Origin of the sequence: Acetobacter papayae JCM 25143, assembly GCF_000613285.1 — a bacterium.
Taxonomy (GTDB): domain Bacteria; phylum Pseudomonadota; class Alphaproteobacteria; order Acetobacterales; family Acetobacteraceae; genus Acetobacter; species Acetobacter papayae.
Genome location: NZ_BAIN01000017.1, coordinates 1 through 47,909, shown reverse-complemented (window position 1 = coordinate 47,909; position 47,909 = coordinate 1). Strand labels below are relative to the sequence as shown.

The 47,909-nt window shown below is 59.8% G+C and carries 32 protein-coding genes, 1 tRNA gene and 12 pseudogenes; 25 read left to right on the top strand and 20 right to left on the bottom strand.

Annotation, left to right across the window (positions count from 1 at the left end; genetic code table 11):
- Nucleotides 1-340 (top strand): ABC transporter ATP-binding protein (locus tag JCM25143_RS17500; RefSeq protein ID WP_025860413.1); only part of this gene is annotated, 340 nt, incomplete at its 5' end.
- Entirely contained in the window at nucleotides 337-1,005 is a 669-nt protein-coding gene (ccmB, locus tag JCM25143_RS06380) for a heme exporter protein CcmB (protein ID WP_025860412.1), read from the top strand. The genes JCM25143_RS17500 and ccmB, both read left to right, overlap by 4 nt.
- Before the next feature lie 140 nt (nucleotides 1,006-1,145).
- On the opposite strand, the pseudogene JCM25143_RS17495 reads toward ccmB, so the two are convergent.
- Nucleotides 1,146-2,275: pseudogene (locus JCM25143_RS17495) on the bottom strand (type III PLP-dependent enzyme).
- A gap of 377 nt (nucleotides 2,276-2,652) precedes the next feature.
- Here JCM25143_RS17495 and JCM25143_RS17490 point away from each other — a divergent pair.
- Entirely contained in the window at nucleotides 2,653-3,792 is a 1,140-nt protein-coding gene (locus tag JCM25143_RS17490) for a YihY/virulence factor BrkB family protein (RefSeq protein WP_025860411.1), read from the top strand.
- Between the two features lie 16 nt (nucleotides 3,793-3,808).
- Here JCM25143_RS17490 and JCM25143_RS17485 read toward each other — a convergent pair whose 3' ends face one another.
- Nucleotides 3,809-4,510 (bottom strand): septal ring lytic transglycosylase RlpA family protein, encoded by a 702-nt coding sequence (locus tag JCM25143_RS17485; protein WP_081773493.1) that lies wholly within the window; start codon nucleotides 4,508-4,510, stop codon nucleotides 3,809-3,811.
- A 275-nt stretch (nucleotides 4,511-4,785) separates the two neighbouring features.
- Between JCM25143_RS17485 and aroQ the strand changes: the two genes are divergently transcribed.
- The 3 genes and pseudogenes from aroQ (at nucleotide 4,786) to accC (ending at nucleotide 7,041) form a co-directional block, all read left to right on the top strand.
- Entirely contained in the window at nucleotides 4,786-5,241 is a 456-nt protein-coding gene (aroQ, locus tag JCM25143_RS06360) for a type II 3-dehydroquinate dehydratase (RefSeq protein ID WP_035370571.1), read from the top strand.
- The gene (gene accB / locus JCM25143_RS06355; protein WP_025860408.1) at nucleotides 5,238-5,699 is read left to right on the top strand and encodes an acetyl-CoA carboxylase biotin carboxyl carrier protein; all 462 of its coding nucleotides are present in this window, start codon (nucleotides 5,238-5,240) and stop codon (nucleotides 5,697-5,699) included. The genes aroQ and accB overlap by 4 nt, the downstream gene beginning before the upstream one ends.
- A pseudogene (accC, locus tag JCM25143_RS17480) lies at nucleotides 5,699-7,041 on the top strand (acetyl-CoA carboxylase biotin carboxylase subunit). Before accB ends, accC begins: the two are co-directional and overlap by 1 nt.
- A gap of 97 nt (nucleotides 7,042-7,138) precedes the next feature.
- On the opposite strand, the pseudogene JCM25143_RS17475 reads toward accC, so the two are convergent.
- Nucleotides 7,139-8,639, bottom strand: a pseudogene (locus tag JCM25143_RS17475) (sugar porter family MFS transporter).
- 404 nt (nucleotides 8,640-9,043) lie between these two features.
- On the opposite strand from JCM25143_RS17475, the gene thiC reads away from it, so the two are divergent.
- The gene (thiC, locus tag JCM25143_RS06335; RefSeq protein WP_148300027.1) at nucleotides 9,044-10,939 is read left to right on the top strand and encodes a phosphomethylpyrimidine synthase ThiC; all 1,896 of its coding nucleotides are present in this window, start codon (nucleotides 9,044-9,046) and stop codon (nucleotides 10,937-10,939) included.
- A 238-nt stretch (nucleotides 10,940-11,177) separates the two neighbouring features.
- Here the strand turns inward: thiC and urtE are convergent.
- The 5 genes and pseudogenes from urtE to urtA form a co-directional block, all read right to left on the bottom strand.
- Nucleotides 11,178-11,872: pseudogene (gene urtE / locus JCM25143_RS17470) on the bottom strand (urea ABC transporter ATP-binding subunit UrtE).
- Between the two features lie 55 nt (nucleotides 11,873-11,927).
- Nucleotides 11,928-12,668: an urea ABC transporter ATP-binding protein UrtD gene (gene urtD, locus JCM25143_RS06325; protein ID WP_025860406.1), complete on the bottom strand. Its 741-nt coding sequence runs from the start codon at nucleotides 12,666-12,668 to the stop codon at nucleotides 11,928-11,930.
- Entirely contained in the window at nucleotides 12,637-13,809 is a 1,173-nt protein-coding gene (gene urtC, locus JCM25143_RS17465) for an urea ABC transporter permease subunit UrtC (protein ID WP_234395037.1), read from the bottom strand. Before urtC ends, urtD begins: the two co-directional genes overlap by 32 nt.
- On the bottom strand, nucleotides 13,806-15,410 hold the full coding sequence (gene urtB / locus JCM25143_RS06315) for an urea ABC transporter permease subunit UrtB (RefSeq protein ID WP_025860405.1): 1,605 nt from the start codon (nucleotides 15,408-15,410) through the stop codon (nucleotides 13,806-13,808). The genes urtC and urtB overlap by 4 nt, the downstream gene beginning before the upstream one ends.
- Nucleotides 15,403-16,741: pseudogene (gene urtA / locus JCM25143_RS17460) on the bottom strand (urea ABC transporter substrate-binding protein). The gene urtB and the pseudogene urtA overlap by 8 nt, the downstream one beginning before the upstream one ends.
- A gap of 145 nt (nucleotides 16,742-16,886) precedes the next feature.
- On the opposite strand from urtA, the gene JCM25143_RS23670 reads away from it, so the two are divergent.
- The 5 genes from JCM25143_RS23670 (at nucleotide 16,887) to JCM25143_RS17450 (ending at nucleotide 21,208) form a co-directional block, all read left to right on the top strand.
- Nucleotides 16,887-18,038, top strand: a complete 1,152-nt coding sequence (locus JCM25143_RS23670; protein ID WP_234395036.1) for a purine-cytosine permease family protein — start codon at nucleotides 16,887-16,889, stop codon at nucleotides 18,036-18,038.
- Entirely contained in the window at nucleotides 18,035-18,304 is a 270-nt protein-coding gene (locus JCM25143_RS23665) for a hypothetical protein (RefSeq protein ID WP_234395035.1), read from the top strand. Before JCM25143_RS23670 ends, JCM25143_RS23665 begins: the two co-directional genes overlap by 4 nt.
- Nucleotides 18,305-18,429: 125 nt before the next feature.
- A complete protein-coding gene (locus JCM25143_RS23660) occupies nucleotides 18,430-20,301 on the top strand; it encodes an ATP-binding response regulator (protein ID WP_234395034.1) in 1,872 nt (623 codons plus the stop codon).
- Nucleotides 20,298-20,462, top strand: coding sequence for a hypothetical protein (locus JCM25143_RS23655; protein WP_234395033.1), 165 nt, complete (start codon nucleotides 20,298-20,300; stop codon nucleotides 20,460-20,462). Before JCM25143_RS23660 ends, JCM25143_RS23655 begins: the two co-directional genes overlap by 4 nt.
- On the top strand, nucleotides 20,420-21,208 hold the full coding sequence (locus JCM25143_RS17450; RefSeq protein WP_234395032.1) for a response regulator: 789 nt from the start codon (nucleotides 20,420-20,422) through the stop codon (nucleotides 21,206-21,208). Before JCM25143_RS23655 ends, JCM25143_RS17450 begins: the two co-directional genes overlap by 43 nt.
- A gap of 65 nt (nucleotides 21,209-21,273) precedes the next feature.
- Here JCM25143_RS17450 and JCM25143_RS17445 read toward each other — a convergent pair whose 3' ends face one another.
- From JCM25143_RS17445 to JCM25143_RS06280, 3 genes are all read right to left on the bottom strand, one after another.
- Nucleotides 21,274-21,642: a hypothetical protein gene (locus JCM25143_RS17445; protein WP_148300026.1), complete on the bottom strand. Its 369-nt coding sequence runs from the start codon at nucleotides 21,640-21,642 to the stop codon at nucleotides 21,274-21,276.
- A 108-nt stretch (nucleotides 21,643-21,750) separates the two neighbouring features.
- Nucleotides 21,751-22,902, bottom strand: a complete 1,152-nt coding sequence (locus tag JCM25143_RS06290; RefSeq protein ID WP_051543006.1) for a hypothetical protein — start codon at nucleotides 22,900-22,902, stop codon at nucleotides 21,751-21,753.
- 161 nt (nucleotides 22,903-23,063) lie between these two features.
- Nucleotides 23,064-24,011 (bottom strand): LysR family transcriptional regulator, encoded by a 948-nt coding sequence (locus tag JCM25143_RS06280; protein ID WP_025860402.1) that lies wholly within the window; start codon nucleotides 24,009-24,011, stop codon nucleotides 23,064-23,066.
- Nucleotides 24,012-24,178: 167 nt separating this feature from the next.
- Here JCM25143_RS06280 and JCM25143_RS06275 point away from each other — a divergent pair, with 167 nt between their 5' ends.
- The 5 genes from JCM25143_RS06275 (at nucleotide 24,179) to gabT (ending at nucleotide 30,384) form a co-directional block, all read left to right on the top strand.
- Nucleotides 24,179-24,904, top strand: coding sequence for a cysteine hydrolase family protein (locus tag JCM25143_RS06275; protein ID WP_025860401.1), 726 nt, complete (start codon nucleotides 24,179-24,181; stop codon nucleotides 24,902-24,904).
- A 27-nt stretch (nucleotides 24,905-24,931) separates the two neighbouring features.
- The gene (locus JCM25143_RS17440; protein ID WP_051543002.1) at nucleotides 24,932-25,903 is read left to right on the top strand and encodes an ABC transporter substrate-binding protein; all 972 of its coding nucleotides are present in this window, start codon (nucleotides 24,932-24,934) and stop codon (nucleotides 25,901-25,903) included.
- 398 nt (nucleotides 25,904-26,301) lie between these two features.
- Nucleotides 26,302-27,885, top strand: a complete 1,584-nt coding sequence (locus JCM25143_RS06260) for a carbohydrate porin (protein ID WP_025860400.1) — start codon at nucleotides 26,302-26,304, stop codon at nucleotides 27,883-27,885.
- 110 nt (nucleotides 27,886-27,995) lie between these two features.
- Complete coding sequence (locus tag JCM25143_RS06255) at nucleotides 27,996-28,943, top strand: LysR substrate-binding domain-containing protein (protein WP_025860399.1); 948 nt, start codon at nucleotides 27,996-27,998, stop codon at nucleotides 28,941-28,943.
- A gap of 136 nt (nucleotides 28,944-29,079) precedes the next feature.
- Nucleotides 29,080-30,384 (top strand): 4-aminobutyrate--2-oxoglutarate transaminase, encoded by a 1,305-nt coding sequence (gabT, locus tag JCM25143_RS06250; RefSeq protein WP_035370580.1) that lies wholly within the window; start codon nucleotides 29,080-29,082, stop codon nucleotides 30,382-30,384.
- Between the two features lie 148 nt (nucleotides 30,385-30,532).
- Here gabT and JCM25143_RS20700 read toward each other — a convergent pair whose 3' ends face one another.
- Together JCM25143_RS20700 and ruvX are read right to left on the bottom strand one after the other, a co-directional pair.
- Nucleotides 30,533-30,982: a hypothetical protein gene (locus tag JCM25143_RS20700; protein ID WP_025860397.1), complete on the bottom strand. Its 450-nt coding sequence runs from the start codon at nucleotides 30,980-30,982 to the stop codon at nucleotides 30,533-30,535.
- Nucleotides 30,983-31,079: 97 nt separating this feature from the next.
- Nucleotides 31,080-31,544: a Holliday junction resolvase RuvX gene (gene ruvX / locus JCM25143_RS06240; RefSeq protein ID WP_025860396.1), complete on the bottom strand. Its 465-nt coding sequence runs from the start codon at nucleotides 31,542-31,544 to the stop codon at nucleotides 31,080-31,082.
- Nucleotides 31,545-31,625: 81 nt separating this feature from the next.
- On the opposite strand from ruvX, the pseudogene gatC reads away from it, so the two are divergent.
- The 5 genes and pseudogenes from gatC (at nucleotide 31,626) to JCM25143_RS06215 (ending at nucleotide 35,995) form a co-directional block, all read left to right on the top strand.
- Nucleotides 31,626-31,912 (top strand): annotated as a pseudogene (gatC, locus tag JCM25143_RS17430) (Asp-tRNA(Asn)/Glu-tRNA(Gln) amidotransferase subunit GatC).
- Nucleotides 31,912-33,398: pseudogene (gatA, locus tag JCM25143_RS17425) on the top strand (Asp-tRNA(Asn)/Glu-tRNA(Gln) amidotransferase subunit GatA). Before gatC ends, gatA begins: the two co-directional pseudogenes overlap by 1 nt.
- Nucleotides 33,395-34,848, top strand: a pseudogene (gene gatB / locus JCM25143_RS17420) (Asp-tRNA(Asn)/Glu-tRNA(Gln) amidotransferase subunit GatB). Before gatA ends, gatB begins: the two co-directional pseudogenes overlap by 4 nt.
- Before the next feature lie 169 nt (nucleotides 34,849-35,017).
- Nucleotides 35,018-35,110, top strand: a tRNA-Ser gene (locus JCM25143_RS06220).
- A gap of 60 nt (nucleotides 35,111-35,170) precedes the next feature.
- Complete coding sequence (locus tag JCM25143_RS06215) at nucleotides 35,171-35,995, top strand: DUF3828 domain-containing protein (protein WP_081773492.1); 825 nt, start codon at nucleotides 35,171-35,173, stop codon at nucleotides 35,993-35,995.
- Nucleotides 35,996-36,061: 66 nt separating this feature from the next.
- Here JCM25143_RS06215 and JCM25143_RS06210 read toward each other — a convergent pair whose 3' ends face one another.
- The 5 genes and pseudogenes from JCM25143_RS06210 to JCM25143_RS06195 all read right to left on the bottom strand — a co-directional run bounded on the left by JCM25143_RS06210 (nucleotide 36,062) and on the right by JCM25143_RS06195 (nucleotide 40,254).
- On the bottom strand, nucleotides 36,062-36,454 hold the full coding sequence (locus tag JCM25143_RS06210; protein ID WP_025860394.1) for a tautomerase family protein: 393 nt from the start codon (nucleotides 36,452-36,454) through the stop codon (nucleotides 36,062-36,064).
- A 46-nt stretch (nucleotides 36,455-36,500) separates the two neighbouring features.
- A pseudogene (locus tag JCM25143_RS17415) lies at nucleotides 36,501-37,849 on the bottom strand (aminotransferase class III-fold pyridoxal phosphate-dependent enzyme).
- A 157-nt stretch (nucleotides 37,850-38,006) separates the two neighbouring features.
- Nucleotides 38,007-39,026, bottom strand: a complete 1,020-nt coding sequence (locus JCM25143_RS17410) for an APC family permease (RefSeq protein ID WP_234395030.1) — start codon at nucleotides 39,024-39,026, stop codon at nucleotides 38,007-38,009.
- Nucleotides 38,915-39,454, bottom strand: coding sequence for an APC family permease (locus JCM25143_RS23650; RefSeq protein ID WP_234395029.1), 540 nt, complete (start codon nucleotides 39,452-39,454; stop codon nucleotides 38,915-38,917). Before JCM25143_RS23650 ends, JCM25143_RS17410 begins: the two co-directional genes overlap by 112 nt.
- Nucleotides 39,451-40,254 (bottom strand): carbon-nitrogen hydrolase family protein, encoded by an 804-nt coding sequence (locus tag JCM25143_RS06195; RefSeq protein WP_025860393.1) that lies wholly within the window; start codon nucleotides 40,252-40,254, stop codon nucleotides 39,451-39,453. The genes JCM25143_RS23650 and JCM25143_RS06195 overlap by 4 nt, the downstream gene beginning before the upstream one ends.
- A 187-nt stretch (nucleotides 40,255-40,441) precedes the next feature.
- Here JCM25143_RS06195 and JCM25143_RS06190 point away from each other — a divergent pair, with 187 nt between their 5' ends.
- The 3 genes and pseudogenes from JCM25143_RS06190 to JCM25143_RS25165 all read left to right on the top strand — a co-directional run bounded on the left by JCM25143_RS06190 (nucleotide 40,442) and on the right by JCM25143_RS25165 (nucleotide 44,613).
- Nucleotides 40,442-41,872, top strand: coding sequence for an aminotransferase-like domain-containing protein (locus JCM25143_RS06190; protein ID WP_025860392.1), 1,431 nt, complete (start codon nucleotides 40,442-40,444; stop codon nucleotides 41,870-41,872).
- Nucleotides 41,873-41,913: 41 nt separating this feature from the next.
- Nucleotides 41,914-42,716: pseudogene (locus JCM25143_RS17405) on the top strand (pirin family protein); the annotation flags it as partial.
- A gap of 253 nt (nucleotides 42,717-42,969) precedes the next feature.
- Nucleotides 42,970-44,613, top strand: a pseudogene (locus JCM25143_RS25165) (FMN-binding glutamate synthase family protein).
- A gap of 11 nt (nucleotides 44,614-44,624) precedes the next feature.
- Here JCM25143_RS25165 and ppk2 read toward each other — a convergent pair.
- A complete protein-coding gene (gene ppk2 / locus JCM25143_RS06175; RefSeq protein ID WP_025860391.1) occupies nucleotides 44,625-45,545 on the bottom strand; it encodes a polyphosphate kinase 2 in 921 nt (306 codons plus the stop codon).
- A gap of 136 nt (nucleotides 45,546-45,681) precedes the next feature.
- A pseudogene (locus JCM25143_RS17395) lies at nucleotides 45,682-47,291 on the bottom strand (inorganic phosphate transporter).
- Nucleotides 47,292-47,909 lie beyond the last annotated feature (618 nt).

Sequence of the window (47,909 nt, the reverse complement as noted above, 5' to 3'; positions counted from 1 at the left end):
CATGGACCTCGTGCATCTGGCCGACCTGCCCGCGCGCCTGCTCTCCGCCGGGCAGAAGCGCCGCACGGCACTGGCCCGCGTACTGCTCGCCCAAGCCCCGCTCTGGCTGCTGGATGAGCCCAGTCTGGGGCTGGATACCGCAGCCATTGCCCTGCTGGGTGAGGCCATGGCTGCCCATCGCGCACGGGGGGGGCTTATCATTGCCACCACGCATGTTCCCCTGCCGCTGGAATCCCCCGCCACACTGGCCCTGCCCGGCGCCATGGACTCCATAACGGGCAATATCCTGCCTGAGACACACTGGTCCCTTGCCAGCGAAGACGAGGAAAACCGCCCATGACATCGCTATTCTGGCACATTGTCATGCGTGACCTGCGGCTGGCCCTGCGGCATGGCGCGGATACGCTGGGGGCGGTGCTGTTCTTTATCGTAACGGCTACCCTGTTTCCGCTTTCGCTCGGGCCTTCGCCCGAACTGCTGCGCCGCATGGCACCGGGCATTATCTGGGTCTGTGCGCTTCTGGCCTCGCTGCTACCGCTTGACCGGCTGTTTGGCGCAGAGCTCGAAGATGGCTCGCTTGACCAGCTCATGCTGCTGGGCCTGCCGCCCGCCTTTGTGGCGCTCGCAAAAATGACCGCGCACTGGCTGACAACCGGCCTGCCGCTGCTGCTGGCCGCAGGGCCACTGGCCACCATGTTAGGCCTGCCCGGCGCGGCCCTGCCGGTTCTGCTGGGGGGGCTGTTACTCGGGTCGCTCGTTCTGTCGCTAATGGGGGGCATGGGCGCCTCCATCGTGCTGGGTGCGCGCCGTGGCGGGGTGCTGCTGCCACTGCTGACCCTGCCACTGATAACCCCGGCCCTGATTTTTGGAGCCGCCGCCATTGATGCCGCCGCCACCGGCCTGCCATGGAAACCTGATCTGGAACTGCTGGGCGCATTTGTAGCCGCCGCCCTGCCACTCTGCCCGCTGGCAGCAGGAGCAGGCTTGCGCGCAGCCACCGAATAACCGCGCTCCACGCAAACCGAATACAGGGCGGGGCAGACGCAGCGTGAAGCTCGATCAGCCCCGCACAATAAAAAAAGCGCGCCGTTCGTAAAAACGGCGCGCTTTGAGTTCAGTCTATTACCGCTACGAGAGCGATTTACTCAGATGTAGTGTTCGGCCAGCGGTGCAAAACCGTTAAACCGGGTCGAGCAGTAGGTGGAGACATACGCCCCCGTGCCCAGCAGATCGATCATCTCACCCGATTCGAGATCCAGCGGCAGGTCGTAACGGGTCTTTTCGTATAGAATATCCGCCCCATCGCAGGTTGGCCCGGCCAGCGCTACGGGGCCGGACGGCGCGCCGTCACGCCCGGTACGAATGGCATAGCGGATGGATTCGTTTTCCGTTTCCGCCAGACCGCCAAACCGGCCGATATCCAGATACACCCAGCGCAGCCCGTCCTTGCGACCACGCGCACTGACCAGAACCACCTCGGTATGCACAACCCCGGCCTCACCCACGATAAAGCGGCCCGGTTCCACCAGCATTTCGGGCATGGCGTTGCCGAAATGCTCGGTCATGGCGCGGAAAATCGCATCCGCAAAATGGTCGATCTCGGGCACGTCTTCACGGTAGCGGATGGGGAAACCACCGCCCAGATTGATCATGCGCAGATCAAGCCCAGCCGCACTCAGGTCGGTGAACAGGCTTGCCACACGGGCAATCGCCACCTCATACGCCTCGGCCGAAAGCTGCTGGCTCCCCACATGAAAGGACAGCCCATACGGGTCCAGCCCCATGTCGCGGGCGGCCAGCATCAGGTCGCGAGCGGATTCCACCGTCGTGCCGAACTTGCGCGACAGCGGCCATTCGGCGGCATAGTTATCGACCAGCAGGCGGCAGTAAACGCGGCTGCCAGGCGCATGGCGGGCCAGCTTTTCCAGCTCTTCGCGGCAGTCGAAGACGAACATGCGCACGCCCGCCTCATACGCCGCGCGGATGGCGGAAACCTTTTTGACCGTATTGCCAAAGGAAATGGCAGACGGATCAGCCCGGCCTGAAGGCACAGGGAGACTTCCTCCCACGAGGCGGCATCGAAGCAGGAACCAAGCCCGACCAGACGATCCAGAATCGGCGTGGCGGGGTTAGCCTTGACGGCATAATAAATGCGCGCCTGCGGCAGAGCGCGCCCAAGGGCGCGGTAACGGGATTCAACCTCGTCAACATCGACGACAAGGCAGGGCGTTGCCGGGTTGTTCTCGGCAATGAAACGGGTAATTTTGGGATTCATAGCTCCCACTCCCCCAGTTCATGCTTCTCCGGCATACACAGCGGAGAAGGAGTTGCGAAACGGTCTAACGGACCAGCGACCAAAGGCAGACCGCCGAGAAAAACAAGGACGGTCCCGATTGCCAGAACGCTTGACGTCGTTGCGTAACCTCAGAGGGCCAGTGGCACGTGCGTTGCTGCGTAGGGGTGCGCATATGCGGCCAAACCGCCACAAGTGCAAGTGAAAAAATCGGTTTATCCGAAAAAACATGACAACACACAGCCGTGACCGCTAAGGATCAAGGCTGTAATGCTGGTCTTGCGCCATAATTCATGGCCCCAAAGCAAAAGCCCGGCCCAATGCCCGCAGGTACACCCCGCAGGGCGGCAGGGCGCAGAATGAAAGACACCTCCCCCACAATGCAGGCGTTCACGCGGCCCGATTCTTCGCAGCTATCCTCCGCACCCTCTGCCCCGGCCGCAGAAACGACCCCCGTGCATCAGGCCCCCGATATGCCGCCCCCCGGCAAGGCCGCACCTGCCAAACCCAAACCGGACACGCCTCTGGCCCTGCGCTGGGCCGACTGGCGGCGTATCATCTCCCGCACGGCGCGCAGTCTGGTGGCGGGGCCTTCCACGCTGGTGGCCGCAGGATGCGCGTTCTACAGCACGCTCTCGCTTTTTCCGGCTATCAGCGCGCTGATTTCCATCTACGGCCTGGCATTTGACGTACAGACCGTCACCCCACAGATGGACGCGCTGCGCCCCTTGCTGCCGCCCAGCGTTTTCATGCTGATCCAGAATCGGGTGCAGGTGCTGGTGGCCGAGCCTCATACTTCCCTGACACTCAACCTGATCATTTCGCTCACGGTAGCGCTCTGGTCGGCCTCTGCCGCTACGCGCTCCATCATCTCGGCGCTCAACATGGCGTATAATGCCCGTGAGCATCGGAATTTCTTTGTTTTTCAGGCCACAGCTTTCGCCCTGACACTTTTTTCCGTTCTGGGCGCGGTGCTGACCATTGCGCTGATGGTCGCCATTCCGCTGCTGCTGAACCTGTCACTGCGGCTGCATATTCCCACCCCGCCGGGTTCAACTGATTTTCTGAGCAGCCTGAGCGGGCCACTGATCCTGTTCACCTTTGAAATTCTGGCCCTGTCCACCCTCTACCGCTACGGCCCGGACCGCCAGCGCCGCACGGGCTGGCGCTGGGTTATGCCGGGGGCTGTTCTGGCCAGCTTCGTGCTCATTCCCGCCTCGCAGCTCTTTTCCTATTACGTGGCGCATCTGGCCAGCTACAACACCACTTACGGGCCGCTTGGGGCGTTTATCGTCATCATGATGTGGTTTTTCGTTACCGCATGGGTGGTGCTCATGGGCGCTGAACTGAATGCGGAAATGGAAAGCTATGCCCGGGGCAACCCAAGGCTGATCGTCTGGCACAGCATGACCCCCGAAGCAGGACTGCGACAACAACGAGCCACCAGCAGGCTCCTGACAGCAAGCCCTGAGCCCGGCCTTCCACACATCTTTATTTAGATTGCCCGGTAGCGGCTTATCGCCGCGCCACGATCCTGCGGCCCGCATGGGTGTGGGTAATGACGCCATGCCTGATTTTTACATGCGGCCCTGCAATGACATGGCTCGGAGAAATAATCAGATCATCCGCGCCTATCCCCAGATTTTCCGGGGCTTCGGCCACTTCGCGAGCACTCGCGGTTTCAACCCGCACATGCGCAACCCCTGAACCCAGCATGCCAATCTGTGCGGCGGCGGCGTGGGAGAGATCGATGATCCGGCCTTTTTTATAGGGGCCACGGTCATTGACCGTTACCACCACGGAGCGCCCGGTTTCTTCCGAGGTCACGCGCAGCTTGCTGCCCAGCGGGGCTGTCGGGTGGGCGGCCGTGAGGCTCGCCCTGTCAAAAGGCGTTCCCGAAGACGTACGCCGATGATGGAACCGCCCGCCATACCAGCTTGCCATGCCCGTCTGCACCGGACGGTGCTGAGCAGACCCTGCACCACCCTGAGTTGCTCCACCAAAGTCGCTCAGGGCCGGATCTTCATGACTGCGCGCCTGCAAAGCGCGGGATACGGAATCGGCCCATGCGGTACCGGCTGCCTGTGGCGTGCTGGAATGTGTAGCACCAGAGTGTTCAGGCAACTCGGCAGCGTGGGCTGCCACGCTCCCCCCCCCTGCAACAAGGGCGGCAAGCACGGTCAACCATCCCGCTCGTCTCCGGTTTTGGACTGGCATCTGCCTGCTCCATTTCCGTGAATCTGGGCTTAACACCCCTGCACATGACCGCCTTGGGCCGCCGGAATCAACCTTTTTCTGCCTCCGCGCCTTTACAGGGCGGCCAGACTGCCTGCCTGTCTGCCGCCTGTGCATGGCGAAAATATGGCCCTCTCCCTCCCTTTTACCCCTGCACCCGAGCCCCCCGCACACCCCGCCCTTTTGCCCCACTCCTGCACCGGCATGCTGTCTTCTCTTGGAGAGAGCCCGGCATCGTGCTAGGGCCCTGCTCTATTATGGAAAGACCTCTCATTGCTGTTCTGAACGGCCCGAACCTGAACATGCTCGGCCAGCGCGAACCCGAAATATACGGTCGGGCCACGCTGGACGACGTGGAACAGCTTTGCCTCCGTACAGCCGAAAAGCTGGGACTGGCGGTAGATTTCCGCCAGACCAATACCGAAGGCGAGCTGATTTCCTGGGTGCAGGAGTGCCGCAGGCGGGCGCGTGGTATCGTGATCAACCCGGCAGGGTACAGTCATACCTCCATCGCCCTGCTTGATGCGCTCCTGGCCACGGACCTGCCGGTAATTGAGGTTCATATCTCCAATATCCACCGCCGCGAGCAATTCCGCCACCACTCCTATGTCTCCCGCGCCGCCACCGGCGTTATCTGCGGGCTAGGCGTAGGGGGGTATTCTCTGGCATTGCAAGCAATGACCGATCTTATTGCAAATGAGGACAACCGATGAGCGGACTGCTCGTGGACGCGGATGCCATCCGGGCTCTGGCTGAAATTCTGGCTGAAACCGGCCTGACCGAAATCGAGATAGCGGAAAAAGACAACCGCATTCGCGTGGCGCGTATGCCCGCCCCCGTGCAGGCTGTGGCTGCTGCCGCTCCTGCCGTGGCGCAGGCCCCCGCCCCCGTTGCGGCCCCTGCGGCAGCACCGGCTGCGGCTGATCTCTCGCGCCACCCCGGTGCGGTATCCAGCCCCATGGTGGGCGTGGCCTATCTGACGCCCGACCCGTCCTCGCCCCCGTTTGTAACGGAAGGCCAGACCGTAAGCGCGGGCCAGACCCTGCTGCTGATCGAGGCCATGAAAACCTTCAACCAGATCAAGGCTCCCAAAAGCGGCACGCTCAAGGCCCTTCTTGTCGCCTCGGGTGATCCGGTGGAATTCGGCCAGCCGCTTGCCATTATCGAGTGATGTTTTCCAAGATCCTCATCGCCAATCGCGGCGAAATCGCCCTTCGCATCCTGCGCGCCTGCCGGGAGCTTGGCATTAAGACCGTGGCTGTCCACTCCACTGCCGATGCCGACGCCATGCATGTGCGTCTGGCGGATGAGGCTGTGTGCATTGGGCCGGCTGCATCGCGCGAGTCGTACCTGAACGTGGCGGCCATTCTTTCGGCCGCGACCATCACCGGGGCGGAAGCCATTCACCCCGGCTATGGCTTCTTGTCCGAAAATGCGGATTTTGCCGAAACCGTGGAAGCCCACGGTCTGGCCTTTATCGGCCCCACGGCAGAACACATTCGCATGATGGGCGACAAGATCACGGCCAAAACCACCATGCTCGCACTGGGCGTGCCGCTCGTACCCGGCTCGGATGGGGAACTGACCGACCTAGACGAAGCCCGGCGCGTGGCCGAACAGGTTGGCTATCCTGTGCTGATCAAGGCAGCAGCAGGCGGCGGCGGGCGCGGCATGAAGGTCGCGCACTCGGCTGATGAACTGGCCGATGCGTGGAACATGGCCCGCACAGAGGCCCGCGCTGCCTTTGGCAATGACGCGGTTTACCTTGAAAAATACATGGACCGCCCGCGCCATATCGAGTTGCAGATTCTGGGCGATAACTACGGCAACGTCGTGCATTTTGGTGAACGCGACTGCTCCTTGCAGCGCCGCCACCAGAAGCTGCTTGAAGAGGCAGGTTCCCCCGCCCTTAGCACCGAAGAGCGCGACACGATTGGCCGCACGGCCACCGAAGCACTCTCGCGTATGGGCTACCGCAACGCGGGCACGCTCGAGTTCCTGTATCAGGACGGGCAGTTCTGCTTCATTGAAATGAACACCCGCCTTCAGGTCGAGCACCCGGTTACGGAAATGGTGTGCGACGTGGATCTGGTGCGTGAGCAGATCCGTCTGGCTGCAGGCGAAAAGCTTGGCTACACGCAGGAGGATGTCACCTTCTCCGGCCATGCGATCGAATGCCGCATCAATGCCGAAGACCCGGACACCTTCACCCCCTGCCCCGGCACGGTTGCGGTTTATCACCCGCCGGGCGGTCTGGGCGTGCGCGTGGATAGCGCCCTTTACACCGGCTACCGGGTGCCGCCGTTCTATGACAGCATGATCGCTAAGCTGATCGTGCATGCTCCCACCCGCGCACAGGCCATTGCCCGCATGCAGCGCGCACTGGACGAGTTCGTCGTTGAAGCATCAAGACCGTCATACCGCTGCACCGGCGCATTCTTGAGGATGCCGAATTCCAGAAGGGTGAATACACCATTCACTGGCTGGAGCAGTTCACGGCCCGTTCACAGTAAAACCAGCCCCTTTACCGGGGCTTATACAAGACCAGACGCAACAAGGGCGGCTCTTTTACAGGAGCCGCCCTTGTTATTTTACAAACGTATAAACCGCTCAGGATACGGCGTGGGGCACCTCTGCCACCGTCGAACCCTCGGGTTCATTCTCGTCCTCCGATATGGCGATACGCCGCCCGTTCGCTGCCGTGGGCCGGAATTCGCCTTCGCGGAGCGCGTTCTCGATATCCTCGAGCGAGGCCCCTGACGTTTCGGGCACGCAGAACCAGACAAACACCACCGAGGCCAGATTGACCGCGGCATACAGCCACATGGTACCCCCCAGCGAAATATGCTGCACCAGCGAAAGTGCAGTGGCCGTTACCAGCAGGTCAGCCCCCCACAGCACGGAGGCATGCACGCTCGACGCCGCCGCACGCATGGCAGGGGGAACATTTCAGCCCCCAGCAGCCAGCCCACAACCTGAATACCGCCAGAGTTGAACATCATGAACAGGAGCAGAAACACGATAACCAGCCAGCTCCCCGTGCTGCCCGGCGCAGGATGCAGGGCAAACACGATACCCAGCCCCAGCAGGCTCAGCACCGAGCCCGGCCCCATGATCAGCATCAGCTTGCGGCGGCCGATCCTATCCACAAACAGGCAGCCCAGCAGGGTCATGATCAGATAGACAGCCGCCACGCCAAGGCTGGTCAGCAGGGCGCTGGACCCGCCAAACCCGGCCCCGGAGAGAAAGGTGGGGGTGTAGTAGATCATCATCTCCAGACCACCGGCCTGCGTAAAGAACGCAGTGCCGAGTGCCGCGATCAGTGCCGGGCGCACCCAAGGCAGCATAAGGCCACGCCAGCCCCGCTCCTGATCTTCCATACCAGAAACGCTGTCATGGATTTCGGTAATTTCGCGCCGGATCAGCTTGCGGGAGGAGCGCACCCGCCCAAGCTGTTCAAGTGCGGGCACCAGCCCTCGTTTTCAGCCACCCAACGCGGGCTGCGCGGCATGAAGAACATGCACACGAACACAAAAGCCGCCGGGCCAGCCGCAACGGCAATCATGGGCCGCCAGCCCCAGCTATCGCGCATGGAAAAGCCGATGAGGTTGGCCAGAAAAATCCCGACCCCGATCGCGACATTAAAGACCGTGACCAGATTACCGCGCTGGCTGGCGGGAGCGAGTTCGGAAATATAGGTGGGCACCACCTGCGTGGAGCCCCCCACCGCCAGCCCCAGATAGATACGCGCCACAATCAGCGTTGCCACATCCGGTGCCTGTGAGCAGGCAATGGCCCCCGTGGTGAACACTGCGGTCACAATCATGACAGCACTGCGCCGCCCGAACCGCTCGGAAAACCACGAAATGCCCACCGCACCCAGTACCGCACCCACCAGGATGGCTGAGGTAATCAGTTCTTCCTGAACAGAAGAAAGATGAAAGTCTTTCTCCATGATAAGTAACGAACCGGAAATTATGCCGGTATCATAGCCGTAAAGTCCACCACATATGGCAGACACAAAGACAGCAAACCACAATACACGTCCTGCATTGGGCGATATTTCAAGGCTCTTCAGAGCGTTAAGAGCTGATTTTCTTTCGTTTACCATGGCAAAAACATGACATAAACAAAAATCATTTCACATCTATAAATTTTTTCTCTATTGTGATGTTTGTATCCGTGCGCGCGTAGCCCGTTTTCAGGCCCTGTACAGGCAGGCCGGATTTTCCATTCTATCCGAATTTTTCTTGACAGTTACCGGACCTTGGTTATCTGCTTGGCCCCACCAAGGGGGGTTCCGGCAAGGAACTGAGAGGCCACTTCACGCTATCCGCAAGGAGGCACCGTGGCGACCCTGCCATCCGGGCATGAGGCTCGGATGGGGAACCTGATCCGGCTCATACCGGCGGAGGGACTGGTGCCTGACAAGAACAGCCTGCATGGCTGCACGCGCGCGTAAACCCTTTCGGGTTGTCTGGTCTGGCCTGTCCTCCTCGGCTGAGGAGAAATGTAATGTCTTCTACCCTGTCAGCGCCTGACGCGCCGCATGAAAACGCCCCGGGCGGGCATGCGGGCGGCAACCCCAAACCGGCCAACACCACGGCACCGGCTCCGGGCCATGTCACCACCGGGCCTATTCGTGGCTCGGCCAAGGTCTATAGCAGCCCGGCAGGACGGCCCGATATTCTCGTGCCTTTCCGCGACATCATGCTCAGCCCGGATGCGAACGAACCGCCCCTGCGTGTTTATGATACGTCCGGCCCCTATACCGACCCTGCCGCGCGCATAGACGTTAACAGCGGCCTGCCCCGCATCCGCTCGGCATGGCTAGCACTGCGCGGCTATGAGCAGACCACGCCGCGCAGTGTCCGCCCCGAGGATAACGGCAATGCCGAGGGCGCGCATCTTGTTGCCCCATGCCCAGCCGCCCACACGGTGCTGAAGGGCAAGCCCGGGCAAAAGGTGACACAGTATGAATTCGCCAAGGCCGGGATCATTACCGAAGAAATGATCTATGTGGCGCACCGCGAAAACCTGAGCCGCGAGCAGGCCGCCCCGGATGCGGCAATACGCCGGGCCGATGGCGAATCCTTTGGCGCTGCCCTGCCCGACTTTGTCACCCCCGAATTTGTGCGCGACGAAATCGCACGCGGCCGGGCCATCATTCCCGCCAATATCAACCACCCCGAGCTTGAGCCGGTCATTATCGGGCGGAATTTTCTGGTTAAGGTGAACGCCAATATTGGCAACTCCGCCGTGACCTCCTCCGCCGCCGAAGAAGTGGAAAAGCTGGTCTGGTCCATCCGCTGGGGTGCGGATACGGTCATGGATCTATCCACGGGCCGGAACATCCACAATATCCGTGACTGGATTTTGCGTAACGCTCCCACGCCCATCGGCACCGTGCCGCTGTATCAGGCGCTGGAAAAGGTTGGTGGCGACGTTCAGAAACTCGATTGGCCGGTTTTCCGTGACACGCTGATCGAACAGGCCGAACAGGGGGTGGACTACTTTACCATCCATGCCGGTGTACGCCTGCACCATGTGCCGCTGACCGCCGAGCGGGTAACGGGCATTGTCTCACGCGGCGGCTCCATCATGGCGAGCTGGTGCCTCAACGGCCACCGCGAGAGCTTCCTGTACGAACATTTCGAGGAAATCTGCGACATCATGCGCGCCTATGATGTCTCGTTCTCGCTGGGTGATGGCCTGCGCCCCGGCTGCGCGGCTGACGCCAATGATGCCGCCCAGTTTGCTGAACTGGAAACGCTGGGCGAACTGGCCAAGATCGCTTGGTCCAAGGGCTGTCAGGTCATGATCGAAGGGCCGGGCCATGTGCCCATGCACAAGATCAAGGAAAACATGGACAAGCAACTGCGCGAATGTGACGAAGCGCCGTTCTATACGCTTGGGCCATTAACGACCGATATCGCACCGGGTTATGACCACATCACCTCGGCCATTGGGGCAGCCATGATCGGCTGGTTCGGCACTTCCATGCTGTGCTACGTAACACCCAAGGAGCATCTGGGCCTACCAGACCGCAACGATGTGAAAACAGGCGTTATCACCTACAAGATTGCGGCTCATGCCGCTGATCTGGCCAAGGGGCACCCTGCGGCCCGCAGGCGTGATGACGCCCTAAGCCGCGCACGCTTTACCTTCCGGTGGGAGGATCAGTTCAACCTCTCGCTCGACCCGGATACGGCCTGCGCCTATCACGATGAAACCATGCCGCGCACGGCCCACAAGACCGCGCATTTCTGCTCCATGTGCGGGCCGAAATTCTGCTCCATGCGGATCAGCCAGGACCTGCGCGAAGATGCCATCCGCCTCGCTGGCATGGAACAGAAAAACGAGGAGTTTCGTCAGGCTGGCGGCCGCGTTTACGTACCTGCGGCAGAATAACGCCATACAAGGCCCACCCCCACTTACGGGGTGGGCCTTTTCTTTTACGACCTTGAAAAACACCAGCACTCAATGTTTGAAATTATTTATCCGCAAACCAAAGCAGACAAATACCGTCCAATCGTAGAACGAATGGAAAAATGCTTTACCCGAGAATGGGGATAAAACATTTTCCTGTTTTTCAGAAAATAGATTTCCAAAAATCCTCTTTCCAGACACCCCAATCAATCTGCACAATTCAGATCGCGATATGTGTGCGCACTTCGTCTGCCACGAGGCTGCGGGCCTCCCCTGACAGCACAACCTTGCCCCGATCCATGACCGTAACCTGATCGGCCAGCGCAAAAGCAAAATCGAAATACTGTTCTACCAGAACAATAGCCATGTCGCCCCGGTCGCGTAGCATACCGATAATGGTGCCAATATCCTTGATGATGCTGGGCTGAATCCCTTCTGTCGGTTCATCCAGCACCAGCAGGCGCGGGCGGATAACCAGCGCGCGTGCAATGGCAAGCTGCTGCTGTTGCCCGCCGGAGAGATCGCCCCCCTTACGGTCAAGCATTTTGGCCAGAACGGGAAAAAGGTCGAAAATCTCATCAGGCACCCGGCGCTGCCTGCGCGGCAAAAGACCAAAACCTGTTGCAAGGTTTTCGCGCACACTCAGCAGCGGAAAAATATCGCGCCCCTGCGGTACTGTGGCAATGCCCCGTCTGGCGCGCTCATAGGCTGGCAGGCGGGTTATGTCCTCTCCTTCCCACTCAATGCGTCCGGCACTGAGCGCGTGCATGCCGGTAATCCCACGCAGCAAACTGGTTTTACCCACACCGTTGCGCCCCAGCACGCAGCTCACCTGCCTACCTGCGCGGTCAGGGAAACACCGCGCAGGGCTATGGCGGCTCCGTAATGCAGATGCACGTCCTCAACCCTGAGCATGCGGGCTATCTCCTTTCCTTGCGTCCATTGTGCCCGAAGGCTGCCTGCGCATACTCTAGCGGCCAAGATAGACCTCAATAACACGCGGATCAGCACTGACTGTATCCAGCGCACCCTCGGCCAGCACCGAGCCCTCATGCAGCACAGTCACGCCAACATCCAGAGCGCGCACGAAATCCATATCGTGCTCCACCACCACAACACTACGCGTACGGTTGATTTCGCGTAGCAGGTCTGCCGTGGCCATGGTTTCGGCATCGGTCATGCCTGCTACCGGTTCATCCACCAGCAGCAGCTCGGGCTCCTGCCCCAAAAGCATGCCAATTTCGAGCCATTGTTTCTGCCCGTGGCTCATGCCACCCGCCTGATGGTCGGCAAAATCACCCAGTCTGGTCATATCCAGCAGATGGTCCACCCGTGCCTGCTCCTTCCCCGAAAGGCGCGCCATAAGAACCGAAAATGGTCCACGCAGGCCACTTAATGACAAAAGCAGGTTTTCGCGCACGCTCAGCGCCTCAAAAACCGTGGGTTTCTGAAACTTGCGGCCAATCCCCATCCGGGCAATGGCGGGTTCATCCAGACGGGTAAGGTCCTGACCATGAAAGCGCACACTACCGCTATCTGGGCGGGTTTTTCCGGTGATGATATCCATCATCGTCGTCTTGCCCGCCCCATTAGGGCCGACAATCGCGCGCATTTCGCCTGCGGCCAGTGTCAGGCTCAGACCATTTATGGCTCTAAACCCGTCAAATGTGACACTGACATCACGCATTTCCAGAAGTTTTGGCGCATTCATGCCTCATCTCCTTCCGGGCTGGAAACCTCGGGCGTGATGTCTTCTGCCTCCTTACGGGGGGCGGGTTTAAACAGCCCCATAACCCCTTTGGTAGAAACAGCGTCGTAACCAGAAACAAAAGCCCCAGACCATACAGCCAGAATTCCGGCAACCATGCCGTAAACACGGTCTTGCCCATGTTCACCAGCACCGCCCCGAGCACCGCGCCAGACAGGGTGCCACGGCCACCAACCGCAACCCAGATAACGGATTCAATCGAATTGGCCGGAGCGAACTCACCGGGATTGATAATGCCAACCTGCGTGACGTACAGCGCCCCCCCCACACCCGCCAGCATGGCCGAAAACACCCATATCAGCAGCTTGACCTGCTCGGGCCTATAGCCAAGAAAACGCGTGCGGCTTTCTGCATCACGCACCGCCACCAGCAGGTTGCCAAAACGACCCGCCACCACAAAGCGCGACAGCATAAGTGCCAGCGCCAGCACAACACCCGTTATAACCAGCAGAACCGCGCGGGTTACGGGGCTGTGCAGATCCGCGCCCAGAATATCCTTGAAATCGGTCAGGCCATTATTGCCCCCAAACCCAAAGCCATTCTGAAAAAACGCAAGCATGAGTGCATAGGTCAGAGCCTGTGTCATAATGGACAGATACACGCCCGAAACCCGCGAGCGGAAGGCAAGCCAGCCAAACACACCCGCCAGCACACCGGGCACCGCCAGCACCAGCAGGCAGGCCCAGAGAAAATGCCCGCTGCCCCACCAGTACCAAGGCAGCTTTGTCCATGACAGAAAGATCATGAAATCGGGCAGGCTGGCATTGCCATAAACACCCCGCGCGCCAATTTCGCGCATGAGATACATGCCCATGGCGTAGCCACCCAACGCAAAAAATGCAGCGTGGCCGAGTGTCAGTATCCCGGCAAAACCCCAGACCAAATCAACCGCAAGCGCCAGCATGGCGTAAGAGAGATACTTGCCTGCCAGCGAAACCGTAAAAGCGGACACATGCAACGGGCTGCTTTCGGGCAGCAGGCTGGCTACGGCCAGCACCACTGCACCCACCAGCACAACCACCGCCATGCGCGCAACACCCGCAAAGCCCTGCGCGCCCGATGTGGATGGAAACAGGCGGTTCATGATTCCACCCCACGCCCGCGCACGGGAAACATGCCGCGCGGGTTACGCTGAATATACAAAATGACCAGAACGAGAATGGCGATTTTTGCGGATACCGCTCCAATGACCGGCTCCAGCACCTTGCCCCCCATGCCCAGCGTCATGGCTGCTGCCAGCGTGCCCCACAGATTGCCCACACCACCGAACACCACCACCATGAAACTGTCGATAATATAGGTCTGCCCCAGATTGGGACTGACATTGTCGATCTGGCTGACAGCAACCCCGGCCAGACCCGCAAGCCCGGCCCCCAGCCCAAAGGCCAGTGCATCCACCCGTGGGGTGCGGATACCCATCAGCGCGGCCATGCGCCGGTTTTGTGTAACCGCGCGCATTTCCAGCCCCAGCGGGGTGCGCCGCAGCACACACATGAGCGTTCCCAGCACGAGAAAGGCAAAAACCAGAATGGCAAGGCGGTTAAGGGTAATGTCCATACCCCCCAGCGCGAAAGACCCCGTAAGCCAACCCGGCGTGGCAACAGGAATATTGGTCGGCCCGAACACCGAACGCACGGCCTGCTGCATAATGAGCGACAGCCCCCATGTCGCCAGCAGGGTTTCTAGCGGGCGGCCATACAGAAACCGGATCAGCCCGCGCTCAATCAGCACACCCAACCCACCGCAGACACAAAACGCCACGGGAATTGCCAGCAGCAGCGAAACCGGCTCCAGCGCAGGAGCCGCCGAGCGCACGCCCTGCTGCACCAGCCAAGTGACATAGGCCCCGATCATCACCAGTTCGCCATGAGCCATGTTGATCACGCCCATGACGCCAAACGTAATGGCCAGACCCGTTGCCGCCAGCAACAGAACAGAGCCATAGCTCAGGCCGTAAAAGGCGTTCTGGCCAATGCTCCATGCCCGCAAGCGCCAGTTTATGCTGGCCACGGCCTCCTGTGCCGCCTTGCGAACCTGCGCATTTTCACTTTCATTAGCCCCGACCCCAGCCAGAATACCGCGCGCCTCAAGCCCGCCTGTGGCGCGCAGGGCCGCAACGGCCTGTATGCGGGCGGCAAGCTGGTCGTCTGCCGGGGGCTGCGCCAGAATGGTCGCGGCATGAGCCAGCGCCAGCTCCTTGTGAATGGCGGCATCCTTTTCGGCACTCAGGGCCTGTTGCAGCACCGGCAATGCCGCCGGGTCATGCCGTTCGTACAGGGTTGTAGCGGCATGCAGGCGCGCGGCCCTGTCCGCCGAGAACAGATCCATACCCGCCCGTGCGCCCGCAAGCGCCTTGCGCACACGGTTATTCAGCCGCACCGCAGCCAGCCCCTCGGGCGAGGTCGCTACGGGCTGGCCGGTGCGGGCATCGATGTAAGCCTCGCCATCGCGCAGGAACAGCCCACCATCGGGCGTAAAAAACAGCTGATGCTGCTCCAGCGCGCCCAGCACGGCACCAGCCTGCGGAGAACCCGATACGGCCAGTTCGGTTATGGCCTGCGCCACGGTATCGAACTGGCCGCTAGCCAGCCCCGCAAACACATCTGCCCGTGCGCAACGCGGAGCCGCAAAAGCGGCCCCCACGCAAAAAGCCGCTACAAGGCAGAACCTTACAAAACTACGCATGTTTCTTGCTAAGGCAGGTTTTTGTAACCGTGTTGTAATTGCCGCAGACAATCGGCTTGCTCCAGTCACCGATCAGGTCCTTGGTTTCCGGCACCCAGGGAGACCACGCCTGACCCGGCACCAGTGCGGGTGTTTTCCATACGACGGCAAACTGCCCATCATCCTGAATTTCGCCGATATAAACAGGCTTTGTCAGATGATGGTCCGGCAGCATTTCGGCAACACCACCTGTCAGGTTAGGCTGGCGGATACCGATCATGCGTCAATCACCTTGTCATGGTCAGTGCTGCCCACCTTGGTCACGGCCTGCACCCACATGTTGAAGCCGATGTAATGTGCTTCCATGGGATCGTTTGTGGTACGCTTGGGGTTTTTCGTAAACGCGTGCCATTCCTTGATAAACGCCTCGTTAGCGGGCGTATTAATGCTTTCGAAGTAGTTCCACGCGGCAAGCTGACCAACCAGCGGCTTGGTATCCATGCCCGCCAGTTCTTCCTCACCCACGCTGAAAGCCATGACGGGAATATCAGTGGCGGAAATGCCCTGATTACCCAGCTCCTTATAGAAGGGCACGTTGGCATCGCCATTGATTGTTGAAACAACAGCAGTTTTCTTACCCGCCGAACCAAAAGCCTTGATCTGCGATACAATGGTCTGCCAATCGGACTGCCCGAACGGCGTATAATTGACCATAATATCCTCTTCCTTGATGCCCTTGGCCTTCAGGTAGTTGAGCAGGATCTGGTTGGTCGTGCGCGGATAGACATAATCAGTACCCACAAGGGCAAAACGCTTGGCGCCGCCACCTTCCTCGCTCAACAGATAATCACTGCGGGAATAGCCTGCTGGTTGGGGGCCGCACCGGTATAGAAGATATTGCGGCTGCACTCCTGCCCTTCATACTGCACAGGATAGAACAGGATGCCGTCGAGTTCCTCGAACACCGGCAGCACCGACTTGCGCGATACGCTGGTCCAGCAACCGAACACTGCGGCTACCTTGTCCACCGACAGAAGCTGGCGCGCTTTTTCAGCAAAAAGCGGCCAGTTGGATGCGGGGTCCACCACAACAGCCTCAAGCGGGCGGCCCAGCAGCCCGCCCTTGCGGTTCTGCTCGGCAATGAGCATCAGCATCACGTCCTTCAGGGTCGTTTCGCTGATAGCCATGGTGCCGGACAGGGAATGCAGAATGCCGACCTTGATCGGCTCACCCTTGGGGGTAGCGGCCAGCGCATCACCCGGTTTCCAGACAGCACCCAGTGCCGCTGCGGACGATGCCAGAGCCAGACGCCCGAAGGCGCGGCGGGAAAGGGGGGGCAGTTTGGCCGACATGAACAAAGCACTCCTGTTGCTGCTGTCCTCATTATCAGCCAAATGACAGACAGCCGCGCCATACGCGATCCTGCGTATGGTGTGTCAGGCCTCCGGCACCGCTATAAGTACATCAGCCAACCGGGAACAGCAGGACCGCGTAACCTTGACGCAAGCCCCCCCGCCAGACACCAGCCGCCTGCGTATTGTCCGCACACGGCGGGCCTATAGCCGCTGGGCGGCCGACCAGACATTCGAGGATTACGCCCTGCGCTTTACTGCGCGCAAGGCGCGGGCCGCCACCCCCATGCGCGCCGCGCTAACGGCCCTTGGCTCCACATCCTTTCTGGCGCTTGAGGCCATGGGCGGCACGCTCACGCTGGCTTTTGGTTTTTCCAACACGCTGCTGGCAACCCTGCTGGCCACGGTGGTTATTTTCTGCATTACCCTGCCGCTCTGTGTGGCGGCCGGGCGGGCCGGGCTGGATATAGACCTGCTGACGCGCGGCACCGGGTTCGGCTATATCGGCTCCACCATAACCTCGGTCATTTACGCCAGTTTCACGTTCATTTTTTTCGGGCTGGAAGCCGCCATTCTGGCGGGCACGCTGCACGCACTGCTGGGCATGCCGCTCTGGCTTGCGTATCTGGGCTGCTCGGTCATCATCATCCCACTTGTCACATGGGGGATGACCTTCATCGCCCGTTTCCAGATTGCAACACTGCCGGTCTGGCTCGCGCTCAACCTTATTCCGCTGGTGGCTCTCCTGCTTACCCACCCTGCCCTTGTACCGGGCTGGGCGCATTTCAACGGACTTACCCCGGCACTGGGCGAGGTCAACGCCATTGCCATTGGCAGCGCGGCCTCGGTTATTATCGTTCTGGTCTGCCAAAGTGCGGAGCAGATCGATTTCCTGCGCTTTCTGCCCGAGCAGACACCCCAGAACCGCCGCGCATGGTGGGTGGCACTGGTTCTGGGCGGGCCGGGCTGGGTGGTGCTGGACGCCTTTAAAATCATGGCGGGCTCGCTGCTGGCATGGGCCGTGCTGCAAGGCGGATTTTCAGCCGCTCAGGCGGCACAGCCGGGGCTGATGTACTGGCTGGCATGGAGCACATGCGTGCCACCCCAGCTTGCCGCCGTAATGACAGTCGCGCTGGTTGCGCTTTCACAGATCAAAATCAACATCACCAATGCCTATGCGGGGTCGCTGGCGTGGTCGAACTTCTTCTCCCGCCTGACACACACTCATCCGGGGCGGGTGTTTTACGTGCTGTTCAATATCGCCATTGCCCTACTGCTGATGGAAGCCGGCTGGTGAACACGATCCAGACCGGGATCACGCTCTATGCCGTGCTGGCCTGCGCGTGGATCGGGGCCATTCTGGGGGATGTAGCACTGTGCAAACCCCTGAAGCTGAGCCCCGCGCGCATAGAGTTCAAACGCGCCTTCCTGCCTGACCTCAACCTTGTCGGGCTGGGGGCATGGGCACTGGCTGCCACTATGGGGTTTGTGGCCCTGAGCGGTGTTGCAGGCCCGCTGACTGCGGCCTATGCCCCTTTCATAACACTGGCACTAGCTGCCTGAGCGCGCCCCTTCTGGCCTCCATAACCGGCGGGCGCACCTATCTGGCCCGCCAGCCCCCCACAGACTGGAACACCAGAGCCCACAAAACCTGCGTCATTTGCGAACACCGCTTTGAAGCGGAAGATATGGCCCCCTGTCCGGCCTATGGCGGCACAATCTGCTCGCTATGCTGTTCGCTGGACAGCCGCTGCCGCGACCGCTGCAAGCCTGTTTCCACCCGTATGGCCGCACAAATGGCAACCCCGCTGCACAGCCTGCCGCCACGCCTGCGCCATGTTCTGACCTCGCCCGGGGGACGCTTTGCCTTTCTGCTCTGCGGCATTGTTGTGGTTATGGCGCTGCTGGCACGCCAGACTGGCCTGCCTTTTGACAGCACGCTGCTGATTGTCTCTTTTCTGGCCAGCACGGTAGGGGCGTGGCTGCTGGTCATGGCGCAGGAAAGCCGCCGCACCGCCACGCGCGAAACCCTGCACCAGACCCGCCTACTCATGAACGAAATCCGTGCCCGCCGCCGCACGGATCAGGCGCTGCAACAGGCGCGTGAAAAGGCTGAATCCGCAAGCCTTGCCAAAACACGCTATATCAGCGGGATCAGTCATGAAATCCGTTCTCCGCTGAATGCCATCATGGGCTATATCCAGCTTTTCGAGCATGACCGCCGTATCCCGCCCGAGCGGCTGGGCGCGCTGGGTATCATGCGCGAAAGCGGGGAGCATATCACCTCTATCCTGTCGGGCCTGCTCGATATCTCGCGCATTGAGGCTGGCCGGATCGAGCTGCATTCCGACATGGTGGAGCTGCCGGTTTTTCTTGAATCGGTCGCACAGATGATCCGCATGCAGGCACAGGCACGGGGCCTGCGCTTTCTATGGCAGCCCGGCCCGCTGCCAGCGGTTGTCACCTGCGATGAACACCGGCTGCGGCAGATCCTGCTCAACCTGCTCTCCAACGCAGTCAAGTTCACGCAGCATGGTTCTGTCACTTTTTCCGCAACATGGCAGGCACAAATTGCAGAATTCGTTATTGAAGATACTGGCCTTGGCATTCCGCCCGAAGATCAGGGGCGGATTTTCGAGCCTTTCGAACGCTCTGCCTCCACCGCCAGTATTCCCGGCACCGGGCTGGGCCTGACCATTACAAAACTGCTGACCGAAATACTGGGTGCCGAGCTGACATTTTCCAGCACACCCGGTGTGGGCACGCGCTTTCGCGTGCGGCTGATGCTGCCTGACCGGCAAAGCCGCCCCGCCCCGCGCCTTTCCGCTTTCCCCACCGGCTATGCAGGCCCGCGCCGCAAGGTGCTGATTGTCGATGATAACCCCGAACACCGCCAGATCATGCGCGAACTGCTGGAGCAATGCGGTTTCGATGTCGAGGATGTGGAAAGTGGGCCCGCCTGCCTGAGCTGGCTTGAAACCCGCCAGGCCGACCTGCTCCTGCTCGACCTGTCCATGCCAGGAATGGACGGGCGCGAACTCGCACTGCGTATTCGCGCACAGGGCGGCCCTGCCATTCCCATCCTGTTCCTGACCGGCAATCTGGTGGAAAGTGCAAACCGGCATGTTCCCTCGCTGGACGACTGTCCCGTGATTGGCAAACCCGTCAACCTGTCGGTTCTGCTCGAAAACATCCGTCATATTCTCTCCCTGACATGGATCATGCCTGATACGGCAGAAGCCCCCCCATACCCCCTTACGGATGAAACAGGACAATCAGGCACACAGGCTCCCACCAACGAGGGTAAAACATCCAGCGAGATAGCCCACGAACCCTGCATGGACATACCCCCCCAGCAGGCGGCGCATCTGCCTCCTGCCGAACGCGCGCTCCTGCTTGAAGCGCTGGACAGCGGCAATCTGCGTCAGTTGAAAAACCATCTGGCTGTTTTGCAGGCCAATCGGCCGGAACTACAGAATGTTCTGGCCCCGCTGCTCGCGCTCGCCGCCGGTTATCAGCTTGAAAACCTTCGCCAGCATCTGGAACACACACAGCCATGACCCTGTCTGCTTCCACACGCCGCTGTATTCTCGTGATTGATGATGACCCAAGCGTGCTGGGTATCATGGATGAAAAACTGTCTGATAACGCTACACAGTTCTGCTTGCCCAATCAGGGGTGGCAGCGCTTGAAGTGGTCTCGCATACAGCGCCAGACCTGATTCTGGTCGACGCCCTGATGCCGGGCATGACCGGCTGGGAAGTATGCAAAAAACTGCGCCAGAGAAGACAGAACGCAACAACACCAATCATTTTCATGACCGGACTGACAGAAACCGAACATGTCCTGCGTGCGTTCGAAGCCGGTGCGGTAGACTACGTGAACAAGCCACTACGGCTAGAGGAAGTGCTGGCACGGGTGAATGTTCACCTTGAGGCCTCGGCGCGTATCCGCGCGACCCATAGAGCGCTGGATGATGTCGGGCGGTATTTTCTAGCGCTCAACCGCAGGGGCGATATCGTATGGACAACACCCCATGCGGCCCGCCTGCTGGAGAACATTCCCCCCTCCCTGCTGGCGGAACTATCCATTCCCACGCCGTTACCCGCACCGGGCAGTGTGCTGCTGCGCCATAGGGCAGAGGATCATGAACTAAGCCTGATTTTTGTCGGCGCTACAGGCAACGGTATGGGGGAAGATGAGCGACTGCTGCGCATTACCACACAGGCCCACCAGCCCGAGCGGGTGTTGCAGGACAGGCTGGGCCTGAGCGCGCGTGAGGCCGAAGTGCTTTTATGGATATCACGCGGCAAAACCAGCCGCGACATTGCGGATATTCTGTCTGTCAGCCCCCGCACGGTCGATAAACATATGGAGCAAATCTACAATAAAACTGGCATGAGCACACGGGCCGCCGCAGCATCCACCGCCTCACGCCTGTTGCAGGAAGGACAGGGCAGGCCGTAAGCACCCGGCCAGCCCATAACGGAGAGAGGCCGCATCAAGCGGCGGCCCCTCTGCGCGCGGTCGTCTTATTTTGCGTCAGAAAGACGGGGCTGCTCGTCTGAAGGCACAGTAATATTCGGGCAGAGTTTTTGCTGCTCAAGAGCCTGTACTTCTGACAGCCTTTTTTCAAGGTCTTCGAGCTTCATGTCATCCCACTCATTGACCCCACCATGCCCCGAGGGGGTCAGGGTCATGCCGTTCATGATTCCGAAACCCGGGAACGGGTCAAAACTGACGCTGAACGCCGAGCCTTTTTCAGCCGCTGTCGTATCATGGTTCTGGCGCGCGCTGATCTTATCGCTCAGCCTGACATCTTCTACCACAAGATGCCGGCAGTCCATGCTCTGCAAAGATGGCGCGGCATGGGCCATCACCATACCAAGGGGACAGGACATGAAAAGAGCCCCGTACAGAAAAGATCGTTTCAAGGTCTGCACTCCGATAAAGCCGGGATAATCGTGCACAACCCGGCCGGAAATTGGAACAAGCGGTCTCAGACCGGATCAGTACTGCAACTGCATACCCAGCAGAAACGCATTCGATGCCTGACTGCCTGCCGGGCTGTAGCGAACATAATCGAACGTGAAGCGCAGGTTATGTCCGTCCATCACGTAGTTGGCCCCTGCATCGAACTGTGTGGTTTTCGGATGCCCCGGCCCATACATATCTTTTTTGTAAATGAACTCCTGATACCGTACCAACGGCTGCACGCGGCCCCAGCCCAGCCGGTAAGGAATAAGATACGCCGTGCTGAGCAGAAAAGCCGTACCGTTATTGATACCGCCAACATTCCCGTAATCCGGGTCACGCTGGCCATAACCGGCTGCAATATCTTTCACGCCATCGGTGTAGTACTGATAATACGCACCCTCAAGGGTATAAACGCCGTAACGGGCGTCCTTACCTATCTTTTTCTCAAACAGGCCATCCACGTTCCAGGCTTTGTAATCACCTTTCTGCTGTGCGGAGCCTACGCCATCCACCTCATACTGCCCGGCCAGACCAATCGCCAGAATATCGGCTTTTCCGTAATAGGTGCTGGCGGTGTAATAGGCTGGAGAGGGTTCGGGATCGAGAAAGTTATATTCAAGCCGGCCAGCAAACAGCGGATGCTCGCCGTAGTTCGATCCACCGGGCACCCAGTTATGGCCACGGTAAATACCCGCCGTATAGCGGAAGCGATCATTCAGCACCTTGCCCCAGATGGTTACACCGTCATCACGGCCAGACCATGCACCGGGATATTGCGAAACCAGCGGAAAGGCATAGGTGCTGAGAAAATACGGTCCATCAAGGTTTGAACGGTCACTCGGGGTCAGCATCCGCCCGAACCAGACATTGAACGCCTTCATGGGTTCAACCTGCAAGATGCCGTCGAGCACGTTCCAGTTACCATCGCGCAGGCGTTCGAGGTTCAGCGTTGTTTTGACATAGCGATGAAACTGCGCGCCCATGTAAACACGAAAGTCAGCCGCACTGGCCGCGCTGGAATTATCCTTGGTTGCGGGGTCGCGGGTCAGGTACTGGCCACGCACACCCACACCGAGCGTAAAAGACTTGTCCTTGCCGAAATTGACCGTAACACCGGCCTGCGCCGGACGGGGCTGGGACAGGCCAAAGGCCGCACAGGCGGACAATATGCCGCCACACCACATCATTTTCTTCCTGCGGCTCATAGGAAGCCGCGACACGCGCGCAATCATGAACATCTCCTTGTGGCCGCACTTACCCGCTGGCGACATGGAAATATTACGATATGATATCGTTTAGACGGGATGCGCGAAATTACTTAGCGTTACGCATAGCCCTGTCGCTTTTAACGAAAACCGGGCCTTGCGCGCAGGCGGCGCAGTATTTCTTCATGGAAAAGCTGGGCGGGAGTCGAAAGCCGGGTAAAATCGCCGGTAATGAGATACACAAAATAACTTGGCCGCAGCGAACCCGGCAGCAGGGGCCAGAGCCGCTCACCCAGTGGTTCGGCCACGATGGTTGGTAAAAACCCTATACCCAACCCCAGACGGATCAGACGCATGGCTTCACTCAGGTCATCCGCCTGTGCCACGGTGTTTTTGCCCAAATCGTAATGCAGCCTGAACCGCCCGACATCCGCAGGTTCATCCGCAGCCGCCAGAATGAAACGCTGCCCGGCCAGTGTCGCGGGATTTCTGATCGAATGTCCGAAAAGCGGATGCGCACGCCCGCAATAAAGCTGCTGGCTTTCACGTAACATGGGTTCGTAACGCAGCGTGGGCACGGACTCGCTCTCATACGTTACCCCCACATCGGCCTCGCCCGACTGCACCGCATCCAGCACGTTGCGCCATGTGCGGATTTCCACCTTGACCGTTACATCAGGATGGCGGGCGGAGAATGAAGTCAGGGCATCATCAAGGTCCTGACAGAGAATATCCGAAATCATGCTCAGTCGCAGCGTACCTTCGATCCGCCTTGCGGCCTCACGGGCTACATGCGGCACCATCCGCACCGCCTCCGCCGCCTCGGTAATCTGTTCAAAAACCGCCTTACCCGCCGGTGTCAGCGCAATACCCTGTGGTGTGCGGCGGCATAGCTGCACCCCCACCTGCTCTTCCAGCCGCCTGAGCGACAGGCTTAGGCCCGGCTGGTGCATACCCAGCGAGCGGGCCGCAGCACTAATACTGCCGCAGCGGGCGATTTCATAAAACTGGCGAAACAGGTTCCAGTCAGCCCGCGTGATAAAGCGCCTTTCATCCTGCGACAAAGGCTGGTCCGTGCGCGCCGTCATACTGGGTTCTCCCGTTCGTCTGACCCTGTTTTGATATACTACAGTCTTATACCCCTTATCATTTTTTTAGGCGTTCCGCGTATGGCTTGGCCTGCACTACCCTGAAGGCACGGCGCATAACCGCCCCTGCACCACACGGTCTCTATTTTTTTTCAGGGTTACAGAGCATGGCACTTCAGGTTCCCGCGACAGGGTATGATTTTCCCTTTACCGGCGATTTCCACCCCTCGGAAACCGCTCTGGTCATTATCGACATGCAGGTTGATTTCTGCGCGCCGGGCGGGTGGGTCGCCAGCCTGACACCCGCGCTTGACCTCATGCGCGCGCCCATAGAACCTATCAAACGCGTTCTGGGTGCCGTCAGAGCCGCAGGCATGAAAGTGATCTACACCCGCGAGGGCCACCGCCCCGATGGCTCCGACCTAACTGCCGTCAAGCAGTTCCGCACCCGCCTTGCCTATGATGGCGCGGGTGTTGGCGAATATACTGCCCTCGGCCGCGTGCTGACACGCGGCGAGCCGGGGCATGAAATTATTCCCGAACTCGCCCCCGAACCGGGCGATATCATGATCGACAAGGTCGGCAGCGGCTGTTTTTACGGCACGGAAATGGAGCATATCCTGCGCGCCAACGGCATCCGCCATCTTGTTTTTACCGGCGTCACCACGGAATGCTGTGTCCATACCTCCATGCGTGAGGCGGCTGACCGGGGGTTTGACAACCTCCTGCTCGAAGATGCAACCGCCGCCGTTACGCTGGAACTCAAGGAGGCGGCTGTCAGCATTATCCGTGACCCCTCGACCCTGTTCGGCACGGTTGGCAAATCGGACGATCTGATCGCCGTGCTGGAAACCCTCGGACAGAAGCAGCACCCCGGACACACAGCGTCCTGAGCGCCAAACCAAGCGGAGACCCCTGCCATGACAAAGCGTTTTTCGTGGAAAACAATTCTGGCCGCCTGCTCCTTCGGTCTGGCATGCCTTGCGGGCAGCGCGCAGGCCGAGCCCTTACGCATTGGCTATAGCGACTGGCCGGGCAGCGTGGCCTGGCAGATCGCCATCGATAAGCACTGGTTCGCTGAAAAACAGCTCGATGTCGTATTCGACTGGTTCGATTACGGTGCCATGCTGGATGCCTATGCAACGGGCAAGCTCGACGCCATCAGCGCCACCAATGGTGATGTACTGAGCACCGGAGCTAACGGGCATAAAAGCATTACGATCATGCTGAACGACTATTCGGACGGCAATGACATGATCGTTGCCACACAGGACATTAAAACCGTGGCCGACCTGAAAGGTCATAAGGTAGCGGTGGAAACCGGGCTGGTCGATCATCTGCTGCTGCTCACAGCCCTGCAACGCAGCGGCCTGTCGGAAAGCGACATCACTATCGTTCATACCCCCACCAATGAAACGCCGCAGGTTCTGGCCTCGGGCAGTGTATCGGCTATCGGGGTATGGCAGCCCAATGCGGGGCAGGCGCTGCATGAGGTTTCGGGCTCTCACCCGCTCTTTACCTCACATGATGCGCCGGGGCTGATTTACGACACGCTCTCGGTCGATCCGCTCAGCCTGAAAACCCACGAAAAGGAGTGGCGCGAGGTTGTCCAGATCTGGAACCGGGTGGTGGCCTATATCAAAGACCCCGCAACCCAGGCCGATGCCATCGATATCATGGCCCGGCGCGTGGGCATTGCGCCCAAAACATACAAGCGGTTTCTGGATGGCACACACCTGCTCAGCCTGTCTGACAGCCGCCCGATCTTTGAACGCGGTCCGGGGCTGAACTCCCTTTACGGATCGGATGAAAACGCCGACCGCTTCAATGTGAAATACAACGTCTACAAAACGCCCCAGAACGTGGACAGCACCATCAAACCACTGTTCTGATCCCCCTTTGCGCGGGTGCCGCATTTTACGCACCCGCGCGCCTGACGGCACGGCCCAGACTGGCCTACCGGGCGCGCTGCGGCCCTGCCCCAATGGCAAAGCGCTCGCCCTCCGGCATACCGCTATGGTTCCACTGCCTGTATGGCAGCCATTCACGCGCCCTGTCCGCACGGGCAAACCCACACAGGCAAGCGATGTGGGGCGCCGATGATTATGATAATTCAATGAATTCCAGCCACCGGAACATTCCGCATGGCTGGATGGCTTTGTCCATGGCAGGCCTTGCGGTTATGGTGCCGACCTGACGCCGCAACCCTCTCTGCCCTGTTCCTGAGTGAATTATCCTGATTTTCCCTAACGCACGCCCTTTTTCCTCACTCTGTGAGCCAGACAGATTCATGACGCCACGCCCCCCTGTCGGGACGTGGTTCCTCCTGCTTGCCCTGTCAGCCCCCGCATTATGGGCGGGGCTGTCCGGCACACCTGCACGGGCTGAACAGCCTGAAACACAGGTGGAACTCGATCAGCGGCGGCTAGCCCATTCTGCCCCCGTCATTGAGCAGATCGGCCCTATCACCATGCCCGATGCGGGACGCACCGGCACCAATGCCGATGCGAGCCCTCCGCTCCCCACCGCGACAGAAGCCCCCGATGAGATGGACGATCACCTGTTGGGCGGGTTGTGGGGCGCGCGGCACTGGATGGCGCATCAGGGCATTACGCTCGATGTGCAGGAAGTGGACGAATTATGGGCCAACGTCACAGGTGGCAGCGCCTCGGCGGGGGATGGCGGCAAAGGCTCAGGCACTGGCCCGTATTATGATGGCGTTACGCTGGTGACACTCGGCCTTGATCTGGAAAAAATCATGGGCCTGCGCGGGGGCCTGTTCAATATCAGCGCCCTGCAAACCCATGGCCGGTCGATCTCGCAGGACCATCTTGCCCTGTTCAACCCGGTCTCGGGCTATGAGGCAGACCGCTCCACCCGCCTGTTTGAACTATGGTACCAGCAGTCTTTTCTGGACAACACGCTGGATATCAAGATCGGGCAGCAGGATCTGGATACGGAATTCCTGATTTCCAACTACGGCGCACTGTATCTGAACGCCAATATGGGCTGGCCGGTAGCCCCCTCCAACAACCTGTATAGTGGTGGCCCGTCATGGCCGCTGAGTTCGCCCGCCATCCGCGTGCGCTATCGCCCGAATGACAGCCTGAGCATTCTGGTTGCCGCGGCGGATGATAACCCCGCCGGGGTGCGCTATAATGCCTTTACTGTCCAGCATGGCGGCAACACCGCGGACCCCACCAACCAGACAGCCATGGATGGCAGCGGCACGCTGTTCAACATGAACACCGGCGCGTTGCTGATGGCCGAAATCCAGTATGCCATTAATCCGGGGCCGGGCCATGTGGGGCTGCCGGGCATTTACAAACTGGGTGGCTATTACGATACGGCCGATTTTCCCGACTACCGCTACAACACCAGCGGTATTCCGCTGGGCAGCGCACAGGATACAACCGCCTCTCCCCGCATGGTGGCGGGTAACTGGCTCATTTACGCCGTTATAGACCAGATGCTCTGGCGCCCGGCCCCCGATTCCGCCCGCTCCATAGGCGCTTTCACCCGCGTGACAGGCAGCGGCCCGTCCATCAGCACCCAGATCAGCTTTGCGGTGGATATGGGCATCAACTTCAACGCCCCCTTCCGCTCACGCCTGAATGACACGCTGGGGCTTGGCTGGGGGCTTGGGCAGGCCTCATCCGGATTGCGCCAGTACGACCGCACGGCCCGCCTGCCCGTACAGAACACCGAAACCTATATAGAGCTGACCTATCAGGCCCAGATTCTACCCTGGTGCACCCTCCAGCCCGATTTCCAGTACATCTTCAACCCCTCCGGCGGGGTGCTGGACTGGACACACGAGCATACGGTGCAGAACGAGGCCATTTTTGGCCTGCGCTCCTCGGTTACCTTCTGAAAACAGCCTGCATGGCCCAGCCCTGCATTCTTTCCCGGCGTGGCCCCCTTGCCTTTTGAGCGCTTTCCCGTCCAATGGAGTGATCTTCTTTCATTTTCTAGCCGTTCCGCATGGATTCACGCGCGCATATTCCCCCCCTCGCGGCCCTGAACGCCTTTGTTGCTTTCGCCCGCACCGGGGGTATCAGGCGGGCGGCAGCGGCCCTGCGCATGGACCATGCCGCCATCAGCCGCCATATCCGCGACCTTGAGCAGCGACTGGGCACCCCCCTGCGCGACCGCGAAACCGGCGCGCTGACACAGGCCGGGCAGAGCTACCACGACCGCATAGCCCCCCTGCTGGACGAACTGGCCAATGCCACGGCCGAGCTGCGTAACCAGCCCCGTTCCCTGACCGTGACCTGCGCGCACGGCTTTGCCTATCACTGGCTGCTGCCCAGACTAGGCGCGTTCCGCCGGGCTTATCCCGGCACGGATGTGCTGCTGCGCGCGGTAGACGCCAACACGACCTTTCATGTCAGCGGTGTCAGCCCGCACAGCCACGCGCAGATCGGCTACCGGCAGGACAACACCATCAGCACGGACACGCGCGACCTGCGGAGCGTGCTGATTGCCCGGCCCGCCGTTTTTCCCGTTATCTCGCCCGCCGGGCTGATCGCAATGGGTGGGCAGCCACGCACCACCGCCGACCTGCTGCACGCCCCCCTACTGCTGGAGGAAGATGACAGCGAATGGCGCCTGTGGTTTGCCGCCCAGAACGTGCGGCCCGGCGCGCTGAACGCCGCCGGGCGGCTCTGGCAGGCGCATGTCACGCTCGCAGCCGCCCGCGCGGGTGAAGGCATTGCCCTGAGCAACGCCTTCCTGCTGGGAGATGACCTCGAATCCGGGCGGCTGGTGCGTGTGCAGCCCAGCCAGACCCCTCTGATCGACACCACGCTGGGCGCTTATATGCTGCGGGCACCCGCTCAGGCATGGGACAAACCGGCCCTGAGCGCGTTCCGGGCATGGCTGCTGGAAGAAGCCGCCAGACAGGAAGGCACCCCCCCGCCTGATCGGTGATTAAAAGTCACCACCCGACGACAGAAAAATCTCCTCCCGCCCTGATGAAAAATTGCTTAACGAAACAAACCGAAACGAACACGCACGCCCCCCAGCGGCATGCCCCGTGTTCCGCCATTAGCCGGAGCGAATGACCATGCTGAACACCACACCACCCGCCGCAACCAATGCCGCCCTGCTCGCGCGCCGTCAGGCCGCCGTGCCGCGTGGCGTGTCCGTGGCCACTCCGGTTTTTGCCGACCGGGCTGAAAATGCCGAACTGTGGGATGTCGAAGGCCGCCGTTACATTGATTTCGCCGGGGGTATTGCGGTGCTCAATGTCGGGCACCGTCACCCCAAGGTGATTGAGGCCGTGCAGAAGCAGCTTGAGCGCTTCACCCACACCGCGTTTCAGGTCTGTGCCTACGAGCCCTATATCGAACTGGCTGAAAAGCTGAACGCCCGCGCGCCGTTCACCGGCCCTGCCAAGACGATTTTCTTCACCACCGGTGGCGAAGCCACGGAAAACGCGGTCAAGATCGCCCGCGCCGCCACGGGCCGTACGGGCGTTATCGCTTTCTGCGGCGGTTTCCATGGCCGCACGCTGCTGGCCACGGCCATGACCGGCAAGGTGCAGCCCTACAAGGCCCCCTTCGGCACCCTGCCGGGTGAAATCTATCACGTGCCCTTCCCCGATGGTGACATCACAGTGGAAGACAGCCTGAAGATGCTGGGCTTCCTCTTTGCCTCCGATATCGGCCCTGACAACGTGGCCGCCATCATCATCGAGCCCGTACAGGGTGAAGGTGGTTTCCGCATTGCGCCGCCAGCCCTGCTGCGCCACCTGCGCGCCCTGTGCGACCAGCACGGCATCAAGCTGATTGCTGATGAAGTGCAGTCCGGCTTTGCGCGTACCGGCAAGCTGTTCGGCATCGAACATTCCGGTATTGAGCCTGACCTGATCTGCGTCGCCAAGTCTCTGGCGGGCGGCATGCCGCTCTCGGGCGTTATCGGCCGGGCTGATCTGATGGACTCCGTGCCCCCCGGCGGGCTGGGCGGCACCTATGCCGGTGCACCGCTGGCCTGCGCCGCCGCTCTGGCCGTGCTGGACGTGATCGATGAGGAAAAGCTGATCGACCGCGCCAACGCCATGGGCGAGCGCCTCAAGGCGCGTATCGCGGGCTGGCACAAGCGCACCGACCTGCTGCCGATCAGCCAGCCGCGCGGGCTGGGTGCTATGGTCGCCTTTGACGTGCTGGAACGCCATGCAGGCGAAGAGCGCCGCGCAGGCTTTGCCGCCAAGCTGTGCGCCATGGCCTGTGAAAAAGGTCTGATCGTTCTGGCCTGTGGCGTGCAGGGAGCCACGGTCCGTATCCTGACGCCGCTCACCGCCTCCGATGCGCTGGTGGACGAAGGTCTGGACATTCTGGAACAGGCCCTGCTGGACGCCGCCAAGGCCTGAGCCTGACGGAGCGGAAAGGTTCTGGCCTTGCCCAAAGGCCAGAACACCCCGCACGCCAAACCACGGCATGAAAAAAGCCCGCCACTCCTGCATGGGGTGGCGGGCTTTTTCTTATGCGAGCCGTAACCCGCTATCAGACAGGTAAGGCTTACTTGTCCTTGCTGGAAAAAACGCTGCCGATATCCTTGCCGACACTCTCTCCGGCATTACCGATTTTCTTGCCGGTCTTGTCGCCCCACTTGCCCACATCATGTGCGGCACCGGTCGTGGCGTTTTCGGTCTTGTTCCAAGCTTTCTTGCTGCCGGATTTGGTTTTGTCCCAAGCGGTCTCGCTACCGTCACGGGTCTTGTCCCATGCCTTCTCGCTGCCAGACTTTGTCTTGTCCCACGCCGTTTCCGAACCGGATTTGGTTTTATCCCACGCCTTTTCGGTACCGGACTTGGTTTTGTCCCATGCCTGTTCGGTGCCCGTCTTGGTGGAATCCCATGCCTTGCCAACAGCATCTTCGGCATGAGCCGGAGCAGGCGGCAGGCTGAGCGCGAACACGGCGGCTCCCATCATGGTCAGGGCGGCGGCATTAAACATATGTTTGGACATAGGCCCGTTTTCTCCTGGCTATGTTTGGTTGCCACAAGCATGTCGTCCATTTGTGGCAAATATGAGCCCCGTATTTTCAGGCTGTTTTTCAGACCTGCTACCGGGGCATGGCATCCAACGCCGCCTGCAGCGTATAGGCTGCAGCCAATTTGTCCACCATTTCGGCCCGCCGCGCGCGCGACATGTCGGCCTCGTTGATCAGCATACGGTTAACCGCAGCAGAGGAGAGGCGCTCATCCCACAGGCAGGCGGGCAGGCCCGTCTGCTCGGACAGGGCTAGTGTCCAGTCACGACTGGCCTGTGCAGCAGGGCCAAACCCACCATCGAGGGAAAGCGGCATGCCCACCACCATGCCACCTATGCCGTGTTCACGCGCCAGTTCCCCCACAAGGGTCGCCATCTGCCCCAGCTTGCCCCGTTTGACGGTTTTCAGGGGGCTGGCCACCATGCGCAGCACATCGGACAGGGCAAGCCCGACCTGACGGCTGCCGGGGTCAATACCCAGCAGGCGGGACTGAGGGGGCAATGTCGCGGCCAGATCGGCCAGGCTGAGCAGAGTCATGACCCATGGTATGTTGCACCGCGCCCGATTATGCTAGGGGCTTTCGCACCATCTGTCTGAACAATTGAGGGGTCCGCTTTCATGTCGCTCGACCTTGCGACCACCCGACGCATAGCCAAACTGGCCCGTATCGGCCTTGAAGACGCTGAGCTTGAAGCCACCACGCAAAAGCTCAACAGTATTCTGGCTGGATCGATCAACTTGCCGAAGTGAACGTGGATGGCGTGCCCCCCATGGTCGGCACGGAAACCGAAACCCTGCGCCAGCGCGAAGATGTGGTGAATGACGGCAACTGCCGCGACGCCCTGCTGGCCTGCGCCCCCGAAACGGCCGGGCCTTTTTACACCGTACCCAAGGTTGTCGAATAATGCTGACCGGACTGACCCTGACCGAAGCCCGCGCGGGCCTTGCCGCCCGCACTTTCAGCGCGCGTGAACTGGCCAAGGCGCATCTGGACGCCATCGCCCGCCTTAACCCCGCGCTGAACGCCTATATTACCGTCCTGCCCGAAGAGACCGTTCTGGCACAGGCCGATGCCGCCGATGCCCGCTACGCCGCAGGCACGGCCGGGCTGATGGATGGCCTGCCCATCGGCATCAAGGACCTGTTCTGCACAAAGGACATCCGCACGACGGCCGCCAGTGCGATTCTGGCCGACTTCGTGCCGCCCTATGAAAGCACGGTTACGGCGCGGCTGCTCAAGGAAGGCGCGGTTTTTCTGGGCAAGACCAATCTGGACGAATTCGCCATGGGTTCGGCCAACACGTCATCCGCTTTCGGGGCGACCACCAGTCCATGGCGCCGCACGGGCGAACCCGATGTCGCCCTTGTGCCCGGTGGTTCTTCAGGCGGGTCCTCCGCCGCTGTGGCCGCTGGTCTGGCTCTGGCTGCAACCGGCACGGACACGGGTGGCTCCATCCGCCAGCCTGCCGCGTATTGCGGCATTGTCGGGCTGAAACCCACCTATGGCCGGTGCAGCCGCTGGGGCGTGATCGCCTATGCCAGCTCGCTCGATCAGGCAGGCCCCATGACCCGCAGCGTGGCCGATGCCGGCTGATGCTCGAAGCCATGGCCGGTTTTGATGAGCGCGATAGCACCTCCTCCTCCCGCCCGGTTCCGGCTTTCCACAAGGCCGTGGGCAAGAGCGTGAAGGGCCTGCGGGTGGGTATCCCCACCGAATACCGCGCCCCCGGCCTACCCGAAGACGTGCTGGCCATGTGGGAGCAGGGCATTGCCTGGCTGCGTGAAGCTGGGTGCGAGGTGGTGGATGTCTCCCTCCCCCACACCCGCTACGGGCTGACCAGCTATTACATTATCGCTCCGGCGGAATGCTCTTCCAACCTTGCACGGTATGATGGCATCCGCTTTGGCAAGCGGGTGGACGGTGCCTCGCTCGATGCGGTGTACGAGGCCTCGCGCGCCGCAGGCTTCGGCCCCGAAGTCCGCAGCCGTATCCTGATGGGCACCTATGTGCTGTCCGCTGGCTATTACGATGCCTATTACCTCAAGGCCCAGAAGGTTCGCACACTCATCCGCCGTGATTTTGAGCAGGCGTTTGAAAACGTGGATGTGCTCCTGACCCCCACGGCCCCCTCAGCCGCTTTTGCTCAGGGAGAAAACCAGAACGACCCCGTGCAGATGTATCTCAACGACATCTTTACCGTGCCCGCCAGCCTTGCCGGTATCCCCGGCCTGTCGGTGCCGGTGGGGCTGAACGGTTCTGGCCTGCCGCTCGGGTTGCAGGTACTGGGCCGCCATTTTGATGAAGAAACCGTGCTGTCGGTTGGCGGCGCGCTGGAAGCAGCGGCGGGTTTTGCACACCGGCCCACCCTGCATGCGGGAGCAGGCGCATGAGCTACGTGATCGAAGGCCAGACCGGCCAGTGGGAAATTGTGGTGGGGCTTGAGGTTCATGCTCAGGTCGTCAGCCACTCCAAGCTGTTCTCCGGTGCGTCCACCACCTTTGGTGGCGACCCCAACACGCAGGTCAGTCTGGTGGATGCCGCCTTCCCCGGCATGCTACCCGTTATCAACCACGCCTGCGTGGCGCAGGCCATCCGTACCGGGCTGGGGCTGAACGCGCAGATCAACCTGACCAGCCGTTTCGACCGTAAGAACTATTTTTACGCCGATCTGCCGCAGGGCTACCAGATCAGCCAGTTCGAGCACCCAATCGTGGGAACGGGCACCATCACCATCGAACTGGCGAATGGGGAAACCCGCTCCATCGGCATCACGCGCCTGCATCTGGAGCAGGATGCGGGCAAGCTGCTGCATGATCAGGACCCCACAAAATCTTTCGTGGACCTGAACCGTGCAGGTGTCGCGCTGATGGAAATCGTCAGCGAACCCGATATCCGCGCCCCGGAAGAGGCAGGGGCCTATCTGCGCAAGCTGCGCCAGATCCTGCGCTATCTAGGTACCTGCGATGGCAACATGGAGGAAGGCTCCATGCGTGCGGATGTGAACGTGTCTGTCCGCAAAGCGGGTGAGCCTTTCCGCACCCGCTGCGAGATCAAGAACGTCAACTCCATCCGCTTTGTCATGCAGGCGATTGAGGCCGAAGCGGCTCGTCAGGTCGAAATCTGGGAAAACGGCGGCACGGTGGATCAGGAAACCCGCCTGTTCGACCACACAAAGGGCGAAACCCGCACCATGCGCTCGAAAGAAGACGCGCATGACTACCGCTACTTCCCCGACCCTGACCTGCTGCCGCTGGTGCTTGAACAGTCCTGGGTGGACAGCCTGCATGCTGCCCTGCCCGAACTGCCCGATGCCAAGCGCGCACGCTTCCAGCAGGAATACGGCATTACCTTCTATGATGCCGGGGTGCTGGTCGCAGAGCAGGCTGTGGCTGATTACTACGAAACCGTAGCCCGTGGGCGCGATGGCAAGCTGGCGGTAAGCTGGGTTACGGGCGACCTGTTCGCGGCCCTCAACCGCACCTCCACCACGATCGAGACCAGCCCTGTCAGCGCTGCCAGCCTTGGCAAGATGCTGGACCTGATCGCGGATAGCACCATCAATGGCAAGATCGCCAAGGAAGTGTTTGAAGACATGGTGGAAACCGGCGAAGACCCGGAAGCATCGTGGAACGCAAGGGCCTGCGGCAGGTAACCGATACCGGCGCGATTGACGCAGCCATTACGGCAGTGCTGGACAAGCACGCCGACAAGCTGGCGGAATACCGCTCCGGCAAGGACAAGCTGTTCGGCTTCTTTGTGGGACAGGTCATGAAGGAAACCAAGGGCAAGGGTAACCCGGCTCTGGTGAACGAGGCTCTTCAGGCCCGCCTCAACGGCTGAAAACACCCCTGTGCGGGGCGGAATACCCCGCCCCGCGCAGGGCCATAAACCTGACAAAACCCCCTGTTTGCAAAAAATAAATGTCAACTTGCATAAGAGGGTTTGACGAATCCCATTTGCCCCCCTAAAAGCAGCAGTGCAAACGTCGTGTATGTGTGCACTCTTCGGCGGAGGGGTGGCCGAGTGGCTGAAGGCGGCGGTTTGCTAAACCGTTGTACGGTGTCAAGCCGTACCGTGGGTTCGAATCCCATCCCCTCCGCCAATTTTTAAATATTCCCCATCCAATAAAAACAAACCGACCTCGCTACTTCTTCAAGCAGACATGGGCAATCATGCGCGTGATCAGCGGATCATAAGCAGCGGCGAGGTCTCGCCCCTGCACCACGCTTATTCGGCATGCCCAAAGACAGGAACAAGATCGGCGCATCGCTTCTTGCAGAGTGGCCGAGCTGTAACCGGGATAGAGCAACCATGGGCCATTGACCCATCAGATAAACAGATGATCATATCGAGTGATAGATTTTCACTCTTACCCATATTTCAGCCAGAGAGCGCTGTCTTATGGCAGCGATATATCACGATGCAAAACCACCGCTTACAATTGACCGGAACACGCCATGGGCTGAAACTATCAGCTTTAGCCCTTTTTATTGCCGCTTTTTTCCCATTCTGGGCCAACGCTCAAACCACAACACCTGAGCAGATGACTCTGGGTTTTTATAAAAAATACATGGTCGAATGTAGCAAAAATACCGAATCTCTCCCTAGATCAGTCAATAATAATTATTTCTGCGGCATGAATATCAAGAAATACATCACAAAATCATTATATGAAAAAATTATGCGTTCGTATCATGCACAACCGGTTGGAGATATGCTGCCGGATTCAGATCCGAATTATTTAGGGGATTCAGATTATTTTACGCATACTCAAGATTTTGCTGCTGAGTGGGCCTCCCTGATATCAGTCAAAACAATCAAGGAAGACAAAGACAAAGCCGTTGTTCGCGTTTTTATGGATTTTCCGAAAAACGCGGGTGAATCACAGGCAATATGCGTCAGACTACAGCATGCCCAAAATGGCTGGAAGATTTATCTGGTTGACTTGGCCCTGTATAACCCCCTCCCTGACTGCAAAGAGCAATAAACACCCTTTACAAGCTGGAAGAAAAACCGGGGGTGGATGTCATTTCCCACCCACCCCCAGATAGAGTTAGAGTTCCCCAGTCAGGAACTGGGCACGGCCAAGGCCGAAGCTCCAGTGCTCATCAGCATTCTGGATGATGGACACCATCAGATCAGCCGGTGCCAGACCGCAGGCCTGTTCGAGCTTTTCGGCCAACAGCCGATAGAATGCCGCAATCTGTTCCTTCGAACGCGGGCGGGATACAACCTGCAACAATACCACCTTGTTGGTGCGTGGGATGTCGAGCCCCGTATCCTCGATAATCATGTGCGAAGCATCATGTTCGGAAACAAGCTGGTAGCGGTCGCGCTCGGGCACGCCAAATGCTTCGAGCATGGCGGCGTGCGCGGTGTCCAGAAGTGTTTTGGTTTCAGCCGGGGTACGGCTACCCTTGATAATATGAAAATGCAGCAAAGGCATGAGAGTTTTCCCTTTTCTGTCAGACGTAGGTAAGACAATACCCCAATCAGGCGACAGCGCTGATCAGGTTACGGACTGTAGCCACCATGTCGCGCAGTTCCTGCGCGGTGGAAATGAACGGAGGCCCGAAGGAGATCGTATCCGCCGTGCACCGCAGGAGCTGGCCCTGCTGCAACCCGGCTTCGAAAATCGCCAACCCCCGTGCGCCCGGCTTACCTTCAGCCGGTTTGAGGTCGATTGCCGCTGTCAGCCCGACATTGCGGATATCCGCCACAACGGGCAGGTCAGACAGAGTATGAATGCTTTCTTCCAGCACGGGTTCCAGTGCTCGCACCTGTGCGAACAGATCTTCGCGCTCCATGACATCCAGCACCACATTGCCAACAGCCGCCGCCAGCGGATGACCCGAATAGGTGTAACCGTGGCAGAACTCTATGGCATTTTCTGGCCCAGTCATGAACGTATTGTAGATTGCATCGCTGACAATCACGCCCCCCATGGGCACGATGCCGTTGGTCACTGCCTTGGCAAAGCAGATCATATCGGGGGTAACACCAAAGCGCTGCGCACCAAACGCAGCACCCATGCGGCCAAAACCCGTAATGACTTCATCAAAAATCAACAGAATGCCATGCCGCGTGCAAATTTCGCGCAGGCGCTGCAGATAGCCCACAGGCGGCACCAGCACGCCTGTTGACCCTGTACGGGCTCAACAATAACCGCGGCGATGGTCGAAGCGTCATGTAGCGCTACCAGGCGCTCGAGATCATCCGCCATTTCGGCACCCCATGTGGGCTGCCCGCGTGAAAACGCAACCTTCTCCGGCACGTAGGGGTGGCGCAGGTGATCGACGCCGGGCATCATACCCGCCGCGAACATTTTGCGATTGGAGACAATCCCGCCCACGGACATGCCGCCAAACCCGACACCATGGTAGCCGCGCTCACGCCCGATCATGCGGAAGCGATTACCCTCATTGCGGATACGGTGATAGCCCAGCGCCACTTTGAGCGCGGTATCCACCGCCTCGGAACCAGAATTGGCAAAAAACACATGGTTCATGCCATCGGGCGCCATGGTCGCAATCCGCTGGGCCAGTTGCAGCGCACCGGGATGTGTAAGCTGGAAGCTAGGCGCGAAATCGAGGGTTTCCACCTGCGTTTTAACCGCTTCCGCAATCAGCGGATGAGCATGCCCAAGCGGAGTACACCACAGGCCGGAAAGCGTATCAAACAGCCTGTTGCCTTCGATAGTTTTGTAATAAGCGCCCTGCGCCTCCACCACCGTGCGTGGCGCAGGATTAGCGCTCAGGCGGCGATTAGCGGTAAAGGGCTGCCAGTACGTGCCCTCACGGGCGGTGGCCATGGGGTCGAAATTGCCTGTAGCGTGCGACATGGTGAAAAATCCTGCCTATGTGGCCGTCCGGTCCGGGAGCGGTTTATAACTAACCGTAACAATTTGTATGCGGGCGGGATATGTACAGACACCCCCAAGTCAGGCGCATCTGTACATAACAGGCAGACACCCATAAAACGGATAAAAATCCGCTGGTTTACCGGACCGTATAATCGGCCACAGATGCTGCCCCGGTAACGGTGTTTTTCAGGCAGAACCCTAAAAGAGTGACACAGAAAGGCAGAACGGCAAGCCCGGTGCTGACGAGTGCTGAAAGGCCGGTAATAATAACGAAATTGACCAGAATGATGTACAGAACCGCCACCAGCACCACAGAGGCCATAACTGGCAGCCACATCGTTTTGATAGCCTGCCCACGCGCCAGATCCGGTCTAGACTGAAAAAACCTGACAACAGCGAGCGATGTCAGGATCATCAGCAGAATAATACCCACCGTTGAAATACCCGCCATGGACCCGAAAACACTGATAAGCGGATCAGCGCCAGACCATGCGGCCAGCCCCACCAGCACAACAGCCATACCCGTCTGCGACAGAGAGGCGGCATGGGGCGAGGCATGCTGGTCATGCGTGCGGGCCAGAAAACCGGGCAGAATGGCCTCACGCCCCAGCACCAGAAAATAGCGGGCAATAATGTTGTGGAATGACAGAAGGCAGGCAAACAGGCTGGTGAGCAACAGCACCTGCATGATTTCACGCACGGTTCCGCCTGCATAACGCCCGGCGGTTTCCAGCACCATGTTACCGCCATTGTCCAGATATGTGTGAGCTATGGCCGTAACGGAGCCCGCCCCCCAGGCCTCGATTACGCACCAGCACGAAAAAGCATAGAAAAAACCAATAATCAGCACAGCCCCGTAGGTAGCGCGGGGAATGGTTTTTTCAGGATCACGGGCTTCATCACGGAAAATGGCCGTGGCTTCAAACCCCAGAAAGCCGGTAATGGCAAACAGCAGCGCCACGGCAAACGGGCCGGATGCAACGATTTCAGCCCCAGCCGGTGCCGCAACCGGTACCGGATGCCACACAATGGCGGCGTTCATGATCAGGACAACCCCGATTTCAAGCACAAGGGCCACCCCCAGCACGCGCGAACTGAGTTCGATATGCCGGTAGCCCAGAAACGCCACCAGAATAAGGGCCAGCAGCGCATACACCCACCATGCAAGGCAGGACCACCCCACTGGCGCACGGCATCATCCATCGCCCAGCCAAAAAAGCCATATACGCCAAGCTGAATAGCCGTATAGGTCAGCAATGCCAGAAATGCGCTCCCCCGCCCGGCCCGCGCTCCCAGCCCTTCGCGCACATAGGTAAAAAACGCGCCCGCCTGCATGATATGCGGCGTCATGGTTACAAAACCGACGGAAAACAGCAAAAGCACGAACGAAGCCGCCGCAAAGCCTGTCCAAGCCAGCGCCCCGTTCCCCTGTGCAATGGCCAGCGGCACGTTACCGCTGACAACCGTTAGCGGGGCGGCGGCGGCCATCACCATGAAGATGATTTCCGCAACACCCAGATTACCCGAAAGGCGGCCGTGTACCGGCCCTTCAGCACTGGTGGCGGCAGAATGGTCCGTGCTCATGGCATGTCCTTTTCAAAAGCGGCGACCAGACTCTGGTATGAAGCAGGGCGCCTGTCCTGCAGATAGGGGTTTGCATGCTGGGCGCGGGCAACAACCTGCGCCGAAACATCCGCTGTAATCAGCCCCGTGCCCTGCTCGATCCGGGCAAGAACCGAAGCATCAGGGGCGACAATCTGGCTGTTCCCGACATAGCGGGTCTGGCCTTCCTGCCCATCGTGATTGATGTAGGCGATATAAATCTGGTTTTCCCACGCGCGGGTGCGGATAACCTCGCGGGCAATAAACGTGAACGGCTCCATCTGGGCAGTTGGCACCAGTAGCAGTTCGCACCCCGCCAGAGCGGTGGCGCGCACATATTCGGGAAACTCCACATCGTAACAGATCATGCTGGCAAGGCGCATGCCCTGATAGGTAATGACCTCGGGCGGGGCGGAGCCGGGCAGGAAAAAGGCCCTATCCAGTTCGCCAAACAGATGCTGCTTGCGGTAATGCAGCAGGGTATGGCCCTCGGCATCCACAAGGGTTGCGCTGTTATAAAGCCCCTGCTCGGTGTGTTCGGCATAGCCGACGAGAATGGCCACACCATGCGCTGCCGCCATGGCCCGGATAGCGGGCAGCGGATCAAAACGGGCCAGATCGCGCAGGCTTTCGCCTATGTCGTAGCCTGTTACAAACAGTTCCGGCGTGACAAGCAACTGGACATTGTCCTGACGGGCACGCACCACGGCCTGCCCCAGTTCGGTCAGGTTTGCGTCCACCCTGCCGGGCGTGCCTGCGGTCTGGAGGCCGGCTATACGCATGAGCGTGTCATCCTGTTTCTATATCAAAACAATTACGTCACTATAGGCACAGCGATGGGGAACTCAATGCCCTCGCAAGACACATTCCCCGTCCCCACACCGTGAACACACACGCACCATGCCATGGCGGGCGCAAAGCCATTCATGATATGTACAGAAATTCCATAATCTGAAAGAATCTGTACTGGTGTCCTCCGCGCCGACTTTCGGGAATTTTTCCGCTGCTTCGTCCATTCAACTGGATGCCACCCTGCCCACACCGCTGGTAGCGCAGCTTGCCACCCGTCTGGGCACGCTCATCCGCAATGGCGATATTCCCGCCGGGGAGCGTATTCCTTCCATCCGTCATATGGCGCGGCTGTGCAGGGTCAGCCCCCTGACCGTAGCCAACGCCTATACCCGACTGGTAGAAGCCGGGGTGCTGGTGGCGCATGCGCGAGGCGGATATTTCGCGGCCCGCACAGCCCCGCCCCCCCGGCCAGACCCCAGTGAGGACGACCCGCTCTGGCTGCTTCAGCATGCATATGAAACCACGGCCCCCACCATAAAAGCCGGGTGCGGCTGGCTGTCGGAGCAGTATCGCTACTCCCTGTCCGTGCGCCGCGCGCTGGAGCGGCTGGCACGCTCCGACCTGCTGCCCACCTTTCTGGATTACGGAAACCCGGCAGGCTTTCCCGCACTCCGGCTGGCTATCCGCCAGCTTCTGGCACGCAGGGCCATTCCCTGCCCCGAAGAAGGCATCGTGCTCACCCATGGTGCCTCGCAGGGGCTGGAACTGGCCCTGCGTGCCTGCACAAAACCGGGCGACACGGTGCTGGTGGATGACCCCGGCTACTGCAACCTCTATCCCCTTTTGCACATGCTCGGCCTTGGCGCACGCGGCGTGCCCCGCACCAAGGAAGGGGTGGATATCACAGCCCTTGAACACATTCTGGCGCATGAACGCGCCACCGTTATGGTCACGACATCCGTGCTGCATAACCCCACCGGCGTCTGCTCCACGGCCGCCAACATAACGGCGCTGTACGCACTGGCCTGCCAGCATGGACTGACCGTGATCGAGGACAATATCTTTCTCGACCTTGCCCCCCAGACCCAGCCCTGCCTTGCCCGCATGGATACCGAGGAGCGTGTGGTGCATGTCGGCAGTTTTTCAAAAACCATTACCCCCGGCCTGCGGGTTGGCTATGTGCGCTGCGCACCCGATCTGGCCCGGCGGATCATGGAATACAAAATGGCCGTGGGGCTGACCTCATCCTCTCTCAACGAGGCGCTGGTCTGCTCCATCCTGCAAGGCGGGTTTTACCACTCGCATCTGGCGGACCTGCGCGAAGGGCTTTTCAAGGCGCAGAAAGCCACCTGCGCCGCCCTGCTCAAAGCCGGTCTGGCCCTGTACACACAGCCTTCGGGCGGCATGTTCGTATGGGCACGCTTTCCGGGGGACAAACAGGTCCGCACCATCATGCGCCACGCAGCACAGGCCGATATCCTGCTTGCCCCCGGCAGCCTGTTTTGCCCTACCGGGCAGGATACGCCGTGGTTCCGTTTCAATGTCACGCAATGTGACAGCCCCACACTCCTGACCTTTCTACGCACCGAAGCCCGGAGCGGTTTCTGAGCGGGAGCCAACACCCCGCCCCGCGCGTTACGGATAAACCGATGGCCTGCTTCCCGGCACCCCCACCCCGGATAACGGCAAGGAGCCCCATGATAGAACTGACGATAGAACAGCGGCGACGCAGTCTAGGAGGCGGGCTGGAAGTGGGCCGTGTGCTGCCCCATGCCCGCAGACGCATGGTGGGGCCGTTCATTTTTTTTGATCATCTCGGCCCGCTGGATCTGCCTCAGGGCGTGGACCGCCATGTGGATGTGCGGCCCCATCCCCATATCGGCCTTTCGACCGTTACCTATCTTTTCTCAGGCGAGATCATGCACCGCGACAGTCTGGGGTCCGAGCAGGCCGTGCGGCCGGATGCCGTCAACTGGATGACAGCCGGGCGGGGCATTACCCATAGCGAGCGTTTTGAGAAAGCCCGCGCCATGGGGGACCACCTGCACGGCATTCAGGCCTGGGTTGCCCTCCCCCGTGAAGAGGAGGAAACAGCCCCCTCCTTCGCGCATCTGGCCGGTGCTGACCTGCCCCACTGGGCCGAGGCCGGACTCCATGGCCAGCTTATTGCCGGTAGCGCTTACGGACTTACGGCAGCCGCGCGCACGCACTCGCCGCTTTTTTACGTGCATCTTGAACTCGCAGCCAGCACCCGCGCGGAACTGCCCACTGCTTACCCCGAACGGGCACTCTACATTGCCAGAGGCCGTATCCACCTTGATCATCAGGAGTATGAAGCCGGGCGGATGCTGGTTGTCAGCCCCGGCAGCACATGGTTTGAAGCCGTTGAGCCATCAACCGTCATGCTGTTGGGGGGTGAGCCGGTAGCGAGCGGTTTCTGTTGTGGAATTTTGTCAGCTCCTCAAAGGAACGTCTGACACAGGCCGCCATGGACTGGCAGGCAGGCCGCATGAAACTACCCGATGCCGACCACGATGAGTTCATCCCCCTCCCCGCTGGCACTCTGCCACCGCAGACACCCCCGGCTACCTGATTACGTAAATGTTCATACTGATAGCGTAAGCGTGTTTACGCATTGAGCCCACGGCATTCTATCGTCCGCCTCAACCGACGGAGAGCCGGCCCGGCGCAACCAGCCATGAGGCATGACCATGAAAACAGCAACCCTGCTCGCTGCCCTGTTCACGGACTGCGCTCTCGGGCGCAACGGGCTGTTATGGGCCAGCCTGCTTCTGGGGGTGGCGGCTTTCTGCCTTGCGCCTGTCCACCCTGCCGCCCTGTTGCTGCTTGTGCCCGCGCTGGCGGTTTTTGCCCTGTGCCTGATCGACCTGATACAAACCCGGCACAGCCTCAGGCGCAATTTCCCTGCTTCCGCACGGTTTCGCTGGTTTTTTGAATGGCTGCGCCCGTTCCTACGTTCCTATATTGTCGAGGGCGATCTGGAAGGCCGTCCGTTCAGTCTGGACACGCGCGCACTGGTCTATGCCCGCGCTACAGGGGCTACGGATGCGCATCCTTTCGGCACGGAACTGGATGTTTATGACGGCGAATATGAATGGCTGGCCCATTCCATGGTACCCAATACCCATGCCGATGCCGCCATGCGGGTACAGGTAGGCTCCAGCCAGTGCACGCAGCCCTATTCCGCCTCCCGGCTGAACATTTCCGCCATGTCGTTTGGCGCGTTGAGCGCCAATGCAATCGAAGCGCTCAACCTTGGCGCAAAAATGGGCGGTTTTTATCATGACACCGGCGAGGGTGGCCTCTCCCCCTACCATCTGCGCCACGGGGGCGATATCGTCTGGGAACTGGGGTCGGGTTATTTTGGCTGCCGCACGGCGGATGGGCAGTTCGACCCCGAGCGTTTTCGCGACCGTGCATCTGACGAACGGGTGAAAATGACCGAAATCAAGCTCTCGCAAGGGGCCAAACCGGGGCATGGCGGCGTGTTGCCCGGCCCTAAGGTGTCAGAAGAAATTGCCCATATCCGTGGGGTTCCCGCAGGCAGGACTGCCTTTCCCCCGCAGCCCACAGCGCATTTTCCACACCAAGGGAACTGCTGGAATTTGCTGCCAGAATGCGTGAACTGTCCGGTGGCAAACCGGTGGGGATCAAACTCTGCGTAGGCTACCCACACGAACTTTTTGCCGTAACCAAAGCCATGCTGGCCAGCGGTATCTTGCTTGATTTTATCGTTATAGACGGGGCCGAAGGCGGCACGGGAGCCGCCCCGCAGGAATTATCGGACAGTCTGGGCACCCCCCTGCGCGAAGCTTATTCTCGCACGCAACGCGCTCGTAGGCGCTGGCCTGCGGGGTCAGGTCAAACTGGCGGCCTCGGGCAAGGTGGCCTCGGCAGCGGGTATCGCCATGCACGCGGCCCTTGGGGCTGACTGGTGCAACGCCGCGCGGGCCTTCATGTTCTCGCTGGGCTGTATCCAGTCCATGCGCTGCCATACCGATACCTGCCCAACCGGCATTGCCACGCAATCCCCAGCGCGGCAGCGTGGACTTGTCGTTGCAGAAAAAGCTGAACGGGTTGCGCGGTTTCATAAGTCAACACTGAATGCGCTGCATGAAATCGTGGTGGCGGCTGGCCTGAATTCACCGGATGATTTCAAGCCAGCCCATCTGCGCCACCGTATCAATGTGGCGCAGGCATTACAGATGGACGAACTTTATCCATTCGTTGCCCCGGGAGAACTGATCGCCGGGACAGACCACCCCCTACTGCGCCGCTGGTGGGATGAAGCCGACCCGAACAGCTTCCGCGCACGCGTTCGGCACTAAACCTTACAAAATCAGTAAATCTCAGGAACAATCATGGATTCAGGCGTCGGCTGGCGTTCATAATCCGGATGATGAACACGCTCGGGCAGCACGATTTCAGGGTGTTGCACATCTTCATACGGCACCTGAGACAGCAGATGGGAAATGCAGTTGAGGCGCGCACGTTTTTTATCCACACCCTGCACAACCCACCACGGCGCTTCAGGAATACTGGAGCGTTCGAGCATGACTTCCTTGGCCCGGGTATACAGCTCCCAGCGGCGGCGGCTTTCCAGATCCATAGGGGAAAGCTTCCATTGTTTCAGTGGGTCTTCTATCCGGGCACGGAAGCGGGCTTCCTGCTCATCATCCGTGATGGAAAACCAGTATTTTACCACCTGAATACCGCTACGCACGAGCATACGCTCGAATTCCGGCACGGAGCGGAAAAATTCTTCATACTGCTCGTCTGTGCAGAACCCCATAACCCGTTCCACCCCGGCACGGTTATACCAACTCCGGTCAAAAAGAACGATTTCGCCCGCAGCAGGCAGGTGGGCGATATAGCGCTGGAAATACCACTGTGTACGCTCACGGTCGTTAGGCGCAGGCAGTGCCGCCACCCGGCAGATACGCGGGTTGAGCCGCTGGGCTATCCGCTTGATTGCCCCACCCTTGCCTGCGGCATCACGCCCTTCAAACAGCACGACCAGCCGGTGCCCGGTGGCCTTTACCCAATCCTGAAGCCTGACCAGTTCGCCCTGCAACCGCACTAGTTCACGAAAATAGACCCGGCGGAAGGCTTTTTCCTCCTCATCAAGAGAACCGCCTGCGGCTTCCTCTTCCAGGGAAAGTTCAAACTCTTCATCCAGATCATCAATGATTTCACGCCGTATCTGCACACGGAGGCGCTCTTCTGGGGTCAGGCTTTCCAGATACTGGTCGTAGGCCATGGTTTTTCCTTTCATGCAAAGGATCACACGTTCCACAGAGCGCATGATAACGGGTATTCATTGGGTAAAATTATGGTTTTCAGAAGTTTCCCCTGCGGACGGCATACACTCCACCCTCAGGGAAAAAAACCTGTTTTCAGAAAATATGACGAAAGACAAAGAACAATACACCGCTAAGCAGCATCGCGGCCGGAAGAGTTACAATCCACGCCATGGCCATGGTGCGCAGGGTGCGCCACTGCAAGCCGGAACCTGCTGCCGCCATGGTGCCCGCAACACCGCTTGAGAGAATATGCGTAGTGGAAACCGGCAGCCCAAAGCCTTCCGCCAGCCGATCGTGCCCATGGCAACAATTTCAGCCGAAGCGCCCTGCGCGTAGTTGAGATGGGTTTTGCCAATTTTCTCGCCCACCGTGACGACAATACGCTTCCAGCCCACCATTGTGCCCATGCCCAGAGCCACGGCCACCGCAATCTTGACCCATGTGGGAATGAACCGCGTACCAGCATTAAGCTGGCCCATGAAGCCCTTGAGGTCTGCTGCTTCCTTGCCTTCAAAAACCGTGGTTTTTGTCAGGACACGGATGGCGTCAGACACCAGATACATATCCGTACGGACGTTAGGCACTTCCGCCGCGGGGATAGCGTTCAGCGAGTGATACCCCTTGACCGAAGCCGTGATATCGTCCGACAGAACCGCCAGCGCGCTGTATACCTGCGGCGTATCGACATGCCGGTTTCTCAGCGCCTCTGTAACCTGCGAGCGGGCATCGGCCACACTCGGTGCGCGCACTTCTTTGGCATGGTGCTGGAAAACGGTGCTTGCATCACCAGCCATCTGCACAAAAGCGGGCATGGCCGTTTCGGGCATGGCGCGGTTAAGAGCATAGGCGGTGGGGGCCGCGCCAATCAGGATGAGCATGATCAGGCCCATGCCTTTCTGACCGTCATTACCACCATGGAAGTAGGAAACACCCGTGCAGGTGCCAATCAGCATCCCACGGATCCACAACGGCGGCGGCTTGTGGCCTTCAGGCGCTTCAAACAGCACGCGCTGGCGTATCAGAACCCGGAAAGTCCAGAACAGCAGCATGGAAAGAATGAAGCCACAGAGCGGGCTGAACAGCAGCGCACTAAATACTTTCTGCACCTGCGACCAGTCCACGCCATAAGTGGCCATACCGGCTGGTGCCATAAGCTGGTTTGCAATCCCCACCCCCATGATCGAGCCGATGAGGGCATGGGAGGAGCTGTTGGGGATACCCAGCGCCCATGTGGCGAGGTTCCACAAAATGGCAGCAATCAGCAGAGCGAAAATCATGGCATGGCCTGCGCCACCGCCCACCTGCAGGATAAGCTCGACCGGCAGCAGCGTGACGACACTATACGCCACCGCCCCGGAGGATACGAGCACACCCAGAAGGTTCCACATACCCGACCACACAACCGCCACCAGCGGCGGCATGCTGTTGGTGTAGATAACGGTTGCGACGGCATTGGCCGTATCGTGAAAACCGTTGACGAATTCAAAGCCGAGCGCAATCAGCAGCGCCAGCGCCAGAAGGGCGAAAGCACCAACGGCTATCCCATGTTCGCCTGCGGCCTGCAGGTCTGTCAGAACGCTGTAGCCCACAAAGGCCAGCGCTGCGGCAATAACAGTCAGAAAAAGCAGCCTGAAGGCCGGAGCTTCGCCAGCATTCATGCGCGGGCGCAGATAGCGGCCCTGTGAGACACTTGCATCAGACAAAATTCTGTCTTCCCTGATTTTCAGAAAGTTTGTCTATTTTGGCGACGCTAAAAATAATAAACAGTTAAATTATTATGAAAGATGAATGCACATCCAAAATATATAACTAAATTAATGAACACTATAAGTTTTTATAGAAATTTTCCTCCTTTGACTCATTCAATAAAAGACACCCCTTAGCCTGTAAAAATATACCTTCACGGTATCCATAATAGCATCCCCCAAAAACCCGGATTTTATATCCGATTACATGGTGTGGTTCCGCCCCACCACCACATAACCAGCTACCACCCCACGAGGAAGTCCCAAAAAATCCGATGGATTCCAACAGTTTACCACTCGCTTCATGAAGCTCTGCCGGGAACGCTTACGCACCTACGCGCTGGTCTTGCATGGCCACGTTTTTGTAACGCAAAACAGGCGGCCCCATGCTGGAGCCGCCTGTTTTCATGCGTAGAACAAAGCGAAGTATGAGCGCTTAGCGGCGTCTGGGAGAAATCAGCCACGCATCCGCATAACGTGCGCTGCCCCGCAGATGCGGCCGCGCCAGCGCCAGATAGGCGAGGGCTGTGGCCACCACAAGCGCAAAACCGATCCACATGCTGTAATTGATATACC

Bases quoted from the DNA above. Each gene is read 5' to 3' on its own strand.
- ccmB (WP_025860412.1), top strand. From the start codon at position 337: ATGACATCGCTATTCTGGCACATTGTCATGCGTGACCTGCGGCTGGCC.
- JCM25143_RS17490 (WP_025860411.1), top strand. From the start codon at position 2,653: ATGAAAGACACCTCCCCCACAATGCAGGCGTTCACGCGGCCCGATTCT.
- JCM25143_RS17485 (WP_081773493.1), bottom strand. From the start codon at position 4,510: ATGCCAGTCCAAAACCGGAGACGAGCGGGATGGTTGACCGTGCTTGCC.
- aroQ (WP_035370571.1), top strand. From the start codon at position 4,786: ATGGAAAGACCTCTCATTGCTGTTCTGAACGGCCCGAACCTGAACATG.
- accB (WP_025860408.1), top strand. From the start codon at position 5,238: ATGAGCGGACTGCTCGTGGACGCGGATGCCATCCGGGCTCTGGCTGAA.
- thiC (WP_148300027.1), top strand. From the start codon at position 9,044: ATGTCTTCTACCCTGTCAGCGCCTGACGCGCCGCATGAAAACGCCCCG.
- urtD (WP_025860406.1), bottom strand. From the start codon at position 12,668: ATGAATGCGCCAAAACTTCTGGAAATGCGTGATGTCAGTGTCACATTT.
- urtC (WP_234395037.1), bottom strand. From the start codon at position 13,809: ATGAACCGCCTGTTTCCATCCACATCGGGCGCGCAGGGCTTTGCGGGT.
- urtB (WP_025860405.1), bottom strand. From the start codon at position 15,410: ATGCGTAGTTTTGTAAGGTTCTGCCTTGTAGCGGCTTTTTGCGTGGGG.
- JCM25143_RS23660 (WP_234395034.1), top strand. From the start codon at position 18,430: ATGGCCCCCTGTCCGGCCTATGGCGGCACAATCTGCTCGCTATGCTGT.
- JCM25143_RS23655 (WP_234395033.1), top strand. From the start codon at position 20,298: ATGACCCTGTCTGCTTCCACACGCCGCTGTATTCTCGTGATTGATGAT.
- JCM25143_RS17445 (WP_148300026.1), bottom strand. From the start codon at position 21,642: ATGTCCTGTCCCCTTGGTATGGTGATGGCCCATGCCGCGCCATCTTTG.
- JCM25143_RS06290 (WP_051543006.1), bottom strand. From the start codon at position 22,902: ATGTGGTGTGGCGGCATATTGTCCGCCTGTGCGGCCTTTGGCCTGTCC.
- JCM25143_RS06280 (WP_025860402.1), bottom strand. From the start codon at position 24,011: ATGACGGCGCGCACGGACCAGCCTTTGTCGCAGGATGAAAGGCGCTTT.
- JCM25143_RS06275 (WP_025860401.1), top strand. From the start codon at position 24,179: ATGGCACTTCAGGTTCCCGCGACAGGGTATGATTTTCCCTTTACCGGC.
- JCM25143_RS17440 (WP_051543002.1), top strand. From the start codon at position 24,932: ATGACAAAGCGTTTTTCGTGGAAAACAATTCTGGCCGCCTGCTCCTTC.
- JCM25143_RS06260 (WP_025860400.1), top strand. From the start codon at position 26,302: ATGACGCCACGCCCCCCTGTCGGGACGTGGTTCCTCCTGCTTGCCCTG.
- JCM25143_RS06255 (WP_025860399.1), top strand. From the start codon at position 27,996: ATGGATTCACGCGCGCATATTCCCCCCCTCGCGGCCCTGAACGCCTTT.
- gabT (WP_035370580.1), top strand. From the start codon at position 29,080: ATGCTGAACACCACACCACCCGCCGCAACCAATGCCGCCCTGCTCGCG.
- JCM25143_RS20700 (WP_025860397.1), bottom strand. From the start codon at position 30,982: ATGTCCAAACATATGTTTAATGCCGCCGCCCTGACCATGATGGGAGCC.
- ruvX (WP_025860396.1), bottom strand. From the start codon at position 31,544: ATGACTCTGCTCAGCCTGGCCGATCTGGCCGCGACATTGCCCCCTCAG.
- JCM25143_RS06215 (WP_081773492.1), top strand. From the start codon at position 35,171: ATGGGCAATCATGCGCGTGATCAGCGGATCATAAGCAGCGGCGAGGTC.
- JCM25143_RS06210 (WP_025860394.1), bottom strand. From the start codon at position 36,454: ATGCCTTTGCTGCATTTTCATATTATCAAGGGTAGCCGTACCCCGGCT.
- JCM25143_RS23650 (WP_234395029.1), bottom strand. From the start codon at position 39,454: ATGAGCACGGACCATTCTGCCGCCACCAGTGCTGAAGGGCCGGTACAC.
- JCM25143_RS06195 (WP_025860393.1), bottom strand. From the start codon at position 40,254: ATGCGTATAGCCGGCCTCCAGACCGCAGGCACGCCCGGCAGGGTGGAC.
- ppk2 (WP_025860391.1), bottom strand. From the start codon at position 45,545: ATGGCCTACGACCAGTATCTGGAAAGCCTGACCCCAGAAGAGCGCCTC.